We start from the raw sequence: 57,671 nt of genomic DNA, 5'->3' as shown, positions 1-57,671 counted from the left end.
GCATGCGCGGGCGTGAGCCCGACACGCCGGGGAACTCAGCAAGGTTGTGGCCAGTCGCGAGCGGGCAGGCCACACTCAGTACGGGAGCAGCGACGCAGGTGACGTCGGCAGGCACCACCCGGGAGGTAACCGTGCCCGAACTGCGGGTTGTGGCCGTCAGCAACGACGGCACACGGCTGGTGCTCAAGGCTGCCGACAGCACGGAGTACACCCTCCCCATCGACGAGCGGCTTCGCGCCGCCATCCGCGGCGACCGGCCGCGCCTCGGCCAGATCGAGATCGAGGTCGAGAGCCACCTCCGCCCCCGGGACATCCAGGCGCGGATACGAGCCGGTGCCTCCGCCGAGGAGGTCGCCCAGGCCGCCGGCATCTCCGTCGACCGGGTCCGCCGCTTCGAGGGCCCCGTTCTCGCCGAGCGCGCCTTCATGGCCGAACGCGCCCGCAAGACCGCCATCCGCCGCAACGGGGAGACCACCGGGCCCCAGCTCGGCGAGGCCGTCGCCGAGCGGCTCGCGCTGCGCGGCGCCGAGAAGGACACCGAGCGCTGGGACTCCTGGCGGCGCGACGACGGCACCTGGGAGGTCATCCTCTCCTACCGGGCCGACGGCGAGGGCCGCAGCGCCTGCTGGACGTACGACCCGCCCCGGCGGCTCGTCCAGCCCAACGACGACGAGGCCCGCGCGCTCATCGGCGAGAACGTCGAGCGCGAGGAGGAGTCGGTCTTCCCGTTCATCCCGCGGATCGCCCGGCTCCCCCAGGACCGGCCGCCCCGCCCGATGATCGACCGGCCCTCCGCCGACCGCATCATGTCGGCCCGTGAGGTCCGCGAGTCGCGCGAGGCCACCGCCGAGTCCCGGGACTCGCTGACCAGCCTGCTCGACGTCGTCCCCGCCTTCCGCGGAGACCTCGCCGTCGGCGGCCCCGCCCCGATCGAACCGGTGCCCGCCGAGGTCGCCGAGGAGACCGAGGAACCCGCGGCCGCTGCCGCCGCACCGGCCGTCGGCGCGGGCTCGGCCTACGCCGACATCCTGATGCCCCGCGCCGTCGCCCCCCACCGGGAGCGCCTGGTCGGCACCACCGACCGGCAGGCCGAGGCGGACGGCGTCCGGCCCGGGCGCCGGGCCACCGTGCCCAGCTGGGACGAGATCGTCTTCGGCAGCCGGCGCAAGAAGCAGGAGTAGCAGCAGAAGCGAAGTGATACGGGGCGCCGACCTGGTCGGCGCCCCGTATCACTTTGTGCACGTCAGGAGATCTGGCCGCAGAGCGGGTCCCCGCTCAGCCCGGCTGGTCCGTCACCGCCACCGGGCGGGACCCGTCGCTCGACCACTCGCTCCACGAGCCCGGGTACAGCGTGGCCTCCACGCCCGCCAGCTCCAGCGCCAGCACCTGGTGCGCGGCCGTCACGCCCGAACCGCAGTACACCGCCGTCGGCCGTTCCCCCACGCCCAGCGCCCGGAAGCGCTCCGCGAGTTCGGCGGCCGGCCGGAAGCGTCCGTCCGGGCCGACGTTCTCCGCCGTCGGGGCCGACACCGCGCCCGGGACGTGCCCGGCCCTCGGGTCCACCGGCTCGACCTCGCCCCGGTAGCGCTCGCCCGAGCGGGCGTCCAGCAGCAGGCCCTCGCGCGCCCAGACCGCCGCGCCGTCCCCGTCCACCGTCGGCATCAGCCCCGGGGCGGGCTTGAAGTCGCCCTCCTGCGGCTGCGGCACCTCGGCCGACACCGGAAGACCCGCCTCCCGCCAGGCCGCGAAGCCGCCGTCCAGCACCCGCACGTCCCGGTGCCCCGCCCAGCGCAGCAGCCACCACGCCCGGGCCGCCGCCATCGAGGCCGCGCCGTCGTACACCACCACCGGACGACCCGCGCTCACCCCGAAGCGGCGCATCGCCGCGCCGAACTCCTCCACGTCCGGCAGCGGATGCCGCCCGCCCCGGCCGGGCGCGCCGGGCGGGGCCGCCAAGTCCCGGTCCAGATCGACGAAGTGGGCGCCGGGCAGATGCCCCGCCGCGTACTCCTCGGCCGCGGTCGGGCCGCCCGGGGCCGCGCCGACCAGCTGGTAGCGCACGTCCAGCAGCACCGGCGGGCGCTCGGAGGCCAGGTCCCGCGCCACATCGGCCGCCGAGACCAGTGGGGAACCGTCGTTGAAGGTGGTCATGGCCGCCATTGTCGCCCAGCCGCCCGCGGCCCGGGAGGCGCCGCCGCACTTTGTGCGCTCTTTGCCGGACTTTCCGCGCGGCCCGAGGGTTGGGCGCGCGCCAGGGTGGAAGCATCACCCTCGCGCGCGAGGATTTCCGCGCGCCAACCACCCGTGAGGAGGCCCGCATTGCCCGCGGTGGAACTCCGACTGGCCCAGGGCACGCCCTGCTGGGTCAGCCTGCTGACCGACGACCTGCCCGGCGCCCGGGCCTTCTACGGCGAGTTGCTCGGCTGGACCTACGTCCCCGGCCCCGGGCAACTCGGCGCCTACGTACGGGCCGAACTCGACGGCGCCCCGGTCGCCGGGCTCGGCGTCGCCAGCGCCACCGGATTCCCGGTGCAGTGGACCACCTACTTCGCCGTCGACGACGCCGACCGCGCCGCCGGACTCGTCCGGGAGTGCGGCGGAACCGTCGCCGTGGGCCCGCTCCAGGCCGAACGCGCCGGACGGATGGCCATCGCCTCCGACGTCTCCGGCGCCGTCTTCGGCCTCTGGCAGGGCGAGGAGCACCCCGGCCGGGAGGCTTCCTCCGCGCCGGGCGGGCCCGCCTGGTCCGAACTGCTCACCCCCGACGCGGACGGCTCCGCCGCCTTCTACGCCGCCGTCCTCGACCGGCCCGTACGGCCCGACGCGGGCGAGAGCGCGCTGATCGTCCACGGCCGGCCCGTCGCCGGGATCCGCCACCACGCCGACCTGCGCGGCCACCCGCCGCGCTGGCGCACCCACTTCGCCGTCCGCGACGCCGCCCTGACGGTCCGCCAGACCATCGACCTGGGCGGACGCGTTCTGGTCGAACCCCACCACACCGCGCGCGGACTCGCCGCCCGGCTGGCCGACCCGCAGGGAGGGCACTTCTCCGTGCTGGAGGTCGGCGTCGGCTAGACCTGTCGGCTCCAACCCGCCGGCTCGAACCTGCCGCCGGCTCAGACCTGCCGGCTCAGACCTGCTGCTCCTCGAAGGGGAGCACGTCCGGGGAGAGCACCGAGGCACGGGCCGTCGCGGCCGTCAGCCGGCGGCGGTGGTGGCGGCGGCACAGCACCTCGTAGCCGACCTCGTCCTCGCTCACCGAGATGTCGCCGATCACCACCTGGGCGCCCTCGACCACCATCACCCCGCCGACCGTACGGGCGTTGTGCGTCGCCCGCGCGCCGCACCAGCACAGCGCCTCGACCTGCAGCACCTCCACCCGGTCGGCCAGCTCGATCAGCCGTTGCGAACCGGGGAACAGCCGGGTGCGGAAGTCCGTGGTGATGCCGAAGGTGTAGACGTCGATGTCGAGTTCGTCCACCACCCGGGCCAGCTGGTCCACCTGCTCGGCGGCGAAGAACTGCGCCTCGTCGCAGATCAGGTAGTCCACCCGGCCGCCCGCCGAGAGCCGGTGCACCACGTGCGCGTGGAAGTCGAAGTCGTCCGTCACCTCCACCGCGTCCGCCCGCAGGCCCAGCCGGCTGGAGATCGTCGCCGCGCCCGCCCGGTCGTTGCGGGTCAGGATCAGGCCCTGCCGGCCGCGCGCGGTGTGGTTGTGGTCCATCTGCAGCGCGAGCGTCGACTTGCCGCAGTCCATCGTGCCCGAGAAGAACACCAGTTCAGCCATGGGTGGAGCAAGGGCCTTTCACATCAAGGGGGTTCGGGCACAGAGGAGTCAAGGGGGCCACTCAGCCGCGGACTTCGAGCAACGGCACGAACTGCTCGACCGGGGTCATCGAGCCGTGCAGACCGATCATCGCGGACTCACCGGGCTCGTTGCGTGAGGCGATGATCGCGATGTCGTCGCGCGCCGCGGCGACCACGTCGCCGATCCGTCCGTACACCCGCGCGTCCACCACCGGGCCGAACCAGCCCGCCGCGATCGCCTCGTCCCGGGTGGCGACCCACATCCGGTCGCCAAGCACCTCGCTCCACACCGTGTGCACGTCGGCCGCCGCGCCCGGCACCGCGTACACGTGGCGGGCCCGGCCCTCGCCGCCCAGCAGGGCGACGCCCGCGCCGAGCTCCCAGTCCTCGTCGAAGTCGATCCGGTCCTCCGGCGCGATGTCGATCATGCCGTGGTCGGCCGTCACGTACATCGCCGAGCGGGGCGGCAGCTGCTCGGCCAGGCGGCGGGCCAGCCGGTCCACCGCGTCCAGCATCATCCGCCACTCGTCGGAGTCCACGCCGAAGCGGTGGCCCGCCCCGTCCAGCTCGCTGACGTAGGTGTACACCAGCGCCCGGTCGTGCTCGGCCAGCCAGGAGGCCGCCAGGTCCATCCGCTCCTCGCCCGTGGTCCGGCCCAGGAACGTGCCGCCGGACAGCGCCACCCTGGTCAGCGGGGTCTGGGCGAACAGCGGCGAGGACACCTGGGCCGTCGCCACGCCCGCCGCGTGCACCTGCTCGAAGACCGTCGGGTACGGCTGCCAGGCGTGCGGATCCGTGTGCGGCTGCCAGCGCAGCTGGTTCATCAGATAGCCCGCGCCCGGAACCGCCACCGTGTAACCGGCCAGCCCGTGCAGGCCCGGCGGGGTGCCCGTGCCGACCGAGGCCAGCGAGGTCGCCGTGGTCGACGGGAACCCGGCCGTCAGCGGACGGCCCGAGCCGCCCAGCGAACTGCCGATCAGCGAGGACAGGAACGGCGCGTACTCGGGGTGGCGCAGCAGCAGATCCCAGCCCAGGCCGTCCACCAGGAACACCACCGCCCGGTCGGCCGGGGCGATCGGAAGCGTCGCGGTGAAGCCGGGCACGCCGAGGCCCGCCGCCACCGAGGGCAGCAGGTCGCACAGCGAACCGCTGCCGTACGGGGGCGCGGGGGCCGTGGCCGGGTCGAGGATCTCGAAGGCGTCGTAGCCGTCGGGGGAAGCGAAGGACATGGAACCGGATTCGTCGCGGCGGGTTCGGAGCGGTGGTCGGGAAGCTCGGGAAGCTCGGGAGGCTTCGATCAGGCCCGCGGGCCGTTGGCGATCGTCGCGTCGGACAGCGCCCGGGCGAACACGAGGGCCTGGGCCACCGTCTCCGGACCGTCCCCGGCCTCGCTCACCCGCAGTGAGAGGTCGTCAGCCGTCGCCGAACCCGTGTACCCGTGGTCCGCGTCGCAGTTCGGGTCCGAGCAGCCCGCCGGCTCCAGGTCCAGCCGCTGCACCGCGCCCCAGCCGATCGTCAGCACCACCTCGCGCGGCAGCGTGCCCGGGGTGTACGTCTCCGGGTTCGCCACCATCCGGCTCACCACCACCGAGCCGATCCGGTCGAGGCGCACGCTCTCCGTCGAGGTCGTCGCGAACGGCACCGCCGGGCTGCCCTCGGCCCCCGACTGCTCGTCGGTGTGGCTCACCACGAACCGCGTCGGGGTCAGCACCAGCACCGTCACGTGCCGGCGCACCTCGTTGGCGTCGAAGGTCGTCTCCTGGTGCACCAGGTAGGAGCTGATCGGCTCGGGGCCCACCGCGGACTCCACCGCTTCGGACACCAGGGCCGGGTAGTAGCCACTGCGCTCGATCGCCGAGCGCAGGTCCTGAGTGGTGGTACCGGTCTTCGCCATAACTCCATCCTGGCATGGTCCGCCGACGAAGCGGGCGGCACGGCGCCGAGCTTCGGACAACAGGCGCCCACGGGCGAGGCGCAACCAAGGAAGGCTACAGCGTGCTCATGGCGCGCGGACCCAGATCGCTGCGGACCGGAAGCGGGGCGATCCGCACCCGCGCCCCCAGGATCGCCAGTCCGTGCGGCGCCACGACCACGGGTTCGAGGTCCACCGAGGCGATCTCCGGCACGTCGTCCACCAGCTGGGAGACCCGCAGCAGCAGTTCCTCCAGGGCGGCGGTCTCCACCGCCTCCGCCCCGCGCCAGCCGAACAGCAGCGGGGCCGCCCGCACCTCCCTGATCAGGGAGGCCACGTCCTGGTCGGTGGCCGGGACCAGCCGGTGCGCGACGTCGCCCAGCAGTTCGGCGGGGGCTCCCGCCAGGCCGAAGGAGAGGATCGCGCCGACGGCCGGGTCCACGGTGGCGCCGATCACGGTGTCCACCCCGCGCGGGGCCAGCCGCTGCACCACCAGCTCGGCCTGCGGGGCGCCGCCGAGCAGGGCGTCCAGCTCGCGGTGGGCGCGGCGCAGGCCCGTCTCCCCGGTGAGGTCCAGGCGGACGCTGCCCAGGTCGGGGCGGTGGCGCAGGTGCGGGGCGGTGGCCTTGAGGGCCACCGGGTAGCCGAGCTTCTCGGCGGCCCGGACGGCCGTCTCCTCGTCGGGGGCCGGCAGGGTCGGGGAGACGTCGATGCCGTAGCAGTCCAGCAGGGCGCGAGCCTCGGCGTCGGGCAGGGTGATCCGGGCGCCGCCGGGCTGGGTGCGGGCGGCAACAGCGGCGCGGGTGTTCAGTGACGCCTCGACCAGGGCGCGGGCGGCCGGCTCGTCGATCCGGTCCAGCTCGGGGACGCGGGCCGTCTCCTCCGCCTCGGCCGTGCGGCGGCGCCACTGGGCGTAGTGGACGGCGTGGGCGAGGGCTCCCACCGCGCGCTCGGGCGCCGCGAAGGCGGGGATGCCGCCCTCGCGAAGGCGCACCGGCAGGTCGGTGAGCGCCAGGTGGGCCAGCAGCAGCGGCTTACCCGACTCGCGGGCGCGGACGCCCGCCTCCAGCAGGGCGGCGGCGATCTCCGGATCGTCCGAGCCCATCTCCGGATCGTCGGGGCCGGTGAGGCGTCCGCCCATGAAGGCGTGGGCGGAGGTGCCGATCGGCGGGATGGCGACGGCGATCACCGCGTCCACGGCCGGGTCGGCGAGGGCGGTGTCCAGGGCGATGCGGAAGTTCTCGCCGGTGGCGGCGGTGGTGAGGTCGACGGGGGTGCGGGGGCGCAGGCCCGCGCTCAGGCAGGCGTCGTAGGTGAGCAGGCCCAGCGAGTCGGAGTTGCCGACCACGGCGACGCGGTCCCCCGGGGGCAGCGGCTGCTGGGCGAGCATCTCGCCCGTGTCGTACAGCTCGGTGATCGTCGCGACCCGGATGACGCCGGCCTGCTCGAACAGCGCGTCCACGGTCGCGTCGTGCAGGCCCGTCGCGGTGGCGGGGACGGCGTGGCCGGGCGGCAGGCTGCCCGTGTGCCGGGCGCCCTTGACCACCACGACCGGCTTGACGGCGGCCAGGCGGCGGGCGATCCGGGTGAACTTGCGGGGGTTGCCGAAGGACTCCAGGTAGAGGAGGACCACCTCGGTGGCCTCGTCCTCCGCCCAGTACTGGAGGAAGTCGTTGCCGGAGACGTCGGAGCGGTTGCCGACCGAGGCGAAGGAGGAGACGCCGAGACCCTTCCTGTGGGCGGCCTCCAGCAGGGCCACGCCGATCGCGCCGGACTGGCAGAAGATGCCGAAGCCGCCGCGCTCGGGCAGGTGCGGGGCGAGCGAGGCGTTCAGCGGGTGGTCCGGGTCGGTGTTGATCAGGCCGAAGGCGTTCGGACCGATCACCCGCATGCCCGCGGCCCGGGCCTGGCGGACCAGGGCGCGCTGGCGGTCGCGGCCCTCGAGGCCGGTCTCGGCGTAGCCGGCCGTCACCACCACCAGACCCTGCACGCCGTGCGCGCCGCACTCGGCGACGGCCGCCGGGACGGCGCCCTCGGGGACGGTGATCACCGCGAGGTCGACCGGGCCGGGGATCTCCAGGATCGAGCGGTGGACCGGGACGCCGTCCAGCTCGGTGCCCTCGGGGGCGTTGCGGTTCACCGCGTGGACGGCGCGGGCGAGCTCTGTTGCCTCTGTTGGTTCTTTCGGCTCTGCGGGCTCCCCCGCGAACCCTCCCAGCAGGTCGCGCAGGATCGCCCGGCCGACGGTCTGCGGGTTGCGGGAGACGCCGATCACCGCCACCGAGCGCGGGGTCAGCAGCCGCTGCACCGAGCGGGCCTCGGCGCGGTGCTCGCGGGCGCGCATCACGGCCAGGGAGCGCTCGGTCTGTTCGAGGTCGAACTCCAGGTGCACCACGCCGTCGGCGAAGCTGCGGTGCTGGGTGTACCCGGCGTCGGTGAAGACCTTCACCATCTTCCGGTTCTCCGGCAGCACCTCGGCCTGGAAGCGGCGGATGCCGCGCTCCTGCGCGACGGCGGCGATGTGCTCCAGCAGGGCGGAGGCCACGCCCCGGCCCTGGTGGGCGTCCTGCACCAGGAACGCCACCTCGGCGTCGGTGCCGGTGTCGGAGGGGCGGCCCTCGGCGTCGATCCGGTCGTAGCGGACGGTGGCGATGAAGCGGTCCCGGACAACGACGGCGAGGCCGACGCGGTTCACGAAGTCGTGGTGGGTGAAGCGGCGGACGTCCTTGTCGGACAGCCGGGGGTAGGGGGCGAAGAAGCGGAAGTACTTGGACTGTTCCGAGACCTGCTCGTAGAACTCCACCAGGCGCCCGGCGTCACCGGGGGTGATCGGCCTGATGCGGGCCGTACCCCCGTCGCGCAGCAGGATGTCGGCTTCCCAGTGCTGCGGATAGTCCGGCTGGTCGGGGTGCGCTGCCGCGGAGTCGTCCACGATCGTCAGGTTATCCGGCGGCGAGCCGGATGGCGCAGGGCGTGCTCCCACGGCAGGGTGAACAGGGCCCGCGACCGGGCCTTATGCCCCGAAAAGAAACAATCACAACTACCGAACGCGGCGGCTCGAAGGGGCTGCCTGCGTGCAACACTGGTCTAGACAACATGGCCGTTTCCCCCGCTCCCGAGCACGGCCGTGACCAGCTTCACCGGAAAGGCACGTCTCATGGCCGAGCGCCGCGTCACCATCGGTTGGGCCGAGGGCCTGCACGCCCGTCCCGCCTCCGTCTTCGTCCGGGCCGTCACGGCCACCGGCGTGCCGATCACCATCGCCAAGCCGGGCGGCAACCCGGTCAACGCCGCCTCCATGCTCGGCCTCCTCGCCCTGGGCGCCCAGGGCGGCGACGAGGTCATCCTCGCCTCCGACGCCGACAACGCCGACGAGGCTCTCGACCGCCTCGCCAAGCTCGTGTCGGAGGGCCTCGACGAACTCCCCGCCGCCGCCTGAGCCCCGCAGCACCGCACATCCGACAGGGGTGTCGCCCACAGCACGTGGGTGACACCCCTGTCGGCGTTCGTCAGCCCTTCACGCAGACGACCTGCTTGAGGTGCGCGACCACCTCGACCAGGTCCTTCTGCTGCGCGATGACCTTCTCGATGGACTTGTAGGCGCCCGGGATCTCGTCCACGACACCGCTGTCCTTGCGGCACTCCACGCCCTTGGTCTGCTCGGCCAGGTCCTGGGCGGTGAACCGCTTCTTCGCGGCGGTCCGGCTCATCTTGCGGCCGGCGCCGTGGGAGGCGGAGTTGAACGCCGTCTCGTTTCCGAGACCGCGGACGATGTAGGAGCCCGTCCCCATCGAGCCGGGGATGATCCCGAAGTCGCCCCGGCCGGCCCGGATCGCGCCCTTGCGGGTCACGAGCAGGTCCACTCCGTCGTACGTCTCCTCCGCCACGTAGTTGTGGTGGCAGCTGATGACCTCGTCGAAGGTGACCTTCGCCCTGGCGAACTCACGACGGACGACGCCCTGGAAGAGCGCCATCATCAGGGCCCGGTTGTGCTTGGCGTACTCCTGGGCCCAGAAGAGGTCCTCGCGGTAGGCGGCCATCTGCGGGGTGTCCGCGATGAAGACCGCGAGGTCCCGGTCGACCAGGCCCTGGTTGTGCGGCAGCGACCGGGCGACGCCCATGTGGTGCTCCGCCAGTTCCTTGCCGATGTTGCGCGATCCGGAGTGCAGCATCAGCCACACAACACCGGTGGAATCCACACACAGTTCGATGAAGTGATTTCCTCCACCGAGCGTGGCCATCTGCTGCATCGCCCGCTCGCGGCGCCACTTGACCTCCTCCGCCACCCCGTCGAAGCGCTGCCAGAAGTCGTCCCAGCCCGACGCGCGGAAACCGTGCAGCTTCGTCGGGTCGACCGGGTCGGTGTGCAGGCCGCGGCCGACCGGGATGGCCTGCTCGATCTTGGAGCGCAGGCGGGAGAGGTCGTCGGGGAGGTCCTTGGCGGTGAGGGAGGTCTTCACCGCGCTCATGCCGCAGCCGATGTCGACGCCGACCGCCGCCGGGCAGACCGCGCCGTTCATGGCGATGACGGAGCCGACCGTGGCGCCCTTGCCCAGGTGGACGTCGGGCATCACGGCGAGGCCGTGCAGCCAGGGCAGGGCGCTGATGTTGCGCAGCTGCTGCATGGCCGCGCCCTCGACCGTCGCGGGGTCCGTCCACATCCGGATGGGGACGCGGATGCCGGGTACTTCGGTGTACGTCATGGTGGAACGACCTCCATGGGTCGGGGTGGAGCTGAGGAGAGAGTGCCGCGCGCAGAATCCCGGTGCGGCTCGGGGAAGTTCGGGGGTGGGCGCGCTCAGGCGGCCGGGGCGGAACAGGGGAGGAACGGCCTTGGGGAGCGTTGTTCGGTTCGCTCGACCCGCATGGTGACCGCCTCCCTTCATTGTATCCGCGGCGCTCGCACGTTCTGTGCGTCGGGGAACATCTATCCATGGAACGCCGGGCACCCGCAACGGATTTACAGACGCGTCCGGCCCGGCGGAGCGGGTGCTCCACCGGGCCGGGGACGAACGGCGGCGTCAGCTGACGACGGTGACCTCGCCGATGCCGAGCGCCCGCACGTCCTCGGCGATCACGGCGGCGTCGCCGACGAGGACGGTGACGAGGCGGTCCGGCGGGAAGGCGGCGACGACGGCCTCGGTGGCCGCGGCGGTGGGCAGTTCGGCGAGCTGCCGGTAGACCTCGGCCTGGTAGTCGTCGGGCAGGTGCTGCTCGACCTGGTCGGCGAGGGTGCCGGCGACGGAGCCCGCGGTCTCGTACTTGAGCGGCGCGACGCCGACCAGGAACTGCACGGCCTCGTCGCGCTCGGCGTCGGTCAGGCCCTCGGCGGCGAGGGTGCGCAGGATCTTCCAGGTGTCCTCCAGCGCCGGGGCGGTGGAGGCGGTGTCGACGGAGCCGCTGATGGCGAGCAGCGAGCGGCCGTTGCCGTCGGCGGCGGAGCGCAGCGGCTGGGCGAAGGCGCGGACGCCGTAGGTGTAGCCCTTCTCCTCGCGCAGGACGCGGTCGAGGCGGGAGGTGAGGGTGCCGCCGAGGCAGTAGGTGCCGAGGATCTGGGCGGCCCAGACGGGGTCGTGGCGGTCGGGGCCGATGCGGCCGATGAGCAGCTGGGTCTGGACGGAGCCGGGGCGGTCGACGATGACGACGCGGCCGTGGTCGTCGCCGGTGACGGGGGCGAGGGCGGCGGGCCGCGCGTCGGCGGCGGTCCAGGTGCCGAGGGTGTTCTCGAGCAGGGCGGGCAGGTCGGTGCCGGTGAGGTCGCCGACCACGACGACGGTGGTGGTGGCCGGGCGCACGTGGGCCTCGTAGAAGGCGCGGACGGCGGCGCGGTCGATGCTCTTGACGGTGTCGGCGGTGCCGGCCCGGGGGCGGGAGAGGCGGTCGGCGGCGTCGAAGAGCTCGGCGTAGAGGGCCTTGGCGGCGCGCCGGGCGGGGTTGGCCTGCTCGTGGACGATCTCGTCGAGGCGGTTGGCGACGAGGCGCTCGATCTCCTCCTCGGGGAGGGCGGGGGCGCGCAGGGCGTCGGCGAGGAGGGTGAGGCCGCGCTGGAGGCGGGAGGCGGGGACCTCGAGGGAGACGCGCACGCAGGGGTGGTCGGCGTGGGCGTCGAGGGTGGCGCCGGCGCGCTCGAGTTCGGCGGCGAACTGTTCGGCGCTGAGGGTGTCGGTGCCTTCGCTGAGGGCGCGGGCGAGGATGGCGGCGATGCCGTCGAGGCCCTCGGGTTCGGCGGCGAGCGGGGCGTCGAGGAGGACCTCGACGGCGACGAGCTGCTGGCCGGGGCGGTGGCAGTGCAGGACGGTGATGCCGTTGCCGAGGGCGGCGCGCTCGGGGGCGGGGAAGTTCCAGGGGCTGGGGGTTCCCGGCTGCGGCTGGGGGTGGAACGTCATGGCGGGGGCCTGGTCGGTGCTCATACGGCGGCACCCTCCTCGTCGGAAGCGTCGGCGGCGTCGGAAGCGTCGGAAGGGTCGTCGGTCTCGACCGCGGTCGGCTCGTAGACGAGGACGGCCCGGTTGGCCGGGTGGAGGCGGGCCTCGGCGACGGCGCGGACCTCTTCGGCGGTGATGTCGAGGACCTTGGGGAGGGCCTCGTTGACGAGCTTGGGGTCGCCGAACAGGACGGCGTAGCGGCAGAGTTCGTCGGCGCGGCCGGCGACGGTGGTGAGGCTGTCGAGGGATTCGCGCTCGATCTGGGCCTGGGCGCGCTCGAGTTCCTCGGCGGTGGGGCCCTCGGCGGCGAAGCGGGCGAGTTCCTCGTCGACGGCGGCGTCGATCTGGGCGATGGTGGCGTCGCCAGAGGTCTTGACGTCGAGCCAGCCGAGGCTGGGGGCGCCGGCGAGGCGCAACAGGCCGAAGCCGGCGGAGACGGCGGTGCGGTCGCGGCGGACGAGCCGGTTGTAGAGCCGGCTGGATTCGCCGCTGCCGAGGATGGTGAGGGCGAGGTCGGCGGCGTCGGCTTCGCGGGTGCCGTCGTGCGGGAGGCGGTAGGCGGCCATGAGGGCGCGGGAGGGGACGTCCTCGTGGACGAGTTCGCGGATCTCGCGGCCGATGACGGCGGGGAGTTCGCCGGAGCGCGGGGGCTGCTTGCCGTCGTGGGCAGGGATGGTGCCGAAGTACTTCTCGACCCAGGCGATGGTCTGCTCGGGGTCGATGTCGCCGACGACGGACAGGACGGCGTTGTTGGGCGCGTAGTAGGTGCGGAAGAACGCGCGGGCGTCGTCGAGGGTGGCGGCGTCGAGGTCGGCCATGGAGCCGATGGGGGTGTGGTGGTACGGGTGGCCGTCGGGGAAGGAGAGCGCGGTGAGCTTCTCGAAGGCGGTGCCGTAGGGGACGTTGTCGTAGCGCTGGCGGCGCTCGTTCTTGACGACGTCGCGCTGGTTCTCCATCGAGGTCTCGTCGAGGGCGACGAGGAGGGATCCCATGCGGTCGGCCTCGAGCCAGAGGGCGAGCTCGAGCTGGTGGGCGGGCATGGTCTCGAAGTAGTTGGTGCGCTCGAAGCTGGTGGTGCCGTTGAGGGAGCCGCCGGCGCCCTGGACGAGCTCGAAGTGCCCGTTGTTGGAGACGTTGGCGGAGCCCTGGAACATAAGGTGTTCGAAGAGGTGGGCGAGGCCCGTACGGCCCTTGACCTCGTGGCGGGAGCCCACGTCGTACCAGAGGCAGACCGCGGCGACCGGGGTGAGGTGGTCCTCGGAGAGGACGACGCGCAGGCCGTTGGCCAGGCGGTGCTCGGTGATGGCGATGCCTCGCTGGGAGGCGGGGGCCGGGTTGGCCATGCGCTCGGGTCCTTCCCGTCGTCGATGTCGGGGGTTCGTGTGGCGTCCCCCATTGTGGTGCAACGCGCGAGTGGTGCGTTCGTGTCCGCGCGGACGGTGCGTTCGCCAGGGGCGGAAGAGGGCCGCTGGCCGGGTGTGTCCGCGCGAGGGTCCACAATGGGGGCGCCGCGCCCTGTTGACGGGCCGCGGTGGGCCCGGGTGCCGGGCCCGTTTTGGTGACACCGCCAGCGACACGTAAGGGAGCCCCGCCGCGATGGCCCGCCGCAGTTCGCAGACCCCGCCGCCCGGAGACTTCGAGGAGCGCATCCTCGACGTCGACGTCGTGGACGAGATGCAGGGCTCCTTCCTGGAGTACGCCTACTCGGTGATCTACTCGCGTGCGCTGCCGGACGCGCGGGACGGTCTGAAGCCGGTGCACCGGCGCATCCTGTACCAGGCCAACGAGATGGGCCTGCGTCCGGACCGGGCGCACGTGAAGTGCGCGCGCGTGGTGGGCGAGGTGATGGGTCGGCTGCACCCGCACGGTGACGCGTCGATCTACGACTCGGTGGTGCGCATGGCGCAGCCGTTCTCGATGCGGCTGCCACTGATCGACGGGCACGGGAACTTCGGTTCGCTGGGCAACGACGACCCGCCGGCCGCGATGCGGTACACGGAGTCGCGGTTGACGGCGGCGTCGATGGCGATGGTGGAGTCGATCCACGAGGACACCGTCGACTTCGGGCCGAACTACGACGGCAGCGAGCAGGAGCCGTTGGCGCTGCCGGCGGCGTTCCCGAACCTGCTGGTGAACGGTGCGACGGGCATCGCGGTGGGCATGGCGACGAACATGCCGCCGCACAACCTGTCCGAGGTGGTGGCGGCGGCCCGGCACCTGATCAAGCACCCGAGCGCGGACCTGGACACGCTGATGCGGTTCGTGCCGGGGCCGGACCTGCCGACGGGCGGGCGGATCGTGGGCCTGTCGGGCATCCGGGACGCGTACGAGTCGGGGCGCGGCACGTTCAAGATCCGGGCGACGACGTCGGTCGAGAGCGTGTCGGCGCGCCGCAAGGGCATCGTGGTGACGGAGCTGCCGTTCAACGTCGGCCCGGAGAAGGTCATCTCGAAGATCAAGGACCTGGTCAACGCGAAGAAGCTGCAGGGCATCGCGGACGTCAAGGACCTGACGGACCGCGAGCACGGGCTGCGGCTGGTGATCGAGGTGAAGAACGGCTTCGTGCCGGAGGCGCTGCTGGAGCAGCTGTACAAGTTGACGCCGATGGAGGAGACCTTCGGCATCAACAACGTGGCGCTGGTGGACGGTCAGCCGTTGACGCTGGGCCTGAAGGAGCTGCTGGAGGTGTACGTCGACCACCGGTTCACGGTGGTGCGGCGGCGCAGCGACTTCCGTCGGCGCAAGCGCCAGGAGCGGCTGCACCTGGTCGAGGGCCTGTTGGTGGCGCTGGTCGACATCGACGAGGTCATCGCGATCATCCGCTCGAGTGACAACGCCCAGCAGGCCAAGGAGCGCCTGATGGAGCGGTTCTCGCTGTCGGAGACGCAGACGGCGTACATCCTGGACACTCCGCTGCGCCGGTTGACGCGCTTCGACCGGGTGGAGCTGGAGGAGGAGAAGGCGAAGCTGACCTCGGAGATCGCCGAGTTGACGGAGATCCTGGAGTCGGACACGCGGCTGCGCAGTGTGGTGTCCTCCGAACTGGGCGCGGTGTCGAAGCAGTTCGGGACGGAGCGGCGCACGGTGCTGCTGGAGGCGGGGGCTGTGCCGTCGGCGGCGCTGTCGGTGCCGCTGGAGGTGGCGGACGATCCGTGCCGGGTGCTGCTGTCGTCGACGGGTCTGCTGGCGCGTACGGCGGACGGTGAGCCGTTCGAGGTGTCGGAGAAGCGGGCGAAGCACGATGTGATCGTGTCGGCGGTGCCGGCGACGGCGCGGACGGACGTGGGTGTGGTGACGTCGGCGGGCCGGGTGCTGCGGCTGCCGGTGATCGATCTTCCGGCGCTGCCGCCGACTCCGTCGCCGACGTTGGCGGGCGGTGCGGCGGTGGGCGAGTTCCTGCGGCTGGAGGCCGGGGAGCGGGTGCTGGCGCTGACGACGCTGGACGAGTCCTCGCCGGGGCTGGCTCTGGGCACGCTGCAGGGTGTGGTGAAGCGGGTGGTGCCGGAGTGGCCGGCGAACAAGGACGAGTTCGAGGTGATCGCCCTCAAGGAGGGTGACGAGCTGGTGGGTGCGGTGGAGTTGCGCACGGGCGAGGAGGATCTGGTCTTCATCGCCTCGGACGCGCAGCTGCTGCGCTACCCGGCGAGCCAGGTGCGTCCGCAGGGCCGTCCGGCGGGCGGCATGGCGGGGATCAAGCTGTCGGACGGGGCGCGGGTGCTGTCGTTCACGGCGGTGGATCCGGCGGTGGACGCGGTGGTGGTCTCGGTGGCGACGTCCTCGGGGACGCTGTCGGGTGACGAGCAGACCTCGTGGAAGGTGACGCCGTTCGAGCAGTACCCGCGCAAGGGCCGGGCGACGGGCGGGGTGCGCTGCCAGCGGTTCCTGCGCGGTGAGGACGCTCTGGTGTTCGCGTGGGCGGGTGCGGCTCCGGCGCGGGCGGCCTCGGACAAGGGCGCGCCGGTGGACCTGCCGGAGCGTGACCCGCGCCGTGACGGTTCGGGTACGCCGGTGGCGGCGCCGGTCGCGGTGGTGGCCGGCCCGGCGTGAGCGTGACGGGGCCCGCTCCCACGGGGGCGGGCCCCCGCCGGTCGGTGAGGGTAGCCTTACTCCGGTGAGTACCTGTGCGAGCGCTTCGCTCGAACTTTCGGAGCCGTTGGCCGCCACGGCGGCGACGGCGACCACCTGGCTGCTGCTGGAGCAGAACGGCCCCTGGGGCGCGCACGCCCTGGGTGAGAGCCATCTGGACGCGGCGGTGGGCGAGGCCCTGGACGCGGCCTCGGAGGGCACCGGCGTGCGGGTGGCGCTGATCCGCCGGCCCGGCCGGCACGCGGACTGCCTGCCCTCGGCGCGGCACGAGGTGATCGTGGCGCACACGGTGCCGGGCCGGGGCTGGGTGCGCCGGGCGCAGGTGGCGGACCCGGCGGAGCTGCTGGGGCTGGACTTCGCGGCGCTGGGCGCGGGCGACCACGCGGGTTTCGGGGCGGAGCACGTCGGCGGACCGGTGGCCCTGGTGTGCACCAACGGCCGGCGGGACCGCTGCTGCGCGCTGCTGGGCCGTCCGCTGGCGGCGGACCTGGCGGCGGCCGGGCACAGCGAGGTGTGGGAGGTGACGCACCTGGGCGGGCACCGCTTCTCCCCCACGATGCTGGTGCTGCCGTACGGCTACGCGTACGGGCGGCTGACGGCGGAGAGCGCCAAGGAGGTGCTGGCGGCCACGGCGGCCGGGCACGTGGTGCCGCAGTGGTCGCGGGGCTGTTCGGGCTGGGCGCGCCCCGGTCAGGCGGCGGAGCACGCGGTGCGGCTGGCGACGGGCGAGACGGCGGTGGACGTGCTGACGGTGGCTCAGCGCCCGGACGGTGAGGGCCGCTGGCTGGTGTCGGTGGTGCACCGGGACGGCCGGGCGTGGGAGGTGGACGTGATCGAGGCGTTCAGCGAGCCCGCGCGGCCGGAGAGTTGCGGACGGGCGGCGGGGACACCCTCGCGGATGGACGTGCTCTCCGTACGAGGGATCTGAACGTAGGACGGCTCTGAACGCAGGAGAGCCCTGAACGTACGAGGGCTCTGAACGAACGCGGGCTCCGGCCGACTGCGGCCCCGCGCCCGTGGGGGTGGGCGCGGGACCGCGGTGCGGTGGGCTCAGCCGGTGGCCTTGCCCACGAACTCGGTGGTGTAGGTCTTGGCGAGGTCGATCGTCGCCTCCTTGCCCTTGACGTCCGGGTGGAAGGCGGCGAGCACGGCGAGCACGGTCCTGGGGCCGTCGGCGGGCATGACGCCGTCGGTGGTGAACATCGGCAGGGTGGCCTTGATCGCGGCGGCGTACTGGGCGGCGCCGCCCTGCGCGTAGTCGGCGGGCATCTTCGCGGCGATCTCCTCGGGGCTGTGGGTGGACATCCACTTGAGGGTCTTGACGAAGGCGTTGGCGAGTTTCTGGGTGGTGTCCTTGTTCTTCTCCACCCAGTCGATGTTCATGTACAGCGAGGACGAGGGGTAGAGACCGCCGAGCGCCTGGCGGGAGCCCTCGGGGGTGCGCATGTCGTAGAGGACCTTGCCGAGGCCCTTGTCGAGGATGTTCGCGACGGTGGGGTCGGTGGTCATGCCGGCGTCGATGCTGCCCTGTTGGAGGGCGGCGATGAAGGTCTGGCCGGCGCCGACGGCGATGGGGCTGAACTCGCTGACGCTGGTGCCGTTCTTGACGGCGAGGTACTTGGTGAGGAAGTCGGTGGAGGAACCGATGCTGGTGACGCCGAGCTTCCTGCCCTTGAAGTCCGCACCGGACCTGATCGCGTCGGCCTGCTTGGTCGAGACGATCTCGACCTCACCGGGGGCCTGGGAGAACTGGACGACGGACTCGACGTTCTTGCCCTTGGCCTGGAGGTCGATGGTGTGGTCGTAGAAGCCGACGGCGCCCTGGACGTCGCCGGCGAGCAGGGCGGTGGTGGCGTTGACGCCGGCGGGCTCGCTCATCAGCTCGACGTTGACGCCCGCCTCGGCGAAGAAGCCGAGGCGCTGGGTGAGCATGGCGGGCAGGTAGATGACCTTGTCCAGGCCGCCGACCATGATCTTGACGGTGGGGCCGTCGACCTTCTGCCCGGCGGGGGCGGCGGCGCCGTGGGTGGAGGTGGCGGCGTCGTTGGCGCAGGCGGTGAGCGGGACGAGCAGGGCGGCGGCGAGGGCGAGGGCGGCGGCTCTGTTGATCGAGTGGGGGCGCATGGGTGGGGGCCTCTTTTCGGACGTACGGAGGGTCAGCGGCCTGGGGTCAGCGGCCGTCGCCCGCGTCGGCGGGCTTCCAGCGGAAGAGCTTCTTCTCGGCGAAGGTCAGCAGCCCCTCGGTGAACAGCGCGACGACGGCGAGGATGGTCATGGCGGCGTACACGCCGGCCGCGTTGAAGGTGCCCTGGGCGGCGGCGACGAGCAGGCCCAGGCCCTTGGTGGCGCCGATGTACTCGCCGACGATGGCGCCGATCAGCGCGAAGCCGAAGCTGACGTGCAGGCTGGTGAAGATCCAGGTGGTGGCGGCGGGGATGACCACCTGGAGGGTGACCTTGCGGTTGGAGGCGCCCAGGATGCGGGCGTTGGCGACGAGGTTGCGGTCGACCTCGCGGGCGCCCTGGAAGGCGTTGAAGAACACCGGGAAGAAGACCAGCACCACGGCGGAGGCGATCTTGGAGGCCGGGCCGAGGCCGAACCAGATCAGGAAGATCGGGGCGAGCACGATGCGCGGGATGGCGTTGAGCACCTTGATGTAGGGCCCGAGCACGTCGGCGAGGAAGCGGATGCGGCCCAGGGTGATGCCGAGCAGCACGCCGCCGATGACGCCGACCACCCAGCCGGCCAGGGCTTCGTACAGGGTGTAGCCGATCTGTTCGCCGAGGGAGCCCTGGGCGGTGCCGTGGGTGATCCACTGCCAGATCTGGTCCCAGATCCTCGACGGCTGGGAGAAGTTGAACGGGTCGATCACCTCGGTGCGGGCACACAGCTCCCACAGCCCGAGGAAGGCGACCAGGACGCCGGCCCTGGCCCCGTACACGCCCAACTTCCTGTTGCGGGCGGCGCGTTGGCGGGCCTCGGTCCTGCTGGTGACGACGGCGGGGGCCGGGGCGGCCTCGGCGGTCTCGACCGTCTCGGTGCTCTCAAGCGGCACGACCCGCTCCTCTCTCACGGGTGATGCGCACCTCTTCGCCGAGGGAGGCCCAGATCTCGCGGTACAGCTCGACGAACCTGGGCTCCAGCCGGACGGCCTCCACGGTGCGCGGGCGCGGCAGGTCGACGGTGAAGACCTCCTTGACGGTGGCGGGCCCGGCGGTCATCACCACGACGCGGTCGGCGAGCGCGATGGCCTCGTCCAGGTCGTGGGTGACGAAGACGACGGAGGAGCCCGTGCCGGCCCAGAGCTCCAGCAGCTGGTCGGACATCAGGGCCCGGGTCTGCACGTCCAGCGCCGAGAACGGCTCGTCCATGAGCAGGATCGCCGGGTCGTTGACGAAGGTCTGGGCGAGGGCGACGCGCTTGCGCATGCCGCCGGAGAGCTGGTGGGGGTAGCGGTCCTCGAAGGCGCCCAGGCCGACGCGGCCGAGCCAGTCGCGGGCGCGCTCCCTGGCCTCGGCGGCGGGCACGCCGCGGAAGCGCGGGCCGGCCATCACGTTGGACAGCACGGTGCGCCAGGGGAAGACGGCGTCCTGCTGGAACACGAAGCCGACCTTCGGGTCGATCCCGGTGACGGGCGCGCCGTGCACCCGTACGTCGCCCTCGGTGGGTTCCTCCAGGCCGCTGACCAGGGTCAGGGTGGTGGACTTGCCGCAGCCGGTCGGGCCGACGACGGCGACGAACTCGCCCTCGGCAACGGTCAGGTCGAGGTCGCGGACGGCGGTGTGCAGGGCGCCGGACGGTGTGCGGAACCGTTTCGTCGCGCCGATCAGCTCGATCGCCGGGATCGCCGGGGTCGCCGTCATGCCCCCGCCTCGCTTCGCTCGCTCATGCATTTCCTCCGGGGTGTGGTGCTTGACCCGGAACGGTAGGAGCGGGCGGCCGACGGCGGGAGCCTTCTCCGCGTAGTGCGACTTCTCCCCATTGAGGGGTGTTCTGCTCGTTTTGCTTGCGCTACAACTGCGGGGACGCCGCTGACAGAAACACGCCGGAAACATAGGGTGTCCCAACCCCGACCCCCACCCATCGGGCCCCACCACCCCCCACGAGCCGCCGAGAGGAGGCCCGGATGAAGCTCCCCCGCTGGCCCCGCCGGGTCTTCGCCCAGCTCCTGCTCAGCCAGACCGTCGTCACCGTCGGCGTCACCGCCGTCACCGCCGGCCTCTTCCTGGCCCCCGTGAGCAGCGAACTGGACCACGACGCCATGCAGCGCGCACTGTCCATCGCCCAGGCCACCGCCACCGACGAGGTGATCGCCAGGGCCGCCGACGCCCGCGACTCCGCCACCGTGCAGCGCAACGCCGAGCAGATCCGCCTGGCCACCGGCGCCAGCTTCGTCGTGATCACCGACCTGGACGGCATCCGGCTCTCCCACACCGACCCCGGCCGGATAGGCCACCGGGTCAGCACCGACCCCGAGCCCGCCCTCAGCGGCCGCAGCGTGACCGCGATCCAGGAGGGCACCCTCGGACGTACGGCGCGCGGCAAGGTGCCGCTGCGCACCGCGGACGGCCGGATCGTCGGCGAGGTGTCGGTCGGCATCAGCGACGACTCGATCCGCCGCCGGCTGCTCAAGATGCTCACCGGCATCCTGCTCTGCGCGGGCGCGGGCCTGGCCGCCGGTACGGTCGCCACCCTCGCCCTGGCCCGCCGCCTCAAGCGCCGCACCCACAACATCGCGCTGGCCGACATCTCGGCGATGCTGATCGAGCGCGAGGCGATGCTGCACGGCATCCGCGAGGGCATGGTGGGCCTGGACGAGCACGGCCGCATCCGCCTCGCCAACGACGAGGCCCTTCGGCTGCTCGGCCTGCCGGAGGACTGCACCGGCGCCCCGATCGGCGCCGTCCTGCCGCCCGGCCGCCTGGCCGACGTGCTGACCGGCCGCATCACCGGCACCGACCTGCCGGCCGTCCGCGACGACCGGGTGCTGGTGGTCAACCGGACGGCCACCGCCGAGGGCGGAGCCGTGGTGACCCTGCGCGACCGCACCGAACTGGAGTCGCTGGTGCGCGAACTGGACACCACCCGCAGCCTCACCGAGGCGCTGCGCGCCCAGGACCACGAGCACGCCAACCGGATGCACACCCTGCTGGGCCTGCTGGAGCTCGGCCGCCACGACCAGGCGGTGGCGTTCATCTCCGAGCAGTCCGGCTCGCACGCCGTGGTCGCCGCCCGGATCGCCGAGCAGGTGCAGGACCCGCACGTGGCGGCGCTGCTGGCGGGCAAGACCGCCGTCGCGGCCGAGCGCGGGGTGCGTCTGGTGCTCACCCCGGCCGCGCACCTGCCCGACGCCGTGGTGGACGCCCGGACGCTGGTGACGGTGCTGGGCAACCTGGTCGACAACGCGGTGGACGCCATGCCGGCCGGCGGCGGCCGGGTGGAGGTCAGCCTCGCGGCGGCCGGCTCCACCCTGCTGCTCCAGGTCGCCGACAGCGGCCCCGGAGTACCGGAGGACCTGCGCGAGCTGGTCTTCGAGGAGGGCTGGACCAGCAAGGACGCGCCCGCGCACCGCCCGCGCGGGCTGGGCCTGGCGATGGTGCGCCGCCTGGTCGAGCGCACCGGCGGCCGGATCGTGCTGGACGCGGGCCCGCTCGGCGGCGCCCGGTTCACCGTCGAACTGCCCGAGGCCCTGCTCACCCCCCTGCCCGTGGAGGCGTGATGATCGACGTACTCGTGGTGGACGACGACTTCCGGGTGGCGGACGTGCACGCCGCCTATGTGGCGAAGGTGCCGGGCTTCCGCGTCACCGGCACCGCCCACTCGGCCGGTGAGGCCCTGGCCGCCCTGGAGCGCCGCCCGGTGGACCTGCTGCTGCTCGACCACCACCTCCCCGACGAGACGGGCCTCGCCCTGGTGCGCCGGCTGCGCGAACGCCAGGTGGCCTGCGACGTGATGATGGTGACCGCCGCCCGGGACGTCTCCACCGTGCACGCCGCGATGCAGCACGGCGCCCTGCAGTACCTGGTCAAACCGTTCACCTTCGCCGGGCTGCGCGACAAGCTCGTCGCGTACGCGCAGTTGCGCCACGCGCTGGCCACCCCGGCCCGCGAGGCCGGCCAGGACGAGGTGGACCGGCTCTTCGCCACGCTGCGCAGCGCCGCCGCCCCGGCCGGCCCCCTGCCCAAGGGCCACTCGGCGCCCACCACCGACCTGGTGCTCGGGGTGCTGCGCCGCGAGGGCCGGCCGCTGTCAGCCCAGGAGGTCGCGGACGCCACGGGCCTGAGCCGCTCCACCGCTCAGCGCTACCTCAAGCAGCTGGAGCGGGACAGCCGGCTGCGGCTGACCCTCCGCTACGGCGACACCGGCCGCCCCGAGCACCGCTACGGCCTGGCGGCGAGACGGCCGTAGACATGTGGAGACCGTAGACATGTGGACATGGGCGGGCACGACGGCTCAGGCCGCGCCCGCACCGGTGAGAGCCCGCACCTCCAGTTCGGCGAAGCGGTCCGCGTCGGCGGGCTCCGCCGAGGTGATCGTCCCGATCCAGCCGGCCAGGAAGCCCAGCGGGATGGAGACGATGCCCGGGTTCTCCAGCGGGAACCAGTGGAAGTCGACACCGGGGACCAGCGCCACCTTCGTCCCGGAGACGACCGGCGAGAAGACCACCAGCACGATCGCCGGCACCAGCCCGCCGTACACCGACCAGACCGCGCCCCGGACGGTGAACCGCGACCAGAACAGGCTGTACAGCAGCACTGGCAGGTTGGAGGAGGCGGCCACCGCGAAGGCCAGGCCGACCAGGAACGCCACGTTCAGCTGCTGGGCGAAGAGGCTGATGGCGATCGCGGCCGCGCCGATCCCGACGGCGGCGATCCTCGCCACCCCGACCTCCTGGCGCTCGCTGACCTCGACGGCGTTCCCGTCCGAAGCCTCCCGGGAGGCGGGCACCGCGCCCCGGCGCAGCAGGGAACGGCGGGGCCGCCCGCGCCAGGCGCCGGCCCAGATGTCGTGGGCGAAGGCGGCCGAGGAGGCCAGGGTGAGCCCGGCGACCACCGCGAGGATGGTGGCGAAGGCGATCGCCGAGATGAGCGCGAACAGCACCACCCCGCCGGTGCTGCCGTTGCCGCCGCCGAGGACGAGGGCGAGCAGCGGGACGGCGGTGTTCCCGGCCGAGTTGGCGTGCCGCACCTCGGCCGAGCCGACGAGCGCGGTGGCGCCAAGGCCCAGGGCGATGGCCATCAGGTAGAAGGCGCCGACCAGGCCGATCGCCCACATCGTGGAGCGCCGGGCGGCCCGGGCGGTGGGCACGGTGTAGAAGCGGGAGAGGATGTGCGGCAGGCCCGCGGTGCCGAGCACCAGGGCGAGGCCGAGGCTGACGAAGTCGAGGCGGCTGGTGAAGGTCGCGCCGTACTTGAGGCCGGGTTCGAGGTAGCGGTGGCCGGCGCCGCTGTGCTGGGCGGCCTGGCGCATCAGTTCGCCGAGGTCGCCGTGGAAGCGGATCACCAGCAGGACGGTGAGCAGCACCGAGCCGGCGATGAGCAGGAACGCCTTGACGATCTGGATCCAGGTGGTGGCGCGCATGCCGCCGACCGTGACGTAGACGATCATCAGGCCGCCGACGGCGATGATGGCCCAGGTGCGGGCCTGCGCGCTGTTGGTGCCGAGCAGCAGGGCGACGAGCGAGCCGGCGCCGACCATCTGGGCGACGAGGTAGAGCAGGGTGACGACGACGCTGGCGCCGCCGGCCGCGGCGCGGACCTTGCGGCGGCGGAGGCGCAGCGCGAGGACGTCGGCGAGGGTGTAGCGCCCGGCGTTGCGGACGAGTTCGGCGACGAGCATCAGCACGACCAGCCAGGCGACGAGGAAGCCGATGCTGTAGAGCACGCCGTCGTAGCCGTACAGGGCGATGAGCCCGGCGACGCCGAGGAAGGAGGCGGCGGAGAGGTAGTCGCCGGAGAGCGCGAACCCGTTCTGCAGCGGGGTGAAGTCGCGGCCGCCGGCGTAGAAGTCCTCGGCGGCGTTGCCCCGGCGGCCGACCCAGAGGGTGATGCCGAGGGTGACGAGGACGATGACGGCGAACAGGACGATCGCGAGGGCGTGGTGGTCGCCTGCGGGGGCGACGGGCGGCGGGGTGGCGGTCGTCGTCATCGCAGCTGGTCCTGGGTGTCCCAGCGCAGGCCCAGGGCGGCGCGGTCGCGCTTGGTGCGGGCGTTGCGGGCGTAGAGCCAGGTGAGCACGAAGGTGCTGGCGAACTGGAGCAGTCCGAGCAGCCAGGCGACGTTGAGCGGGCCGGCGACCTGGGTGCGCATCAGGGCGGGGGCGGTGGCCTGGGCGGCGACGTACATCAGGTACCAGCCGAGGAAGACGCCGGTGACCGGGAAGACGAACGAGCGGTAGCTGTGCCGGATGGCCTGGAAGGCGTCGCTGGCCTGGACGGCCCGGTAGACCTCGGTGCTGTCGACGGCGGGCTCGGGCGTCGGCTCGGGCCGTACGGGCGGAGCGGGCGGAGCCGGCGGCACGACGGGCTGCGCCGGTACGGCCCGGGCGACCGGCGCGGCGGGTACGACCGGCGCGACCGTGGGAGCCGGAGCGGTGTACCCCGGACGGTCGGCGCCCGGCCGGTGCACCGGGGGCTGCGCCGGTACGGCCGTTCGGTGGCGTACGGCCGGGGGCTCGGCGGCGGTGGCGGCGGCCGGAGCGGCCCACCAGTCGAATCGCTGTCCCTGCCCGGGACTGCTCGTCTGCTGCTGTGGCACAACTGCTCCTGGACCGGCGGGCTTTCTGACCCGACCCATGATGGGGGCCGCCGGAAGGCCCTCCTGACCATCGCAGATACGTTCACTCGATGAGGTGATCGATGATCCGACAGACACTCATCGCACTACTGCTGCGTACCGGTGATTCCGTGCCGAAAGGCGTACGCGACGGCCTGCGCGCGGTCCCGGACGCCGGTCTTGGCGAACAGGTTGTTGATGTGGGTCTTCACCGTCGCCGGGCTGACGAACAGGCGTTGGGCGATCTCGGTGTTGGAGAGCCCCTGGGCGATCAGCGCCAGCACCTCGGCCTCCCGGGCGGTGAGCCCGTCCGGCAGTTCCCCGGGCGCGGCGGCGGGCCGTACGACGGGCGGCGACGGCGCGACCTTGGGAGCGGAAAGCCGTTCCAGCAAACGGAGTTGGACCTGCGGGGAGAGCCCGGCCGCGCCCGAGCGGACGTCCGCGATGGCCTTGGCGATCTCCTCGCCGCCGGCGTCCTTGGTGAGGTACCCGCGGGCTCCGGCCTGGAGCGCGGGGAACAGCGAGTCGTCGTCGGCGTAGGTGGTGAGCACCACCACCTCGATGTCAGGATGGGCCGCCCGGATGCGCCGGGTGGCCTCGACCCCGTCGACCCGCGGCATCCGCAGATCCATCAGCACCACGTCCGGGTGATGCCGCTCCACCAGGGCGACGGCCTCCTCCCCGTCGGCGGCCGCGCCGACCACCTCGATACCGGGCAGCAGCCCCAGCAGCATCACGATGCCCTCGCGCACCACCGTCTGGTCGTCCGCGACCAGCACCCTGGTGACCGCCGTCCCGCTCATGCCGGCACCCGCAGCAGCACGCGCCACCCTCCGTCCTCCGGGCCCGCCAGCAGGGTGCCGCCGAGCAGTTCCGCGCGTTCGCGCATCCCCAGCAGACCGTACCCGCTGCCGCTGTCGGCCAGGCCCGTGGCCGCGGACTCCTCCGCCGACTGGCCGCGCGGCGCCCGGGGGTTGCGCACCTCCAGCTCCACCGAGCCGTCCAGGTAGCGCAGTTCGACGGTGCACCGGGCGCCGCCCGCGTGCTTGCGGACGTTGGTGACGGCCTCCTGGGCGGTGCGCCGCACGGCCAGGCCCGCCTCGGCGGCCAGCGGGCGGGGCGTGCCGGTGACGGTGAGCACGGCCCGCTCCCGCCCGGTCAGTTCGACGAGGAACTCCCCGACCGGCGTGAACTCCCCGCGCAGCGCGGACAGCGCCTGCCGCGTCTCGGCCAGCCCGTCCTGCGCCATCCGCCGGGCGGCGACGACCCGTTCGCGGATCTGCTCGCGGTCCGTCCCGGCGTCCAGCATCAGCCGGGCGGCCTCGAGGTGGACGAGCTGGGCGGAGAGGCTGTGGGCGAGCACGTCGTGGATCTCCCGGGCGATCCTGGCCCGTTCGGCGAGGGCCGCGCTCTCCGCCTCGGCGGCCCGGGCGGCGCGCTCCTGGGCGAGCAGCCTCCGGGCGGTGCCGCGCGCCTCGATGTCCAGCCGCATCAGGTAGCCGAGCAGGGTGATCCCGAGGAGGGTGCCGCCGACGGCGAGCCAGTTCGCCCAGCTGGCCGCCGCGTACGAGACCATCGCGGACGCCCCGACGAGCGCCGCCGCCCCGAGCGGAAGCCGGACGATCGCCGTCACGGCCAGTCCCATCCACAGCAGGTCGGCGAGCGTGTACGCCTTCCCCCAGTTGGCCAGCCAGGCCGCCCCGACCACGGCAGCCGACAACAGGTAGGTGGCGGTGGGGCGTTGCTCCCGGCTGGCCTTCAGGTACGCCCCGCAGAGCCCGGCCGCGGCGATCAGCCCCGCCCCCGCGGCGACCGCGGCCCAGCCGGTGTACCGGCCGTTCGAGAAGGTGCCCCAGCCGACGAAGGTCAGCATGGTGATCCGGCCGAGCAGGGTGAGGATGCGCCGCGGCCGGCTCTCCGCCTCGCGCTCCAGGCCCTCGCGGGAGGGCCAGCGGGTCGCGTTCCACCCGGCCACGGGCTCCTCCTCGGTGTTCGGGTCCGGCTTCCGTTCTCGGCGTTCGTTCTCGCTGCTCAGCCGCTTCTCAGTGGAGCACGGCCTCGGCCTCCGCCACCGGAAGCGTCCGGACCCTCCAGTTCACCACGAGCGAGCGGACCAGCAGCAGGACGGCGATGCCGAGCATCAGCGAGCTGCCGGACTGGTGGACGCCCAGGGCGCTGCCCGCCGCGTAGATGCCGATCCGGATGCCGATCATCCCCGCCCAGGCGGCCACGGTGGCCTTGGTGCCGCGCACCCAGGTCTCCCCCTCGGGCGTGCGCCAGATCCGCACCGTCCAGCCCCAGACCGTGCCCATGGCGAGCACCGCGACCAGGGAGGCGACGAGCAGGGTGACCGACAGGGCCGCGTGCGCGTGGTCGACGAGCTGCGGGTCGCGCAGTCCGAGCCCGCCGAGGATCAGCGGCAGGACCCAGAACCGGCGCTCCGAGTCCACCTTCTGGGGGCGCATCTGGCGGCCGACCACCAGGGCCACCACCCCCAGCGCCACCGCGACGTCGAACAGCGTGTTCATGGGGACCCTCCGTCCCGAGGTGCCTTCTACCGACCTCTCCGACGCTACGGAAGCGGCGGCCCCGGCTGATCGGCGTCGGGGTGGACGGCGGGTGGAACCGGACGCGCGAGGGCCCTCCACCCACGGGTGGAGGGCCCTCCTCGAGCGCGCGGACCGGGCGCGGCTCAGGCGTCGATGCGGGAGCGGTCCAGCGTGGCCGCCGAGTCGACGATGAACTCCTTGCGCGGGGCCACGTCGTTGCCCATCAGCAGGTCGAAGATCCGCTCCGCCTGCTCCAGGTCGCCGAGGTTGATCCGGCGCAGGGTGCGGTAGCGCGGGTCCATGGTGGTCTCGGCCAACTGGTCGGCGTCCATCTCGCCCAGACCCTTGTACCGCTGCACCGGCTCCTTCCAGCGCTGGCCCTTGCGCTGGAACTCCAGCAGGGTGGAGCGCAGTTCGGCGTCCGAGTAGGTGTAGTGGTACTTCTCCTGGCCGCGCTTGGGGCTGGTCAGCTCGATGCGGTGCAGCGGCGGCACGGCGGCGAAGACCCGGCCCTGCTCGACCATCGGCCGCATGTAGCGGTGGAAGAGGGTGAGCAGCAGGGTGCGGATGTGCGAGCCGTCGACGTCGGCGTCGGCCATGAAGATGACGCGGCCGTAGCGGGCCTGGTCGATGTCGAAGGTACGGCCCGAGCCCGCCCCTATCACCTGGATGATCGCGGCGCACTCGGCGTTCTTGAGCATGTCGCTCACGGACGCCTTCTGCACGTTGAGGATCTTGCCGCGGATCGGCAGCAGCGCCTGGAACTCGGAGTTGCGGGCGAGCTTGGCGGTGCCGAGCGCCGAGTCCCCCTCGACGATGAACAGTTCGCTGCGGTCCACGTCGTCGCTGCGGCAGTCGGCCAGCTTGGCGGGCAGGGAGCTGGTCTCCAGCGCGGTCTTGCGGCGCTGGGCCTCCTTGTGCTGGCGGGCCGCGACCCGGGTGCGGGCGGCGGCGACGATCTTCTCCATGACGGACCGCGCCTGGAGCTTCTCGTCCTTCTTCGCCGAGGTGAGGAACGCCTTGAGCTCCTTGGCGACGACGGCCGCGACGATCCGGTTGGCCGCCGAGGTCCCGAGCACCTCCTTGGTCTGGCCCTCGAACTGCGGCTCGGCGAGCCGGACGGTCACGACGGCGGTGAGGCCCTCGGTGGCGTCGTCCTTGGTGATGTCGTCCTCGGCGACGCGCAGCAGCTTGGCCGCACGCAGCGCCTCGTTGACCGTCTTGGCCAGCGAGCGCTCGAAGCCGGTGACGTGGGTGCCGCCCTTGGGGGTGGCGATGATGTTGACGAAGGAGCGCAGGGTGGTGTCGTAGCCGGTGCCCCAGCGCAGCGCGATGTCCACCCCGAGGTTGCGGGTGACCTCGGTGGGGGTCATGTGCCCCAGCTCGTCCAGGACGGGCACGGTCTCCTTGAAGGTGCCCTCGCCGTGCAGCCGCAGCACGTCGCAGACCGGCTTGTCGGGGGCGAGGAACTCGCAGAACTCGGCGATGCCGCCGTCGTAGTGGAAGACGGTCTCCTCGATCTGCTCGCTCTCGGTGAGCCGTTCGTCGCGCACGACGATGGTCAGGCCGGGGACGAGGAAGGCCGTCTGGCGGGCGCGGTTGTGGAGGGTCTCGACGGAGAGCCTGGCGTCCTTGAGGAAGATCTGCCGGTCGGCCCAGTAGCGGGTGCGGGTGCCGGTGCGGGTCTTGGGCACCTTGCGGACCTTGGCGAGGCCGTTGGCGGGCTCGAAGGCCGCGTCCGGGCCGGTTTCGGCGTACCGACCGGGGGTGCCCCGGCGGAAGCTGATCGCGTGGGTGTGCCCGCCGCGGTCGACCTCGATGTCCAGGCGGGCGGAGAGGGCGTTGACCACGGAGGCGCCCACACCGTGCAGACCGCCGGAGGCCGCGTAGGAGCCGCCGCCGAACTTTCCGCCCGCGTGCAGCTTGGTCATGACGACCTCGACGCCGGACAGCCCGGTCTTGGGCTCGACGTCCACGGGGATGCCGCGCCCGTTGTCGCGGACCTCCACCGAGGAGTCGGCGTGCAGCAGGACCTCGATGCGGTCGCAGTAGCCGCCCAGCGCCTCGTCGACGGAGTTGTCGATGATCTCCCAGAGGCAGTGCATCAGGCCGCGACTGTCGGTCGAGCCGATGTACATGCCGGGTCGCTTGCGGACGGCTTCCAGGCCCTCAAGGACGAGCAGGTGCCGAGCGCTGTAGTTGGAACCGTCGTCGCCGGCCAGCAGCGCGGACGGCACGGTCGTTTCGGCACTCACGGCGGCACTCTCCTCGGTCAAGTTCTGTCTCGTCGGTCACATCCGGACGTGTCCGGACCGTCCGCCAGTGCAGCACGCCGCACCGACAGTCGTCGCCCAGCGTGCCCGAGCCCCTGCGCGGGGTGCTCGGCACGGCGGGCCGGGCCCGTGCGGCTTGTACGCGCTGCGCGAACAAGGACCGCGTCCGGGTGTGGGTCCCGCGGGCCCCATCTCCGCGCGGTGGCACCGGTCCTGGCGGACCGTGGGGCCCGGCGCAGGCTCCGGAACTGCCGTTATGCAGGCTACCGGCGCCCGGGGCGGGGCTTATGCTCCAACCCGGCAGAGGATTATGCTACGCGGACCTCGCACCCCATCCCGATCGGGCGTTCGAGGAGAGGGCCGCTCCCGGGATTTCGGTACGCATGAACCACCGGCCCCCGGGGCACGTCCTCATCAACACAAGCAGAATCCTCAGAGAAGAAAAGCCACGAGCGGGAACGTTTTCGACCTGGTTGGATGTTGACCCTGGTACGACAGCTCGTCGAGCTAGAGAAGAGGCGACGTGACTACTGTTCTGACCCCTGCGAGCCCGCTCACCGCGGCTGACCGCTGCGACCGATGCGGCGCCCAGGCTTACCTGCGCGTCGTACTCGCCAGCGGTGGAGAGCTGCTCTTCTGCGCCCACCACGGCCGGAAGTTCGAGCCCGAGCTCAAGAAGATCGCCGTGGAGATACAGGACGAGAGCGGCCGTCTGAGCACCACCACGACGGCGACGGCCTCCGACAGCGAGCGCTGATCCGGCGCCGCATCCAACAGCAACGTCGAGCTGTTACCGGTCGCGTGCGGTGCGCGACCGGTGGGCCGGGCGATCGACCCCCTCGGGGGCCGGTCGCCCGGCTCCGTCGTTTCCCGAACGGTTCTCCCCCGTTCGTTCCGGCCGCACCGGCGGGCGCCCGACGCCGCGTCAGAACGTGACCGGCCGGTCACCCGGCGCAGACCCTCACAGCCTGGAGCGCACCGCGTCGGCGACGGAGGAGACCCGGGTGTAGACGCCCGGGTGGGCCGCCTCGGCGCAGCCCGTCCCCCAGGACACCAGGCCGACCAGCCGGCCGGAGACGACCAGCGGGCCGCCACTGTCGCCCTGGCAGGCGTCCTTGCCGCCCTTCTCCTCGCCCGCGCACACCATGCCGCGGGCGTCGAACTTCCCGTCCTGCCCGCCCGGGTAGGCGTGCGCGCAGGTCTGGTCGGAGATGACCGGCACGTCCACCCCGCGCAGCCCGGGCGAGTAGTCGCCCCGCCCGGTGGTGTCGCCCCAGCCGAACACCGTCGCCCGCGTCCCGGCCGCGTAGGGCGCGCTCTCGCCCTGGCCGACGAACTCGATCAGGGGGCGGTTGCCCTGCGACTCGGCGAGGGTGAGCACCGCGACGTCGTTCATGTTGGCGGCGAAGGAGTAGTCGGGGTGGACCCACACCGACGTGACCACCACCTCCCGCCCGGCCGAGCCGCGCAGGTCGTCCCGGTCGAGGACCACCCTGAGCCCGGGCCGCTCGACGCGGGTGCCCTTGGGCTCGTCGTAGAAGCAGTGGGCGGCGGTGATCACCTTGGTCGGGGAGATCAGCGCTCCCCCGCAGAACTGGCCGGAGCGGCCGCTGCCGAACTGCTGGCGGCTGGAGAGGGCGACCATCCACGGGTGGTCGGCGGTGCTCACCGCGTCGCCGCCGACCACCCGGCGCTGGGCCTCGGCGGGGCCGGCCGCGCCGAGCGCGACCAGCGGGACGGGCACGGCGGCCAGCAGCGCCAGGACGGCGGCCCGGCGGCGTCGGCGCGGGCCGGCGGGGGTCGAGCCGGGGGGCGAGGCGGGGTTCGGCACAGGGGTCGGAGCGGGGGTGTGGGCGGGGGTCGGCAGATCGGCTCGGTCCAGGTCAGCGCGGTCCACGTCGGGCAGCACCGTGACTCCAGTCGGCTCGGTAGCGGGGCAACCGGCACAGCGTAGGGGACCGGCTACACTGTGCGACCCCTTCTCAACACTCCTCCACCCGGACGGGCGACAAGTGCCACCCGGACGCTGACGGACGCGGCCACTCACACGCCCCGGAAACGCCCGAGGGCCCGGCAGCCGTGACGCTGCCGGGCCCTCGTCGCGCGACGCTCGTTGCTCGCCGCGAAGGTTCGTCCATCAGTCCAGGTAGTCGCGCAGCACCTGGGAACGCGACGGGTGGCGCAGCTTCGACATGGTCTTCGACTCGATCTGGCGGATGCGCTCACGGGTGACCCCGTACACCTTGCCGATCTCGTCGAGCGTCTTCGGCTGACCGTCGGTCAGGCCGAAGCGCATCGAGACCACGCCGGCCTCGCGCTCGGACAGGGTGTCCAGTACCGAGTGCAGCTGCTCCTGGAGCAGGGTGAAGGAGACCGCGTCGGCCGGGACGACCGCCTCGGAGTCCTCGATCAGGTCACCGAACTCGCTGTCGCCGTCCTCGCCGAGCGGGGTGTGCAGCGAGATCGGCTCACGGCCGTACTTCTGGACCTCGATGACCTTCTCGGGGGTCATGTCGAGTTCCTTGGCCAGCTCCTCCGGGGTGGGCTCGCGGCCCAGGTCCTGGAGCATCTGGCGCTGGACGCGGGCCAGCTTGTTGATGACCTCGACCATGTGCACCGGGATGCGGATGGTGCGGGCCTGGTCGGCCATGGCGCGGGTGATCGCCTGGCGGATCCACCAGGTGGCGTAGGTCGAGAACTTGTAGCCCTTGGTGTAGTCGAACTTCTCGACCGCACGGATCAGACCGAGGTTGCCCTCCTGGATCAGGTCCAGGAAGAGCATGCCGCGGCCGGTGTAACGCTTGGCCAGCGAGACCACGAGGCGGAGGTTGGCCTCCAGCAGGTGGTTCTTGGCCCGGCGGCCGTCCTCGGCGATGATCTCCAGCTCGCGCTTGAGCTTGGGGGCGAGCTTGTCGGCGGCCGAGAGCTTGTCCTCGGCGAACAGGCCGGCCTCGATGCGCTTGGCGAGCTCGACCTCCTGCTCGGCGTTGAGCAGCGGGACCTTGCCGATCTGCTTCAGGTAGTCCTTGACCGGGTCGGCGGTGGCACCGGCGACGGCGACCTGCTGGGCCGGCGCGTCGTCCTCGTCGTCGTCGGAGAGGACGAAGCCCTCCGACTCCTCCTCCGGACCGCTCTCGCCCTCGGCCTTGTCGCCCGGCAGGGCGGCGTCCTCGAGGACCTCCTCCTCGCCGACGGCCTCCGCCTCGTCGCCCTTGCCGGCCTTGGAGGCGGTGGTCTTCTTGGCGGCGGTCTTCTTGGCCGGCGCGGCGGCCTTCTTCGCCACGGCCTTCTTGGCCGCGACGGCCTTCTTCGCGGCGGGCGCCTTCGCCTCGGCGGCGACCGAGGTCGACTCCGAGGCGATCTCGGCGGACACCGTGGGAGCCGGCGCCGTTGCGGCGGCGACGGCCGGAGCCGCGACGGGCGCACCGGGAGCGATGCGCACGGGCGGCTTGGTCGGGGCCGACGGGGCGGCCGGGGTCCGGGTGGTGACAGCCTTGGTGGCGGTGCGCTTGGCGGGGCTCTTGGCGGCAACGCTCTTGCGCTTGGCGCCGGCCGGCTCGGCCGCGCTCACCATGAGCTCCACGCCCTCCTCGATCAGTACCTGATTGAGGCTGCGCATGACGTTCTTCCACTTGGTGACCGGGATCTGGTCCGCCTCGAACGCCTGGCGCACGTCGTCACCGGCGATCTGCCCCTGGGCCTTGCCCCGCTCGATGAGCGCCAGCAGAGCTGCGGACTCGGCGATCTCGGGGGGAAGCGAACGGGATGTGCTGGCCGACACGAACAACCTCTCGGACGATGAGTGGACTCGAACCCGGACCGGCCGCCCGAGCGGGCGGGGAAGGAGATCGCGTGCCTGGGCATGCGCTGTCGATTCCGACCGACTCGGGCTTGAGGACTGGGGTCAACGGGACGGCAGCAGCGCCGCGGACCAACACAGCGTTCTGACATGTTGGAGTATTCCGGAGCTGCTTCCGCTCAGGACACATCGCTGCCACTCGTCAAGTGTTACGCATGGCCTTCGTGTCGCGGGTCACACCGCTCGGCGCCCGCGGCCACGGGGGCCGGAGTCCATCATCGCGCACTCGCCGCGGAACGTACGAGGGCCCTCCGGCGGCGCCGCTCGGTGCGGCCGGAGGGCCCTGGGGGTGGAGTGACGGGCGGGCGGGTGTCGGCCGCGCACCGGAACGGCCCGCTCAGTGCTCCCGGGGGGCGGGGACGGACGGCTCGATCTCGGGGTGGACGGTGAGCAGCGCCCGCATCGCGGCCTCGCCCGCGGTGCCGTCGCCCGCGCCCAGCGCGTCGACCAGCCGGGCGTGCAGGCCGACCGAGGACTCGGAGGGCCGCTCGCAGGAGATCGTCGGACCGCCGGAGACCTGGAGCGCGCACGAGACGATCCCGGAGAGGTGCTCCAGCATCCGGTTGCCGGCCAGCTGGAGGATGAGCCCGTGCAGCTCGGCGTCCGCCCGGGTGTAGGTGGCCAGGTCGGCCTGGGCGGCGGCGTGGCCCATGATCTCGACGAGCTCGGCCAGCCGCTGCTGGGCGTCCTCGCGGCCGTGGCCGGCGGCGAGCCGGGTGGCCAGCGGCTCGATCGCCCAGCGCAGCTCGAACAGCTCGCGGCGCTGCTCGTCCCGCTGCGGGCCGAAGGCGCGCCACTCGATGATGTCCGGGTCCAGCAGGTTCCAGTCGGCCACCGGACGGACCCGGGTGCCGACGTTCGGCCGGGCACTGACCAGGCCCTTGGCCTCCAGCACGCGCAGCGACTCCCGCACGACGGTGCGGGAGACCTCGAAGCGCTGGCCGATCTCCTCGGGGACCAGCGGGCGGTCGGCGCCGAGGTCGCCGGAGACGATCATCTGGCCGAGCTGCTGGACCAGCTGGCCGTGCAGGCCCCGGCCGCGGCTGCTGGTGGTCTTGCGGCCGACCCGGGAGAGATCGGACTCGGCGCCCTCCCAGCGGGGCGCCGGCGGGGTCGGCCGGTCGGCGTAGGTGAAGCGGTCCAGATCGCCGGGGACGATGGGCCCTTCGGCGGAACGGGCGGGGGTCATGGTGGGGTGCGCAAGGGTGTTCACGCCTCATTTGTCGGCGATCGGCAGGCGCAGCTTGAGAATTCTCGTGAAAAGCACACGAAAGGGTGATCGACCGTGACTGGATAATTGACTTCTTATCAGGAAGAACCGCGCATTACGGTCGGGGCTGGTCGATCTTGGTGGTTCGGGGCGCTGCCGGTGCCCTCGGGGGTCAGAGCGCCCGGCGGCGGGCCTGGAGCACCAGGACAACGAGCAGCAGCAGGCCCGCCGGGGCCGCGACGGCCGTGAGCAGCGCCGGATCCGTCAGCGCCGCTCCCCCGGCCGCCGCCTGCCGGCTGCCGCCGTACACCCAGCCGTACGCCCACTCGATGCCGGACTGGAAGGGCAGCAGCTCGGCCGCCCGCTCCGGCCACGGACGGCCCGTCTGACGCAGCAGCACGGCCACGCCCGTCTCCAGCAGCGGCGGCAGCGCGCACAGCAGCAGGACGCCGACGACGGCGCTGCGGGTGAGCGAGGCGGTCAGCACGCCCGTCCAGGCGGCCACCACGGTCAGCAGGACGAAGGCCAGCAGCGCGGCCGGGACGCCGTGGCCCGCCACCAGGCCCAGCGGGGCGAAGGCACCCGGCAGGTCGTCCAGCCCGGACAGCCCGGCGCCCGTCAGCACCTCGGAGACCCGGGCCGACAGCGCGGCGGGCTCCGACCGGGCCGCCACCGTCACCGCGTCCGGCAGGGCCAGGTGCACGGCCACCGTGTCCAGCAGCAGGCCGGCCAGCGCCAGCAGCGCGGCCACCGGGCCGATCACCAGCAGCTTGGCCAACAGCAGCCGCACCCGGCGCGGATAGGACACCAGCGAGGCGGGCAGCCCCGGGTGGCGCACCTCGTGCCCGTACGAGAGGGCGCCCAGCGCGCCCGCCCCGAGCGCCGCGAAGGGCAGCGGGATCAGCGGGACGGCGGCCGTCAGCAGCCGCACCCCGGCCGGGGCCCCGAGCGGGCCCGCCGGGGCCTGGCTCGCCAGAACGGCGGCCACCACGGCGTCGACCAGCAGGACGGCGGCCAGCAGCAGCCAGGTGGAACGCAGGCCGCGCAGTCGGCGCAGCTCGTAGGCCAGGACTCGCACGGTTCACTCGCTCCGGTGGTCGTCGGGGGCGGGGATGTCGGTCAGGTGCCCGCCGTCGGAGGCGAGGCGGGTGGCCCGGGCCAGCCGGACAGTGTCGTCGGCGAGCAGGTCGGCGGCCCCGCCGCGTCGGGCGGGCGCGGCGGCCCGCACGGGGTGCGGCGGTCCGGCGGGGCCCTCGCGGTGGAGGCGGTCCACGGCGACGGCGGGCGTCCGGGTGTGCGGCTCCTCCCGGCGCGGGGCCGCGCCGAGGGCGGTCAGGGCGGTGCGGGAGGCGCGGGCGGTGCGGGAGGCGCGGGAGCCGTTGGTGGCGGGGGCCGGGGTGACGGGCAGGGCGGGGGTGAGCGGGGACGGTTCGGGGTGGCCCGTTCTGTCCGTTCCTCCCGTTCCTCCCGCTTCCTGCGCTGCCTCCGCCTGGTCCGCCGACTCGTCCGGTCGTCGGGCGGGTTCGGGTGCGGGCTCCTCGGCGGTGAGCCGGACCTGGAGGTGTCCGGAGCGGCCCGAGGGGACGGGCAGGGTGGCCCGGGGCGCCGGCCGCTCCACCACCCGGTCGGCCAGCTCGTGCAGCAGGATGCCGTTGCGGTAGGCGAGTTCGCCGATCTCGGTGCGGTCCAGGCCCGCCACCGCGAGGCCCACGTTGCCGTCCCGGCGGACCTCCGCGCCCTGGCCCACCAGCAGGTCGGCCAGCCGGGCCATCTGCGGCCCCCGGACGGCGACCTCGGGGCTGAGCCTGGTCCGGCGGAACTCCGTCACCGGCTGGTCGGCCACCAGTCGGCCCTGGTCCAGGGTGATCACCCGGTCGGCCAGCTGGGCGGCCTCCTGGGGGGAGCGGGTGGTCACCAGGACGGTGCCTCCGGCGACCGCGAAGGAGCGCAGGAAGGAGTGGAACCACTCGACGTTGCGCGGGGACAGGCCCTCGGCCGGTCCGTCCAGCAGCAGGGCGGCGGGGTCGCCGAGCAGGGCGGCGGCCAGGGCCAGCCGGCGGTGCATGCCGGGCGAGAAGGTGCGCAGCCGCTGCCCGGCGACGGCCGCCAGCCGGGTCTGCTCCAGCAGTTCGTCGGCCCGCCGGGCCGGGACGCCGACCGCCGCCGCCAGCATCCGCAGGTGGCCGCGGGCGGTGCGGCCCGGGTGTCCGGCGACGGCCGCGAGGCCCTCCCCGGGGCCCGGCAGCAGGACGCCGACCTCGCGCTCGGGGTGGCGCAGCCTGCGGTAGGTGCGGTCGCCGAAGAGCGTGACGCCCTGTCCGCGTTCGAGTTCGAGCATCAGCCGCAGTGCGGTGGTCTTGCCCGACTCCTCGGCGCCGAGCAGCGCGGTGACCAGGCCCGGACGGACGTCGAAGGTCAGATCGAGCACGGCGGGTGGAGCGCCCTTGCGGTAGACCTTGGTCAGTCCGGTGCTCTGGATCATCGCTGGTCGCTCCCATGCCCTCGGCCGGTCCCGCTGGACGCGGGGCCCCCTGGTGGGCCGGCGGCTACCCGCACGGCCTCGCGCCAGCACATTAGGGGTCGGCGGGGGCGATTTCGGGCATTACGACGGCGGCGCGGGGCCCTGGGCCGCCCACCTCACCCGATCAGGGGACAATCCGATCCTGCGATTCCCGGGCGGGGTAACGGGGTTGGGCCCCGCCGTTCAGGCGCGGAGCAGAGCTCAGGACTCAGGGCGCAGCATGGGCGGGTTGAGCACCGTGGCGCCGCCCGCGGTGAACAGCTGGGCCGGGCGGCCTCCCTGACGGGTCGTCGTGCCGCCGGAGGGCAGCAGGAAGCCGGGGGTGCCGGTGACCTTGCGGTGGAAGTTGCGCGGGTCCAGCACCACGCCCCAGACGGCCTCGTAGACCCGGCGCAGCTCGCCGACGGTGAACTCGGTCGGGCAGAAGGCGGTGGCGAGGGAGGAGTACTCGATCTTGGAGCGAGCGCGCTCCACGCCGTCCGCGAGGATGAGCCCGTGGTCGAAGGCGAGCGGGACGCCGTCCGCGGGCGTCTGGCCGAGGAGTTCGCCGACCGGGGCCCAGCGGGCACCGCTGGCGTCGCCGCCGGCGCGGGGGGTCGGCAGGTCGGGGGCGAGCACCAGGTAGGCGACGCTGACCACGCGCATCCGGGGGTCGCGCTGCGGGTGCCCGTAGGTGGCGAGCTGTTCGAGGTGGGCGCCGGCGGCGGCGGGGTTCACCGCCTCGTGGCCGGGGGCGGAGTGGGCACGCAGGCCCGTCTCCTCGGCCAGCTCCCGGGAGGCGGCCTCGGCCAGGCCCTCGTCCGGGCGGACGAAGCCGCCGGGCAGGGCCCAGTACCCCTGGTACGGCGGCTCGCCGCGTCTGACCAGCAGGGCGCAGAGCGAGTGGTCGCGCACCGTCAGCACCACCAGGTCAACGGTGACTGCGAACGGGGGGAAGGCCGACGGATCGTAGCGCGACATGGCCACGATCTTAGTCGTCTCTCTGACGATAAGCACAGGCCCCCAGCAGGGACGGGGCGGGGACAGGGGCGGGGACGGGGCAGGCACCGACCGCCCGCCCGACTGCCGGTCGGTCGGGTGTCAGCGGGCGACCAGTTGCAATTCCTCAGGGGCCTCCTCGACCATCGCCACCCCGATCCGGCTCACCCGGACCGAGAACGGCTCCCCGGCCACCCGCAGCCCGGTCAGCTCCAGCTCGCCGAGGGGCGCGGTGCTGGCGGGGCGGACCAGCACGCGGCCGCCGGGCACGTCGGGCCTCACCCCGGCGAGGGCGAACACCGCGTGCGCGGCGCCGGCCGCCGAGACGGCCGCCGGGCGGCAGGCGGCGGGGTGGGGCACCGGCGGGCTGCCCGGGGTGCGCTGCTCGCCCGCGTACATCTCGGGCAGCCGCCCCTCGAAGTGGGCGGCCGCGGCGAGCAGGCCCTCCAGCAGGGTGCCCGCCTCGTTCTCGTGGCCGGCCTCGGCGAGCCCGGCCACGGCCAGCGCCGTCTCGTGGACGCGCACCGCGCCGCCGCGGTGGCCGAGCGGGTTGAACCGGGGGGACTTGGCGCTGAGGGTGCGCAGGCCCCAGCCGCTGTCCAGCTCGGGCGCGAGCAGGCGCTGGGCGAACAGCCGGGTCTGTTCGCGGTCCAGCAGGCTCTCGTGCCGGCCGCCGTCCGCGGCGAGCCCGGTGTCGAGCAGGTGCACCAGGGAGGAGGCGAGGGCGGGCAGCGGCCGGTCTCCGGGGGCGAGCGCGGCGGCGGGACGGCCGCCGGAGAGGTCGTCGACCCAGAACCGTTCGCGGAAGCGCCCGCGCAGCCCGGCGGCCCAGTCGCGCCACTGGGCGGCTCCCGGGCGGCCGAACGCCTCCAGCAGTTCGGCGCCGTGCAGGGCGGCGCGGTGGGCCTGCGCCTGGACCTCGGCGCGGGCGGGCACGGGGTGCGCCGAGCGGTCCTCCACCGGGCGGCTCAGGTCGGTGACGAAGCCGTCGACCAGGCCCTCGCGCAGGGCGGTCAGGGCCCGCTCGGCGGCGGGCAGCAGCTCGGCCGTCTCCGCCGGGGGCAGGCCCCAGCGCCATGCCTCGGCCAGCACGGTGACGAACAGCAGGGTGGCCTCGGTGGCGGTGCAGGTGGGCGGCAGCTCGGGGCCGCCGTGGCGCAGGGCGCCGGGCAGCAGGCCCTCAGGTCGGCCGGGGGCGGGGGCGAGCTGCTGACGGCGGGCCAGCGCCCGCAGGGTGCCGGCGGCGAGCCGGGTGCCGAGCGGCAGGGTCAGCCGGGCCGCCCACAGCGCGTCGGCCGGGGCGAGGCCGAAGCGCCAGGGCGCGCCGGAGGCGGGGTAGAGGTCGGTCGGGCGGTCGGGGTCGGCGAACAGCAGCCCGCCGAGGGCGTCCAGGGAGCGGGTGACCAGCGGCGCGGCGCGGGGATCGTCGCTGCGGACCTCCGGCTCGGCCCAGGGCAGCGGGACTCCGGTACCGCGCCCACCGGGCGGCCGGGGGCCGGGGGCGGTGGCCTCCAGCTGGGCGTGCAGTTCGACCGACCAGCGGGCGCCGGGCTGCACCTCCAAGTCCCAGCGGAGCACCCCGGCTCCGGCCAGCACGGCGTGCGGGGAGGGCCTGGCGCTGACGACGGCGCTGTGCGCGGGGCCCGTCCAGCGCAGGCCGGAGGACTGCACCTGGCCCGGCAGGTCGGGCTGACGGTGACCGGCGGCGATCTCGGCGACCGGGCCGAGATCGGTGCCCAGGGTGATCTCCAGCGGCAGCCGGGCGGGCCGGGCGCCGGTGTTGCGCACCGTGACGGTCTCCACCCCGTCCGCGTGCCGCAGGCGCTCGACGGTGAGCGCCGGGTCCGGGTCGAGGTCGCCGGGGAGGCGGACGGCGCCGAGGAAGCGGGCCCGGGCGGCACTGGTCAGGGTGCCCTGGAGCGGCAGCGGCTCCATCCCGCCGAGCCGCAGCTCCATCCGGGCCAGCACCCGGACGCCGTGCTGGTAGAAGCCGTGCAGGCCGTGGCCGCGCAGCTGGCCGTCCGGGCCGGAGGCGGCCATGCCGGGGGCGTTGACGCAGAGCACCGCGTGGTGGACGGCGGGAGGCTGGGGGCGCGGCGGGGCCGGGGGACGGCCCAGGCCCGCGGGCGCGCCGCCGGGTACGGCCGACGGGGCCAGGTCCGGCCGGCCGGCCGGTCGCGGCGCGCCGACCACGGTCTCGGCCGGCAGGGCCTGTGGTGGCCTCAAGGCGGTCACCGGACTCTCCTCCCTCGGCGGTCCGGTGGCCGGGTCTGGCCGGTGGGCCGCGAACGTACTCGATCGCGTGCTGATGGTGCCGGGCCGACGGGCTGCCCCGCCGACGGATTGCCGTGCCTGGCCGTACCCGGTGCCGGGCCGTGTCATGCGGTGCGCCGCACCGCTCCGGTGGTGACGTGCCGCGCCGACCCTAAGGCCCGGCGCGATCTTCCGGCGCACGGGGCCGTCACCTCGCCGTCAACACCTCCGACGTACGGGCGCCGCCCCCGCCGTCCATAGGTGCGGGCCCCAGGGGTGAACGCCGCGAGCCGCCTCCAGGTCACGCCCGCCCCCGGGCGCCGCGGCCGGTCGCCGCACCCGCGCCCGGTGCCTGTACGGGTGGGTGGAGGCCGAACCACCGCCCGGCCGCGGTCAGGATACGGTGCGGGGGTCGCGGCGCCCCTGCTCGGTGACCCCGTGATCGGCGACGCGACCGCTGTGACCAGCAGAGACCGAGGAGTTTCATGTCCACCGTCAGCCGGCTGCCCGGGATTGTCACGACCGATCACGTCTTCCAGGTGCCCCTCGACCACGCCGCCCCGGAGGGCGAGCGGATCGAGGTGTACGCCCGCGAGGTGGTCGCCGCCGGCCGCGAGAAGGACGACCTGCCCTGGCTGCTCTTCCTCCAGGGCGGGCCCGGTGGGAAGTCCCCCCGCCCGCTCGGCCGGGACGCCTGGCTCGACCGCGCCCTGGACGACTACCGCGTCCTCCTGCTCGACCAGCGCGGCACCGGACGCTCCACTCCCGCGACCCGGCAGACCCTCGCCCGGCGCGGCGGGGCCAAGGAGCAGGCCGACTACCTGGCCCACTTCCGCGCGGACTCGATCGTGCGCGACGCCGAGTTCATCCGGCACCGGATGCTCGGCGCGGACCGCCGCTGGAGCCTGCTCGGCCAGAGCTTCGGCGGCTTCTGCACCCTCACCTACCTCTCCTACTTCCCCGAGGGCCTGACCGAGGCTTTCGTGACCGGCGGCCTCGCGGGCCTGCGCACCGGGGCGGACGACGTCTACCGGGCCACCTACCGCCAGGTGCTCCGCAAGAACGAGGAGCACTACGCCCGCTTCCCCGGGGACGTCGAGGCGGTGCGCCGGATCGCCGCGCACCTCGCCGAGGCCCCCGCCGCCCTCCCGGGCGGCGGGCTGCTCACCGTGGAGGCGTTCCAGGCACTCGGACTGATGCTGGGCGGCGGCAGCGGCTCCGGCTCCCTGCACCACCTGCTGGAGGAGGCGTGGGTGGAGGGCGCCGCCGGGCCCGAGCTCTCCGACACCTTCCTCGCCGGCGCCCAGGCCCAGCTCTCCTTCGCGGGCGGCCCGCTGTACGCCGTGCTGCACGAGTCGATCTACGGCCAGCGGTCGGTGGACGGCGGCGGCGCCACCGCCTGGGCCGCCGAGCGCGTCCGCCGGGAGTTTCCGCAGTTCGACGCCCGGGCCGCGCTGGAGACCGACGCCCCGGTGCTGTTCACCGGGGAGATGATCTACCCCTGGATGTTCGACACCGACCCGGCGCTGCGCCCGCTGAAGGAGGCGGCCGACCTGCTCGCCGCCCGCACCGACTGGCCGGACCTGTACGACCCGGCGCGCCTGGCCGAGAACACCGTGCCCGTCACGGCGGCCGTCTACCACGACGACATGTACGTGGCGGCCGCCGACTCGCTGGCCACCGCCCGCACGGTGCGCGGTCTGCGGGCGTGGGTCACCAACGAGTGGGAGCACGACGGCCTGCGGGCCAGCGGCGGCAAGGTGCTCGACCGCCTGATCAAGATGGCCCACGGAGAGGCGTAGCCCCGGCAGTCCCCGTAGCCCCCACCGGCCCGGCGGGGCGGCGAAGAGGTCAGCGCGCATGGCGGCCTCCTCTCCCCGCCCGCCGGGTGCCCCGGCACTGGTCGGCCTCGGCGCGGCGTGCCTCGGCCGAGGCGCAGGCCGACTGCCGGCCCAGGCGCACGCCCCGGGCGGGCCGCTCCCCGGAGCGGTCCGCCTCGGGAGCGCAGCGGGGCGGGGGGAGCACGGCGACCGGCCCCGACTCCGGCTCCGGCTCACCGGCCGACGCACCGCCCGGGGCGGGCCGGGTTCCGCCCTCGGGGGCGTTCCCGCCCGCCGCCGCGAGCCGCGCCCCTCCCTTGCGGCGTCCGCCCCGGCGACGGCGGCGCCCCGCCGGAGCACCCGTTGCCGGGCCCTGGCCGGGTGCCTCCTCCGGAGGATCGACGGGCGCCACCGCCTCACGCCCCTCGCGTGCCTCGCGGCGGCGCCGCTGGGCCTCGACGGCCGTCATCAGGGCCTGGGGCGCCAGACCGTCGTTGAGCGACTCGTACAGCAGCTCCGCGAGCAGGTAGCCCGGGGCGAGCCGCAGGACGTGGCCGAGCACGACCCGGGCCGTCGCCGTGTCCCCCGCGACCCAGGAGGCCCAGGCGAGCAGGGTGAGCGGAGGCACCGCGCAGTCCTCGTACGGCGGCACGGCGCGCCGGGCGAGGAAGCGCCAGAGCCGCTCGGCCGGGGCCAGCTCGGCGGGCCGGGCGTACTCGACGCCGCGGTCCCGGGTGAGGCGGTCCCGCAGGGCGACCAGCAGCCGGGCCGCCCGCTCCTCGTCGAGCTCCCGGCCGCCGGCCGCGAACTCGGCGAACGCCTGGTCGAGCAGGGCGGCGCCCTGCTCCCGGGAGACGGTGCCTGCCAGGGCCCGCTCCAGTGCCGCCCGCTGGGCCTCGGCCTCCGGCGGGCCGATCGGGGCCAGGGCGCCGACGATCGCCTTGCGGCTGCCGCGCGGCACCAGGCCGGCGACCGTGGCGGCGGCCGCCGCCGGGCCCGGGGCCGGACCGCTGCGCACCGGCGTGCCCGCGGGATCGCAGCACCCCTCGCCCCGGCAGAGGAAGGACCACCAGCGGCCGTCGGAGACGCACAGCGACTCCTTGACCGCCACGCCCCTGCGTGCGAAGGCGGCACGCAGGTCGTCCGCCAGGGGCCGCAGCCCCTCCGCGGCCGGCGGGGCGTGCGGCGAGGTGGAGTCCTGGCAGAGATAGAGGAGCACCTGGACCGGCGGACCGCCGTGCCGCTCGGAGAGCGCCACCAGCAGGGCCGCCGTCTCGTCCGCCGCGGCGGACCACTGGGCGGGCGAGTCCGGGAGGTCCGCCCGGATCACTCCGCCCTGGTGCAGGTCGGGGCCCTGGAGGCCGACCGCGACGATGCTGTCGTCGGGGTGGAACCCCAGGAGGTAGGGCAGGAGCTCGGCCATGTCGGCCGGCCCCCGCATGACGACCGGCCGGTGGCCGGAGGCCGGGCCGAGGGACAGGATGACGGGTTCGTTGTTCATCGCGTTCATGGCCGCAAGAGTGGAGTGCGTTCCGGCGAGGCCGGCGAATCTTTCCGATTCCTGTGGATAACTCCGGGAGGAAATGCCTCTTCCCTCGTTCGGCGGATATCCGCGCCACTCCCCCGGGTGAATAAAACCGCGCGTTCAACTGAAGAGCGGATGAAAGACACCTCCTCTTCGCCATCCCTCCCCCCACCGGCATTCGCCCCTTGTCGGCGGCATGGGGTTACATCGAGGCCATGCAGCAGCCCGAGATGCACATCACCGCCACCGCCACCGACCGCGCCGAGGTCAGGGCGCGGGCCGAGGCCGTCCTGCGCGAGCTCGCCGGGGCCGGCGCCGCCCTGCGCGAGGACCAGTGGACGGCCATCGAGGCCCTCGTGGTCGACCACCGCCGTGCCCTGGTCGTCCAGCGCACCGGCTGGGGCAAGTCCGCGGTCTACTTCGTCGCCACGGCCCTGCTCCGCGCCCGGGGCTCCGGGCCGACGGTGATCGTCTCCCCGCTGCTCGCCCTGATGCGCAACCAGGTCGAGTCGGCCGCCAGGGCCGGCATCCACGCCCGCACCATCAACTCCGCCAACAGCGACGAGTGGGACGAGATCCAGGCCGAGGTCGCCTCCGGCAAGGTCGACATCCTGCTCGTCAGCCCTGAGCGGCTGAACAACCCCGACTTCCGGGACCAGGTGCTGCCCGAGCTCGCCGCCTCCACGGGCCTGCTGGTGGTCGACGAGGCCCACTGCATCTCCGACTGGGGCCACGACTTCCGCCCCGACTACCGGCGGCTGCGCACCATGCTCGCCGACCTGCCGCCCGGCGTGCCCGTGCTGGCCACCACCGCCACCGCCAACGCCCGGGTCACCGCCGATGTCGCCGAGCAGCTGGGCACCGGCGCCACGGACACCGACGCCCTGGTGCTGCGCGGCCCGCTCGACCGGGAGAGCCTCACCCTGGGCGTGCTGTCGCTGTCCGACCCGGCGCACCGGCTCGCCTGGCTGGCCGACCACCTCGACCGGCTGCCGGGCTCGGGCATCGTCTACACCCTGACGGTGGCCGCCGCCGAGGAGGTCACGGCCTTCCTGCGCGAGCGCGGCTTCCCGGTCGCCTCCTACTCGGGCCGCACCGAGGACGCCGAGCGCCGCACCGCCGAGGCCGACCTGCTGGCCAACCGGGTCAAGGCCCTGGTCGCCACCTCCGCCCTGGGCATGGGCTTCGACAAGCCCGACCTCGGGTTCGTCGTCCACCTGGGCTCCCCCAGCTCGCCGATCGCCTACTACCAGCAGGTCGGCCGGGCCGGGCGCGGCGTCGACCGGGCCGAGGTGCTGCTGCTGCCCGGCCGCGAGGACGAGGCGATCTGGCGCTACTTCGCCTCGCTCGCCTTCCCGCCCGAGGAGCAGGTGCGCCGCACCATCGACGCCCTGGCCGAGGCCGGCCGCCCGCTCTCCACCGCCGCGCTGGAGCCCCGGGTGGACCTGCGCCGCGCCCGGCTGGAGACCATGCTCAAGGTGCTCGACGTGGACGGCGCCGTCCGCCGGGTCAAGGGCGGCTGGACGGCCACCGGCCAGAGCTGGGCGTACGACGGCGCCCGGTACGCCAAGGTCGCCGCCTCCCGGGAGGCCGAGCAGCGGGCGATGCGCGAGTACGCGGCGACCACCGGCTGCCGGATGGAGTTCCTACGCCGACAGCTGGACGACGAGCAGGCCGCGCCCTGCGGGCGGTGCGACACCTGCGCTGGGCCGCGCCACACCCCCGACGTCTCCGAGGAGACGCTCGCCGCCGCCCGGGCCGCGCTCGGCCGCCCCGGTGTGCCCTTCGAGCCGCGCCGGCTGTGGCCGACCGGGATGGACGCGCTCGGCGTGCCGCTCAAGGGCCGCATCCCGGCGGGCGAGCAGGCCGAGAGCGGCCGGGCGTTGGGCCGGCTCTCCGACATCGGCTGGGGCAACCGGCTGCGCAGCCTGCTGGCCGAGCAGGCGCCGGACGTGCCCGTGCCCGGCGAGGCGGTGGACGCGCTGGTGACGGTGCTGGCCGACTGGGCCCGCGGGCCGGGCGGCTGGGCCGGGCCGGCCACCTCGGAGGGCGCCAGGCTGGAGCGGCCGGTCGGTGTGGTGACCATGGCCTCCTCCTCGCGCCCCCAGCTGGTCGGCAGCCTCGGCGCGCGGATCGCCGAGATCGGGCGGCTGCCGCTGCTCGGCCGGATCGAGTACGCGGGCGGGCAGCCGCCGCACGGGGCGCGCAGCAACAGCGCCCAGCGGCTGAACGCCCTGGCCGGGGCTCTGATGCTGCCTCCGGAGGTGGAGCAGGCGGTGGCGGCGGCCGGCGGGCCGGTGCTGCTGGTGGACGACCTGGTCGACTCGGGCTGGACGGTCACCGTGGCCGCCCGGCTGCTGCGCCGGGCGGGGGCGAGCGCGGTGCTGCCGCTGGTGCTGGCGGTGCAGGGGTGAGCGGGAGAAGTTGATCCAGCCGGGACGCAGCCACCCGCGCCACTCTCACCCGTCACCCGAATGGCCTAACAGAAAGGATCACGACCGAGCGACTTCGATCACACAGGGCATCCGAACGGAAAGGACCGGTCACCATGCACCGAACGGTTCACTGCGCGCCGCATACCGCTCGGATCAAGGTCAATGACTGGTCGGCCATCACTCGACCGACACCGGAGCACACCCTCCCGACACAGAGCCATCCGGCGGCGTTCATCATTTCGTCATTGCCGCTTCACCCCTGGTTCCGCGAGAATCGGAGGGTACCCGAAATCAGGTCCGTGGGACCCGTCCTTCGGCGTACCCAGGCATCGGCCTTCCCTCGGGCCAGGAAGGAGGATCGTGATCAGCGGCAGCGACCCCGGTCAGAATCCCCTCACCAGGGGGTCCGAGGCCAGAAGACTGCTCGACATGGAGGGCTGGAGAGCCGGGGGGATTCCGCTGCTGCGCGATCCGCGCGACTTCGTGCTGGAGCTGCACCAACGGCACCTGCCCCAACCGGGCACGGTCGTGGTCGCCGTACTGGACGCGCTCCACCACCTCACCGCCTCGGCCTCCTTCACCCCCTGGCCGCACGACTCCGACGGCTGGCAGCACCGCAACGCACTGCTCACCCAGCTGCGCCGGATCACCCCGCACGACCTGCGGCTCGCCCACCCGACCCGGACCGCCGTGCTGCTTCGCTGCCGCGAGGGGGCGCCCGGCTGGACGGAGCAGGACGGCGCCTGGATGTGGGCGGTGCGCGACGCCTCCGCGCTGCACGGGCTGCGCTGCGGCTCGTACATCGGGCTCACCCCTGCGGGCTGGCAGATCCTCGGGGACGGGCGCGGCGGGCGCAATCCGCACGCGGGTTCATGGGCGGACGGGCCGGTGCACACCGTGACGGAGCTGCCGCCCCGGTCGGTGCTGGACGACGCGGCGCGCGGCCGCAGGACCAGGCAGACGGTCGACCCGGTCCGCCGCGGCGAGGGCGGGCCGCTCGCCCTCCCGACCGAGGGCCCGTGGACCCCGGCGCGGGTCTCGGCCGTGGAACCGACCCGACGCACCGGCACCCGCTGATCCCGTAACGGACGGACGGCGCCCGGCGCCTCACGACTCCGGGCCCGCGGTCACAGCGAACAGCCGAGCGGTCACGCCGACCGTCGACCGCCTGACCGGCCGACCACCGGCCAGGCAGTCGGCCGTCAGACGGTCGGTCAGCCAGTCGCGCGGTCGGCCAGCCAGTCGGGCAAGCGGTCAGCCGATCACGCCACGAGGCGCTCCGCCGGTCAGACCTTCAGCCGGTCAGACCTTCAGCCGGTCGGACCGCGCCCCGGCACCCCGCCGCCCGGGCGCGGCGCCGGCCGCCGGGCCGGCGTCGCCGCAGACCACGAGCAGCGCGGTCGCGCGGCCCAGCGCCTCGGCGTACGCCTCGGCGGCCCGGGCGGCCGGTCCGCCGTTGACCACCAGGACGACCACCTCGCGGCGGGTCTGGCGGCCGAACTTGGCGTCCGCGTAGAACACGTCGCCGCCCTCGGCGAGCTGCGCCCAGTAGCGCTCCTCACCGAAGGAGACCTCGTGCTGCTGCCAGGGGTGCGCCTCGCCGACCGTCAGCACCAGGATCTGACCCGGGTCACGGCCCGCGTCCAGCAACTGGTCGACCGCCTCGTCGGCGCGTTCCAGCGCCTGGGCCGGGCCGGCGGCGATGCGCCGGACCTCGACCTGCGGTGCGGCGGGTGCCGGGCGGCGCGGCCCGGGCTTGGGGATCGGGCGCGGCGGGCCGGGCTTGGCGGCTCCCGGCGGAGCCGGGCGCGGCGCCTGGCGGGGGCCGGGCACCGGGGCGGCGACGGTGGAAGGTGCGGTGGAGGATGCGGTGGCAGGTGTGCCGCCGGTGGCAGGCGCGTTGAGGGCTTGTGCGTCCGACTCGCGGTGGAAGGGAACGCCGGGGCCCGGGAGGCTCTCGTGAATCTCCGGCTCCTCGGGGAAGACAGGCATACCCGGATATCTATCAAATGCCGGTCGAACGCGCACGGGCACCCCACCCATTGGGCACCGAACGGTTCAACTCCACACCCAGGCAATTCCCGACGGAACGTCAGAAACCGAGCGTCAACTGTTCGTCGGCGCACCCCTGCGCGGCGCCGTCGACGTCCCGAACGCGCTTGAGGTGGCGCCACTTCGGGAGCGCGTCCAGGTACGCCCAGGAGAGCCGGTGGTGTTCGGTGGGGCCGTACTCCTCCAGCGCGGCGCGGTGCACCGGGGACGGGTAGCCGGCGTTGTCGGCGAAGCCGAATTCGGGGTGCGCCTCGCCGAGTTCGGCCATCAGTCCGTCGCGGTGGACCTTGGCGAGGACGGAGGCGGCGGCCACGCAGACGCAGGACTGGTCGCCCTTGATCACCGTGCGCACCCGCCAGGGGCCGCCCAGGTAGTCGTGCTTGCCGTCCAGGATGACCGCGTCCGGCTCGACGGGCAGGGCCTCCAGCGCGCGGACGGCGGCCAGCCGCAGCGCCGCCGTCATGCCGAGTTCGTCGCACTCCTGCGGGGAGGCGGAGCCGAGCGCGTAGGCGGTGACCCAGTCCGCGAGGACGGGGGCGAGCGCCTGGCGGCGCAGTTCGGTGAGCAGCTTGGAGTCGGTCAGCCCCTCCGGCGCCCGGCGCAGGCCCGTGACGGCCGCGCCCACGGTGACCGGCCCGGCCCAGGCGCCGCGCCCGACTTCGTCCAGCCCGACCACGACCTTGGCGCCGGCCCGGCGGAGCGAGCGCTCGACGGAGTGTGTCGGGGGGACGATGGGCATGGCGGCTTCCGTTCGACTGGGGCGGTCTCCAGCCTAAGCCCGTTCATACCCGCCCCGACCCGCCGCCGAAGCCCGCCCCGACCCTCCCCCGAAGCCCGCCCCCGATGCCCCTACCGCCCGACCATCGGCATCAGCACCTCGTCCACCAGCCGGCTCGCGTAGTCGCCCGGCATCGGCTCCGCGCCGGTCGCCTTGACGTGGTAGAAGAGCATCGCCGGTACGACGTCGGCGACCATCGGGGTGGCCACCCCGGGCCGGACGTCGCCGCGATCGATGCCGCGGCGCAGGATGTCGAGGACGGTCTCCGTGGTCGGATCGATCACCCGGCCCGTGAGGAAGTCCTTGAACATCTCGGCCTGCTGCTGGGACACCTCCCCCATGAGCGTGTGAATGGCGGCGCCCACCCGCGAGGCCGAGGCCGCCGCGAACAACTCGATGAGCTGCAGCAATTCGGCCCGGGCGGACCCGAGGTCGGGCACCGCGCGGGGGCGTGGCAGAGTGGCGTCCAGGGAGTCGATGACGAGTTCGACCTTGGACCCCCACCGCCGGTACAGCGCGGCCTTCCCGGTCCGCGCCGCGGCGGCGACTCCTTCCATCGTCAGGCGTGCGAATCCGCCGGAGGTGAGCTGGTCGAGCGTCGCTTCGAAGATCGCGTTCTCCAGTTCCTTCCCCCGCCGCCGCACCAAGCGATCCACCGCCGCCATCCACCCACCCCTTTTTAAGGAACGCTTGCGTTCACAATCAGGGCCAGGATATCGTCCCGATTAGTGAACGATCCCGTTCCTTGGCTACCGGGGCACCGAGTACCGCAGCAGCACACACATAGCCAGCAGGGGGCACATTTCGTGGCTATCTCCGACACTCTCCACAAGCAATCACAGCCGCAGCAGGGCCGCGGCAAGGGCATCACCCTGACGGTCATCGCGGCCACGCAGCTGATGGTGGTACTCGACGCCACCATCGTGAACATCGCGCTGCCGCACATCCAGGACGCGCTCAAGTTCTCGACCACCGACCTGTCCTGGGTCATCAACGCCTACACGCTGACCTTCGGCGGGCTGCTGCTACTCGGCGGCCGCGCGGGCGACATCCTCGGCCGCCGCCGGGTGTTCATCTTCGGCACCCTGCTCTTCGGCCTGGCCTCCCTGCTCGGCGGCTTCGCGCAGGACAGCGGCCTGCTGCTGGCGGCCCGCGCCCTGCAGGGCATCGGCGGCGCGATCTGCTCACCGACGGCCTTCGCCCTGATCGCCACCAACTTCGAGGAGGGGCCGGAGCGCAACAAGGCGTTCGGCGTCTTCTCCGCGGTGGCCGGCTCGGGCGCGGCGATCGGCCTGCTCGCCGGCGGTCTGCTCACCGAGTACCTGAACTGGCGCTGGGTGTTCTTCGTCAACGTGCCGATCGCGATCCTGATCGCCGTCGCCGCGCCGCGCTACATCACCGAATCGCCGCGCGTCGCCGGCAAGTTCGACCTGCCCGGTGCGATGACCTCGACGCTCGGCCTGGTCGGCCTCGTCTACGGGTTCATCCGCGCCGCCTCGGACGGCTGGTCGGACCCGGTCACGATCGGCTCCTTCGTGGGCGGCGTGATCCTGATCGCCGCGTTCATCGTGATCGAGACGCGCACCGCCCAGCCGATCACCCCGCTGCACCTGTTCGCCGACCGCAACCGCACCGGCAGCCTGGTGATGATGCTCTGCATCGCCGCGGCCATGTTCGGCATCTTCTTCTACGTCGTGCTGTTCGTGCAGGGGCCGCTCGGCTACAGCCCGTTGAAGGCCGGCGTCTCCTTCCTGCCGATCAGCGTCGCGATCATCATCACCGCCCAGCTCGCCTCCCAGCTCCAGGCCAAGTACGGCCCGAAGCCGTTCATGGCGGGCGGCGCGTTCCTCGTCACCGTCGGTCTCGCCTGGCTGACGCAGATGAACAAGGACAGCGGCTACCTGGACGGCGTCTTCGGCCCCACGGTCGTCTTCGGCCTCGGCATGGGAATGATCTTCGTCCCGGTCATGCTGATCACCGTCTCGGGTGTGGCCGGCGAGGAGACCGGCGCCGCGTCCGGCCTGCTCAACTCCATGCAGCAGATCGGTGGTTCGCTCGGCCTGTCGATCCTGACCACGGTCTTCGCCACCTACGCCAAGGACGAGGCCGCTGTTCAGGTGCCGAACTTCCTGAAGACGGCGACGCCGGAGCAGCTGGCGTACTTCAAGGAGAACCAGAACTTCCCGCAGGGCACCGACGCCGCCAACATGGTGCTGACCCAGGGCATCTCGCACGGCTTCATCGTGGGCGCCGCCCTCGCCGGGGTCGCCTTCCTGGTCGCGGTCTTCGCGATCAAGGCCAAGGCCAGCGACCTGCAGGGCTCCGCCTCCGGCGTCGCGATGCACTGACGACCGGCGACACACGCGCGTACGGCCGGCCGGGGACCTCCCGGCCGGCCGTACGCGCGTGTTCAGCCCTTCACCGACCCCGCCAGCAGCCCCCGCACGAAGTACCGCTGCAGGCCGAAGAACACGGCCAGCGGCACGATGATCGACAGGAACGCCCCCGCCGTCAGCAGTTCCCAGCGCCCGCCGAAGGACCCTGACAGCTGCGCCAGCCGCACCGTCATCGGCGCCACCTCCGGGGTGCCCCCGGCGAAGGTCAGCGCGACCAGCAGGTCGTTCCAGACCCACAGGAACTGGAAGATCGCGAACGAGGCCAGCGCCGGGGTGCACAGCGGCAGCACGATCGAGCGGAAGATCCGGAAGTGCGAGGCGCCGTCCACCACCGCCGCCTCCATCAGGTCCCGCGGCAGCTGGGCGATGAAGTTGTGCAGCAGGAACACCGCCAGCGGCAGCGCGAACATCGTGTGCGCCAGCCAGACCGGCGCATAGCTGCCCTTGAGGTCCACCGCCGGGATCAGCGTCAGCGGGCCCAGGTGCGCACCGCCGGAGAACAGCCGCAGCAGTGGGATCAGCGCCATCTGCAGCGGCACCACCTGGAGCCCGAAGACCGTCAGGAACACCGCGTCGCTGCCCCGGAACCGCACCCAGGCCAGCACGTACGCGGCCATCGCCGCCAGCACCAGCGGGAACACCGTCGCCGGGATGCTGATCGCCAGCGAGTTCACCAGGTACGGCATCAGCCCGGTGGAGACGCCGGAGCCGCCCTCGAAGAGCACCGAGTGGTAGTTGCCGAAGCCGAAGTCCGGGTGGAGGAGGGCGTTCCACCAGCCGTCGGCCGTCACGTCCTGCTTGGGGCGCAGGGAGGTGACCAGCAGGCCGAGCGTCGGGATCGTCCACAGCACCGTCATCGCGATCACGAACACCGAGGCCAGCGGGGAGCCGAAGGCCCTGCGCACCGAGCGCAGCGACCGCGCCGACCCCTCCCGTCCGCCTTCCCTGATCAGCGCGCTCACCGCACCTCACGCTCCTTCCGCAGCTGGACGATGTTGTAGGCCACCAGCGGCAGCACGGCCAGGAAGAGCAGCACCGCCAGCGCGCTGCCCCGCCCGTCGTTGAACTGCGAGAAGGACTGCGAGTACATCTCGTTGGCCAGCACCTGGGTGCCGAAGTTGCCGCCGGTCATGGTGCGGACGATGTCGAAGCACTTCAGGGTGATGATCATGACGGTGGTCAGGACGACCATCACCGTGGTGCGGATCATCGGCACGGTGACGTACCAGAACAGCCGCGCCCCGCTCGCGCCGTCCAGCCGGGCCGCCTCCACCACCTCGGACGGGATCGCCTTGATCGCCGCGGACAGGACCACCAACGCGAAGCCCGTCTGCACCCAGACCATCACCGCCATCAGCAGGAAGGTGTTCAGCGGCTGGGAGAGCATCCAGTTCGGCGGATCGTCCCAGCCCAGGGCCACGGCGACCTGGCTGAGCAGGCCGATCTGGTGCTGCCCGGGGCCGCGCGACTCGTAGACGAACTTGAAGATGATCGACGCGCCGACCAGCGAGATCGCCATCGGCATGAAGATCAGCGACTTGTAGACCGACTGGCCGCGCATCCGGTCCACCATCAGCGCCAGCAGCAGGCCCAGGCCCGTCGCCACCAGCGGGACGACCGCCAGCCACAGCAGGGTGTTGAGCAGCACGTGCCGCACGTCGTCCGAGGTGAACGCCCAGTGGAAGTTGTCCTCGCCGACGAACCGGCTGCCGTCGTCGTTGTGCAGGCTCAGGTAGACGGTGCGCACCAGCGGCACCACCAGGCCGACGAGCAGGAGCAGCACGGCCGGGCCGAGGAACACCAGGACGGCCAGCGGGCGGGCGAGCCGGCCCCGGGCGCGGCCGGCGACGAAGAAGACCACCAGCAGGATGCCGAGGAAGCCGGCGACGGCGCCGAGGGTGTTGCCGAACTTGAGCGCCGCGTCGCCCCAGGCGCCGGTGGCGAGCGCGACGGGCGGCGGTGAACCGGGTACGGGCATGGGGGTGCTTCCCTTCGGGTCCGATCACCTTCCGGTGCAAGCGAGCGAGCGAGCACGCGCGAGCGTGCGAGGGAGAGGGAGGGGCGGGCGGTGCGGGTGGGTGGCCCCGCACCGCCCTCGGCAGGTGGTCCCGGTGAGGCCGGCCGATGCGGCCCCGGCCGCCGCGGGCCGGCTACTGCGGCCAGGCGGCGTCGATGTCGGCGGCGGTCTTCTGGATCGACTGGCCCTCCGCGAACCAGGCCGTCAGCGACTTCCACTCCTGCCCGGCGCCCACCGCGGCCGGCATCAGGTCGGAGGCGTCGAAGCGGAAGGTGGCGGCCGGGTCGGTCAGCGCCGCGGCCGAGAGCTGGTCGATCGGATCGGTGTACAGGCTCTTGTCCACGCCCTGGTTGGCCGAGACCCAGCCGGTCGCCGTCCTCACCCGGCTGCTCGCCCACTCCGTGCTGGACAGGTAGTTCTGCACCGCCTGCACCTCGGGCTTGCCGGAGAAGGCGGCCAGGAACTCGCCGCCGCCCTCGACCGGGCTGGGGATCGACGGGTTCACCGCCGGCAGGTGGAAGGCGAAGACGTCCCCGTCCGGGCCGACCTTGGTGCCCTTGGGCCACTGCGCCTCGTAGAAGGACGCCTGCTGGAGCATCGCGCACTTGCCGGTGAGGACCGGCGCGCCCGCGTCCTGGAACGTGGTGGTGGCGATCGACTTGACGTCGCCGTAACCGCCGTTGACCCAGGCCGGGTTCTGCAGCCAGTCGGCGACGGTCCTCATCGCCGTCTGGATCCTCTCGTCGGAGAACTTGACCTGGTGGCCCACCCACTGGTCGTACACATCACCGCCGTACGTGCCCAGCACCACCTCCTCCAGCCAGTCGGTGGCCGGCCAGCCCGTAGCCGTGCCGGAGGCGATGCCGCCGCACCAGGGCCTGGGGCCGCCGGCCTTGGCGATCCGGTCGCTGAGCGCCATCAGGTCGGCCCAGGTCTTCGGCACCTCGTAGCCGGCCGCCTTGAACGCCTTCGGCGAGTACCAGACCAGCGACTTCATGTTGGCGCTCATCGGCGCCGCGTAGAAGGTGCCGTTGACCGAGCCGTACGTCTTCCAGACCGGGCTCCACTTGTTCTGGTTCTCGACGGTCTTCGCGGGCGGCTTGACGACCTTGCCGCTCTTCACCATCTGCGCCAGCAGGCCCGGTTGGGGGATGATCGCGAGGTCCGGGGTGTTGCCGCCGGCCACCCGCACGGGCAGCTGCGACTCGAAGTCGTTGGACCCCTCGTAGCTGATGCTGATCCCGGTGCACCGGCTGAACTCGGCCCAGGACTTCTCCAGGTTGTCCGACTCCGGGCTGAGGATCGAGGCGAACATCGTCACCTTGGTCCCCGAGTGTCCCGCGTACTCCTGGTACTTGGCGCAGTCACCGGTCATCGACGACGCTGAGCCGCCGCCACCGGAACCACTCGAACTGTTGGAGCAGGCCGCCGTCAGGGCCAGCACCGCCAACAGGGCGGGTACGGCGGCGATTCTGCGGCGTGAACCCGGGGACGGCGCGTTCGGGTTGAGGGTCAATGCGGTTCTCCTCGCCAGGGCGTGCTGCCGGCTGTGAGCTGAACGACATTGCGCTGTACGGGAGTTGGCGTACGGGGATCGCAGGGTGAACGAACGACCGGGCGGCCGAACCGATCCGTCGACGTTAACGCAGCCACCCGCCGCCGTCGAGATCCGCGTCCGGCCTTCCCGCCGCTCCTCCCCTCAGCGGAGCCGGACCGGCAGCTCCAGCAGGCTGTTGACCACCAGCGACGGGCTCATCCGCAGTTCGCCGTCCGGCACCGCGAGGGCGAGGTCCGGGAAGCGCTCGAACAGCGCCGGCAGCGCGACCCCCGCCTCCAGGCGCGCGAGCGGCGACCCCGGGCAGACGTGCGGGCCGTGGCCGAAGGACAGGTGGCGGCTCTGGTCGCGGGTGACGTCGAACAGCTCGGCCGTCACCCCGTGCTGCAGCGGGTCCCGGCCGATCGCGTTGTACGAGACCAGCACCGGCTCCCCCGCCGGGATCACCAGGTCGCCGACCTCGATGTCCTCCGCGGCGAAGCGGAACAGGAAGTTGCTGGTCGGCGGCGTCCAGCGCAGCGACTCCTCCACCACCGCGTCCCAGGACACCTCCCCCGAACGCACCAGCGCCAGCTGCTCCGGGTGCGCCAGCAGCGCCCGGACGGCGTTGCCGATCAGGTTCACCGTCGTCTCGTGCCCGGCCGCGATGATCACCCGCAGGGTGGCCGCAGCCTCCGCGTCGGTCAGCGCCCCGCCCTCGGCGTCGGCCGCCAGCAGGGCGCTGGCCAGGTCCTCGCCGGGGGCCGAACGGCGCTGCGCCACCAGGTCGTTGACGAAGGCGTTCAGGGCGGCGACCGTCGCCCGGATGCCCTCCGGGTCCGGCTTGATGCCGAAGAACCGCTCGTACAGGTCACGCAGGACGGCGTGGTCGCGCTCCGGCACGCCCAGCAGGGAGCAGATCACCGTCATCGGCAGGGGGAAGGCGAAGGCCGCCTTCAGGTCCACCACCGGCTCGCCCGCCGCGAGGCCGTCCAGCAGGGCGCGGGTGATCTCCTCCACGCGCGGGCGCATCAGCTCGACCCGGCGCGGGGTGAACGCCTGGGCGACGATCGCTCGCAGCCGGCGGTGCTCGGCGCCGTCCGTGGTGACCATGCTCGGGCCGGGCACCGCGAGGCCGATCAGCGGCCAGTTCGCGGGCACCTCGCCGCGCTGGTAGGCGGCCCAGTGCCGGGCGTCCTTCACCAGCCGGGCGTCGGTGAGAAGGTCGCGCGCGGCCGCGTGCCGCGCCACCGCCCAGGCGGCGACCCCGCCGGGCAGGACCACCGGCACCACCGGTCCGGCCGCCCGCAGCAGGGCGCCTTCGGCGGCGCTGTCGCGGGCCAGCGGGTCGAGGGCGATCGGGGCCGGGGCGGCGGTCATCGGCGGTCTCCTTCGGGCGACGGGGTGGCAGGCGGGCGCACACCAGACCGCCCGGCGACGTCGGGAAACGTCTCCGGGCGGCTGTTCGGTTCACGCGATTCGGCCGATCATAGTCATTCGGTCCACCGACTCAAGCGGACGACTGACGGGCCGTCCGGCCCCCGCACGCACCGCACACGCACCACCCCCGGGTTCACCCGGCCTCCGTGGTCAGCGCCTTCTCGACCGCACTCCGGACCGCGGCGAGGTCGAGCCCGTGGTCGGCGATCACCCGCACGCCCAGCCCCTCTCCCTCGCGGATCACCCCGAGCAGCAGGTGGCCCACGCCGATGTGGCCCGACCTGAGCTGCAGCGACTCGCGCAGCGACAGCTCCAGGGCCTTCTTCGCCCGGGCCGTGAAGGGTGCCCGCCCGAAGGAGACCGACCCGGAGCGGAACCACCCCCGGCGCTTGGGCTCCTGCGCCACCGGAACGTCCAGCGCACCCTCCCCGAACACGGACTCGACGGCCTCCCGCACCGCGTCCAGGTCCACCCCGATCGAGGCCAGCGCCTCCGCCCGGCCCTCCTCCCCGAGCAGGCGGCGCACGGCCGCCCGCGCCGTCTCCAGGTCCAGCCCGGCGTCGATCAGCACCGCGGCGGACGGGTCGCCGACCTGCCGCAGGGCCGCCAGCAGCAGGTGCTCCGTCCCCACGGAGGAGTGGTGCAACTCCCGCGCCTCCTCCTGCGCCGCGACCACCGTCTGCCGTGCCGCCTCGGTGAAACGCTCGAACATCGCTCAGCCTCCGTCCTCGTCCTTGCCGGGCCCACGTCGGGCGTACTTCTTGTGCACCGCCTGCCTGGTCACCCCGAGGCAGACCGCGATGTCCTGCCAGGACCAGCCCTGCGCACGGGCATTGCCCACCTGCAGGCCCTCCAGGCGGTCCGCGAGATCACGAAGGGCGCGGACCGCCCGGAGCCCCACGGCGGGGTCGCGGCTGCTCGCCGCGGCCGCGAGTTCTCCGCTGTCGCTCATGCTGTCAACTATGGTTGACACCTCCCCGTGGCGTCAACCCTGGTTGACAACAAGAAGAGGCGGGGGGGGGGGGGG

General features: G+C 73.4%; 46 protein-coding genes. 12 read left to right on the top strand and 34 right to left on the bottom strand.

The window, feature by feature from the left end:
* Nucleotides 1–98: 98 nt before the first annotated feature.
* A complete protein-coding gene (gene sepH / locus IH61_RS0125560) occupies nucleotides 99–1,181 on the top strand; it encodes a septation protein SepH (protein ID WP_078911389.1) in 1,083 nt (360 codons plus the stop codon).
* 94 nt (nucleotides 1,182–1,275) lie between these two features.
* Here the strand turns inward: sepH and IH61_RS0125555 are convergent, their stop codons facing one another.
* Nucleotides 1,276–2,151 (bottom strand): sulfurtransferase, encoded by an 876-nt coding sequence (locus IH61_RS0125555; RefSeq protein ID WP_107057224.1) that lies wholly within the window; start codon nucleotides 2,149–2,151, stop codon nucleotides 1,276–1,278.
* A 177-nt stretch (nucleotides 2,152–2,328) separates the two neighbouring features.
* On the opposite strand from IH61_RS0125555, the gene IH61_RS0125550 reads away from it, so the two are divergent.
* On the top strand, nucleotides 2,329–3,075 hold the full coding sequence (locus IH61_RS0125550) for a VOC family protein (protein WP_234327330.1): 747 nt from the start codon (nucleotides 2,329–2,331) through the stop codon (nucleotides 3,073–3,075).
* A 55-nt stretch (nucleotides 3,076–3,130) separates the two neighbouring features.
* On the opposite strand, the gene IH61_RS0125545 is transcribed toward IH61_RS0125550, so the two are convergent.
* From IH61_RS0125545 to IH61_RS0125530, 4 genes are all read right to left on the bottom strand, one after another.
* Nucleotides 3,131–3,787, bottom strand: coding sequence for a thymidine kinase (locus IH61_RS0125545; RefSeq protein WP_031073804.1), 657 nt, complete (start codon nucleotides 3,785–3,787; stop codon nucleotides 3,131–3,133).
* Between the two features lie 61 nt (nucleotides 3,788–3,848).
* The gene (locus IH61_RS0125540) at nucleotides 3,849–5,036 is read right to left on the bottom strand and encodes an alkaline phosphatase family protein (RefSeq protein WP_031073803.1); all 1,188 of its coding nucleotides are present in this window, start codon (nucleotides 5,034–5,036) and stop codon (nucleotides 3,849–3,851) included.
* Nucleotides 5,037–5,104: 68 nt separating this feature from the next.
* Entirely contained in the window at nucleotides 5,105–5,701 is a 597-nt protein-coding gene (locus IH61_RS0125535) for a DUF5998 family protein (RefSeq protein ID WP_031073802.1), read from the bottom strand.
* Nucleotides 5,702–5,795: 94 nt separating this feature from the next.
* Entirely contained in the window at nucleotides 5,796–8,651 is a 2,856-nt protein-coding gene (locus IH61_RS0125530) for a GNAT family N-acetyltransferase (protein ID WP_031073800.1), read from the bottom strand.
* A 225-nt stretch (nucleotides 8,652–8,876) separates the two neighbouring features.
* Here IH61_RS0125530 and IH61_RS0125525 point away from each other — a divergent pair, with 225 nt between their 5' ends.
* Complete coding sequence (locus tag IH61_RS0125525; RefSeq protein WP_031073798.1) at nucleotides 8,877–9,158, top strand: HPr family phosphocarrier protein; 282 nt, start codon at nucleotides 8,877–8,879, stop codon at nucleotides 9,156–9,158.
* A gap of 70 nt (nucleotides 9,159–9,228) precedes the next feature.
* Here the strand turns inward: IH61_RS0125525 and IH61_RS0125520 are convergent, their stop codons facing one another.
* From IH61_RS0125520 to IH61_RS0125510, 3 genes are all read right to left on the bottom strand, one after another.
* Complete coding sequence (locus IH61_RS0125520) at nucleotides 9,229–10,422, bottom strand: RtcB family protein (protein WP_031073797.1); 1,194 nt, start codon at nucleotides 10,420–10,422, stop codon at nucleotides 9,229–9,231.
* 318 nt (nucleotides 10,423–10,740) lie between these two features.
* Nucleotides 10,741–12,105, bottom strand: a complete 1,365-nt coding sequence (locus IH61_RS0125515; RefSeq protein WP_031073794.1) for a M16 family metallopeptidase — start codon at nucleotides 12,103–12,105, stop codon at nucleotides 10,741–10,743.
* 20 nt (nucleotides 12,106–12,125) lie between these two features.
* Nucleotides 12,126–13,487, bottom strand: a complete 1,362-nt coding sequence (locus IH61_RS0125510; protein ID WP_031073792.1) for a M16 family metallopeptidase — start codon at nucleotides 13,485–13,487, stop codon at nucleotides 12,126–12,128.
* 253 nt (nucleotides 13,488–13,740) lie between these two features.
* Between IH61_RS0125510 and IH61_RS0125505 the strand changes: the two genes are divergently transcribed.
* On the top strand, nucleotides 13,741–16,191 hold the full coding sequence (locus tag IH61_RS0125505; RefSeq protein WP_031073790.1) for a DNA gyrase/topoisomerase IV subunit A: 2,451 nt from the start codon (nucleotides 13,741–13,743) through the stop codon (nucleotides 16,189–16,191).
* Between the two features lie 64 nt (nucleotides 16,192–16,255).
* A complete protein-coding gene (locus IH61_RS0125500) occupies nucleotides 16,256–17,158 on the top strand; it encodes a sucrase ferredoxin (protein WP_031073788.1) in 903 nt (300 codons plus the stop codon).
* A 122-nt stretch (nucleotides 17,159–17,280) separates the two neighbouring features.
* Here IH61_RS0125500 and IH61_RS0125495 read toward each other — a convergent pair whose 3' ends face one another.
* From IH61_RS0125495 to IH61_RS0125485, 3 genes are read right to left on the bottom strand one after another with little or no spacing between them, the layout of a single operon-like run.
* Nucleotides 17,281–18,354 (bottom strand): ABC transporter substrate-binding protein, encoded by a 1,074-nt coding sequence (locus IH61_RS0125495; RefSeq protein ID WP_031073787.1) that lies wholly within the window; start codon nucleotides 18,352–18,354, stop codon nucleotides 17,281–17,283.
* 46 nt (nucleotides 18,355–18,400) lie between these two features.
* The gene (locus tag IH61_RS0125490; RefSeq protein WP_031073785.1) at nucleotides 18,401–19,285 is read right to left on the bottom strand and encodes an ABC transporter permease; all 885 of its coding nucleotides are present in this window, start codon (nucleotides 19,283–19,285) and stop codon (nucleotides 18,401–18,403) included.
* Nucleotides 19,275–20,093, bottom strand: coding sequence for an ABC transporter ATP-binding protein (locus IH61_RS0125485; RefSeq protein WP_031073783.1), 819 nt, complete (start codon nucleotides 20,091–20,093; stop codon nucleotides 19,275–19,277). The genes IH61_RS0125490 and IH61_RS0125485 overlap by 11 nt, the downstream gene beginning before the upstream one ends.
* 263 nt (nucleotides 20,094–20,356) lie before the next feature.
* Here IH61_RS0125485 and IH61_RS0125480 point away from each other — a divergent pair, with 263 nt between their 5' ends.
* The gene (locus IH61_RS0125480) at nucleotides 20,357–21,949 is read left to right on the top strand and encodes a sensor histidine kinase (RefSeq protein WP_031073780.1); all 1,593 of its coding nucleotides are present in this window, start codon (nucleotides 20,357–20,359) and stop codon (nucleotides 21,947–21,949) included.
* Complete coding sequence (locus IH61_RS0125475; protein ID WP_031073779.1) at nucleotides 21,949–22,638, top strand: response regulator; 690 nt, start codon at nucleotides 21,949–21,951, stop codon at nucleotides 22,636–22,638. Before IH61_RS0125480 ends, IH61_RS0125475 begins: the two co-directional genes overlap by 1 nt.
* Before the next feature lie 45 nt (nucleotides 22,639–22,683).
* On the opposite strand, the gene IH61_RS0125470 is transcribed toward IH61_RS0125475, so the two are convergent.
* The 6 genes from IH61_RS0125470 to IH61_RS0125445 all read right to left on the bottom strand — a co-directional run bounded on the left by IH61_RS0125470 (nucleotide 22,684) and on the right by IH61_RS0125445 (nucleotide 29,808).
* Complete coding sequence (locus IH61_RS0125470) at nucleotides 22,684–24,378, bottom strand: cation acetate symporter (RefSeq protein ID WP_051837952.1); 1,695 nt, start codon at nucleotides 24,376–24,378, stop codon at nucleotides 22,684–22,686.
* On the bottom strand, nucleotides 24,375–24,986 hold the full coding sequence (locus IH61_RS48815; protein ID WP_234327328.1) for a DUF485 domain-containing protein: 612 nt from the start codon (nucleotides 24,984–24,986) through the stop codon (nucleotides 24,375–24,377). The genes IH61_RS0125470 and IH61_RS48815 overlap by 4 nt, the downstream gene beginning before the upstream one ends.
* Nucleotides 24,987–25,111: 125 nt before the next feature.
* Nucleotides 25,112–25,807 (bottom strand): response regulator, encoded by a 696-nt coding sequence (locus IH61_RS0125460; protein ID WP_031073772.1) that lies wholly within the window; start codon nucleotides 25,805–25,807, stop codon nucleotides 25,112–25,114.
* Nucleotides 25,804–26,979, bottom strand: coding sequence for a sensor histidine kinase (locus IH61_RS0125455; protein WP_031073770.1), 1,176 nt, complete (start codon nucleotides 26,977–26,979; stop codon nucleotides 25,804–25,806). Before IH61_RS0125455 ends, IH61_RS0125460 begins: the two co-directional genes overlap by 4 nt.
* A gap of 67 nt (nucleotides 26,980–27,046) precedes the next feature.
* Nucleotides 27,047–27,532, bottom strand: a complete 486-nt coding sequence (locus tag IH61_RS0125450; protein WP_031073768.1) for a DUF1453 family protein — start codon at nucleotides 27,530–27,532, stop codon at nucleotides 27,047–27,049.
* A 164-nt stretch (nucleotides 27,533–27,696) separates the two neighbouring features.
* Nucleotides 27,697–29,808, bottom strand: coding sequence for a DNA gyrase/topoisomerase IV subunit B (locus IH61_RS0125445; protein WP_031073766.1), 2,112 nt, complete (start codon nucleotides 29,806–29,808; stop codon nucleotides 27,697–27,699).
* Nucleotides 29,809–30,349: 541 nt separating this feature from the next.
* Here IH61_RS0125445 and IH61_RS0125440 point away from each other — a divergent pair.
* Nucleotides 30,350–30,583, top strand: coding sequence for a DUF7455 domain-containing protein (locus tag IH61_RS0125440; RefSeq protein WP_031073765.1), 234 nt, complete (start codon nucleotides 30,350–30,352; stop codon nucleotides 30,581–30,583).
* 204 nt (nucleotides 30,584–30,787) lie between these two features.
* Here IH61_RS0125440 and IH61_RS0125435 read toward each other — a convergent pair whose 3' ends face one another.
* The 7 genes from IH61_RS0125435 to IH61_RS0125405 form a co-directional block, all read right to left on the bottom strand.
* Nucleotides 30,788–31,723 carry a S1 family peptidase gene (locus IH61_RS0125435; protein ID WP_234327327.1) on the bottom strand — a complete coding sequence of 312 codons (936 nt, stop codon included), beginning with the start codon at nucleotides 31,721–31,723 and terminating at the stop codon, nucleotides 30,788–30,790.
* Between the two features lie 240 nt (nucleotides 31,724–31,963).
* Nucleotides 31,964–33,613, bottom strand: a complete 1,650-nt coding sequence (locus tag IH61_RS0125430) for an RNA polymerase sigma factor (RefSeq protein ID WP_267884068.1) — start codon at nucleotides 33,611–33,613, stop codon at nucleotides 31,964–31,966.
* A gap of 409 nt (nucleotides 33,614–34,022) precedes the next feature.
* Nucleotides 34,023–34,898, bottom strand: coding sequence for a FadR/GntR family transcriptional regulator (locus IH61_RS0125425; protein ID WP_078911388.1), 876 nt, complete (start codon nucleotides 34,896–34,898; stop codon nucleotides 34,023–34,025).
* Between the two features lie 169 nt (nucleotides 34,899–35,067).
* A complete protein-coding gene (locus IH61_RS43180) occupies nucleotides 35,068–35,973 on the bottom strand; it encodes a hypothetical protein (protein WP_031073757.1) in 906 nt (301 codons plus the stop codon).
* A 3-nt stretch (nucleotides 35,974–35,976) separates the two neighbouring features.
* Complete coding sequence (locus tag IH61_RS49685) at nucleotides 35,977–37,377, bottom strand: ATP-binding cassette domain-containing protein (RefSeq protein ID WP_051837950.1); 1,401 nt, start codon at nucleotides 37,375–37,377, stop codon at nucleotides 35,977–35,979.
* Nucleotides 37,378–37,617: 240 nt separating this feature from the next.
* Nucleotides 37,618–38,376: an NUDIX hydrolase gene (locus tag IH61_RS0125410; RefSeq protein WP_031073752.1), complete on the bottom strand. Its 759-nt coding sequence runs from the start codon at nucleotides 38,374–38,376 to the stop codon at nucleotides 37,618–37,620.
* A 120-nt stretch (nucleotides 38,377–38,496) separates the two neighbouring features.
* A complete protein-coding gene (locus IH61_RS0125405) occupies nucleotides 38,497–40,629 on the bottom strand; it encodes a glycogen debranching N-terminal domain-containing protein (RefSeq protein ID WP_324607618.1) in 2,133 nt (710 codons plus the stop codon).
* A 503-nt stretch (nucleotides 40,630–41,132) separates the two neighbouring features.
* Here IH61_RS0125405 and IH61_RS0125400 point away from each other — a divergent pair.
* The gene (locus IH61_RS0125400; protein WP_031073748.1) at nucleotides 41,133–42,449 is read left to right on the top strand and encodes an alpha/beta fold hydrolase; all 1,317 of its coding nucleotides are present in this window, start codon (nucleotides 41,133–41,135) and stop codon (nucleotides 42,447–42,449) included.
* A gap of 49 nt (nucleotides 42,450–42,498) precedes the next feature.
* Here the strand turns inward: IH61_RS0125400 and IH61_RS0125395 are convergent, their stop codons facing one another.
* On the bottom strand, nucleotides 42,499–43,977 hold the full coding sequence (locus IH61_RS0125395) for a DUF4192 domain-containing protein (RefSeq protein ID WP_051837948.1): 1,479 nt from the start codon (nucleotides 43,975–43,977) through the stop codon (nucleotides 42,499–42,501).
* A gap of 230 nt (nucleotides 43,978–44,207) precedes the next feature.
* Here IH61_RS0125395 and IH61_RS0125390 point away from each other — a divergent pair, with 230 nt between their 5' ends.
* Nucleotides 44,208–46,406 carry a RecQ family ATP-dependent DNA helicase gene (locus tag IH61_RS0125390; protein ID WP_199823380.1) on the top strand — a complete coding sequence of 733 codons (2,199 nt, stop codon included), beginning with the start codon at nucleotides 44,208–44,210 and terminating at the stop codon, nucleotides 46,404–46,406.
* A gap of 381 nt (nucleotides 46,407–46,787) precedes the next feature.
* Nucleotides 46,788–47,504, top strand: coding sequence for a hypothetical protein (locus IH61_RS0125385; RefSeq protein ID WP_063763263.1), 717 nt, complete (start codon nucleotides 46,788–46,790; stop codon nucleotides 47,502–47,504).
* 225 nt (nucleotides 47,505–47,729) lie between these two features.
* Here the strand turns inward: IH61_RS0125385 and IH61_RS0125380 are convergent, their stop codons facing one another.
* From IH61_RS0125380 to IH61_RS0125370, 3 genes are all read right to left on the bottom strand, one after another.
* Nucleotides 47,730–48,419: a hypothetical protein gene (locus IH61_RS0125380; RefSeq protein WP_063763262.1), complete on the bottom strand. Its 690-nt coding sequence runs from the start codon at nucleotides 48,417–48,419 to the stop codon at nucleotides 47,730–47,732.
* Nucleotides 48,420–48,519: 100 nt separating this feature from the next.
* Complete coding sequence (locus tag IH61_RS0125375; protein WP_031073736.1) at nucleotides 48,520–49,218, bottom strand: ribonuclease HII; 699 nt, start codon at nucleotides 49,216–49,218, stop codon at nucleotides 48,520–48,522.
* Between the two features lie 110 nt (nucleotides 49,219–49,328).
* Nucleotides 49,329–49,922: a TetR-like C-terminal domain-containing protein gene (locus IH61_RS0125370; RefSeq protein ID WP_031073734.1), complete on the bottom strand. Its 594-nt coding sequence runs from the start codon at nucleotides 49,920–49,922 to the stop codon at nucleotides 49,329–49,331.
* A gap of 141 nt (nucleotides 49,923–50,063) precedes the next feature.
* Between IH61_RS0125370 and IH61_RS0125365 the strand changes: the two genes are divergently transcribed.
* Nucleotides 50,064–51,605: an MFS transporter gene (locus IH61_RS0125365; protein WP_051837946.1), complete on the top strand. Its 1,542-nt coding sequence runs from the start codon at nucleotides 50,064–50,066 to the stop codon at nucleotides 51,603–51,605.
* A gap of 62 nt (nucleotides 51,606–51,667) precedes the next feature.
* Here the strand turns inward: IH61_RS0125365 and IH61_RS0125360 are convergent, their stop codons facing one another.
* From IH61_RS0125360 to IH61_RS0125335, 6 genes are all read right to left on the bottom strand, one after another.
* Nucleotides 51,668–52,615 (bottom strand): carbohydrate ABC transporter permease, encoded by a 948-nt coding sequence (locus IH61_RS0125360; protein ID WP_037973344.1) that lies wholly within the window; start codon nucleotides 52,613–52,615, stop codon nucleotides 51,668–51,670.
* The gene (locus IH61_RS0125355; RefSeq protein WP_031073727.1) at nucleotides 52,612–53,631 is read right to left on the bottom strand and encodes a carbohydrate ABC transporter permease; all 1,020 of its coding nucleotides are present in this window, start codon (nucleotides 53,629–53,631) and stop codon (nucleotides 52,612–52,614) included. Before IH61_RS0125355 ends, IH61_RS0125360 begins: the two co-directional genes overlap by 4 nt.
* A gap of 172 nt (nucleotides 53,632–53,803) precedes the next feature.
* Entirely contained in the window at nucleotides 53,804–55,186 is a 1,383-nt protein-coding gene (locus IH61_RS0125350) for an ABC transporter substrate-binding protein (RefSeq protein ID WP_078911386.1), read from the bottom strand.
* Nucleotides 55,187–55,369: 183 nt separating this feature from the next.
* Nucleotides 55,370–56,584 carry a cytochrome P450 family protein gene (locus IH61_RS0125345; protein ID WP_031073723.1) on the bottom strand — a complete coding sequence of 405 codons (1,215 nt, stop codon included), beginning with the start codon at nucleotides 56,582–56,584 and terminating at the stop codon, nucleotides 55,370–55,372.
* Nucleotides 56,585–56,777: 193 nt separating this feature from the next.
* Nucleotides 56,778–57,356: a Clp protease N-terminal domain-containing protein gene (locus IH61_RS0125340; protein WP_031073721.1), complete on the bottom strand. Its 579-nt coding sequence runs from the start codon at nucleotides 57,354–57,356 to the stop codon at nucleotides 56,778–56,780.
* A gap of 3 nt (nucleotides 57,357–57,359) precedes the next feature.
* Nucleotides 57,360–57,596, bottom strand: coding sequence for a DNA-directed RNA polymerase sigma-70 factor (locus IH61_RS0125335; RefSeq protein ID WP_031073719.1), 237 nt, complete (start codon nucleotides 57,594–57,596; stop codon nucleotides 57,360–57,362).
* Nucleotides 57,597–57,671 lie beyond the last annotated feature (75 nt).

Source organism: Streptomyces sp. NRRL WC-3742, assembly GCF_000720635.1.
Taxonomy (GTDB): Bacteria; Actinomycetota; Actinomycetes; order Streptomycetales; family Streptomycetaceae; genus Kitasatospora.
The sequence above is the reverse complement of the archived record's forward strand: the minus strand, read 5'-3'. Positions and strand labels throughout refer to the sequence as shown.

Bases quoted from the DNA above. Each gene is read 5' to 3' on its own strand.
- IH61_RS0125485 (WP_031073783.1), bottom strand. From the start codon at position 20,093: ATGACGGCGACCCCGGCGATCCCGGCGATCGAGCTGATCGGCGCGACG.
- IH61_RS0125345 (WP_031073723.1), bottom strand. From the start codon at position 56,584: ATGACCGCCGCCCCGGCCCCGATCGCCCTCGACCCGCTGGCCCGCGAC.
- IH61_RS0125520 (WP_031073797.1), bottom strand. From the start codon at position 10,422: ATGACGTACACCGAAGTACCCGGCATCCGCGTCCCCATCCGGATGTGG.
- IH61_RS0125555 (WP_107057224.1), bottom strand. From the start codon at position 2,151: ATGACCACCTTCAACGACGGTTCCCCACTGGTCTCGGCGGCCGATGTG.
- IH61_RS0125495 (WP_031073787.1), bottom strand. From the start codon at position 18,354: ATGCGCCCCCACTCGATCAACAGAGCCGCCGCCCTCGCCCTCGCCGCC.
- IH61_RS0125535 (WP_031073802.1), bottom strand. From the start codon at position 5,701: ATGGCGAAGACCGGTACCACCACTCAGGACCTGCGCTCGGCGATCGAG.
- IH61_RS0125370 (WP_031073734.1), bottom strand. From the start codon at position 49,922: ATGGCGGCGGTGGATCGCTTGGTGCGGCGGCGGGGGAAGGAACTGGAG.
- IH61_RS0125545 (WP_031073804.1), bottom strand. From the start codon at position 3,787: ATGGCTGAACTGGTGTTCTTCTCGGGCACGATGGACTGCGGCAAGTCG.
- IH61_RS49685 (WP_051837950.1), bottom strand. From the start codon at position 37,377: ATGATCCAGAGCACCGGACTGACCAAGGTCTACCGCAAGGGCGCTCCA.
- IH61_RS0125480 (WP_031073780.1), top strand. From the start codon at position 20,357: ATGAAGCTCCCCCGCTGGCCCCGCCGGGTCTTCGCCCAGCTCCTGCTC.
- IH61_RS0125410 (WP_031073752.1), bottom strand. From the start codon at position 38,376: ATGTCGCGCTACGATCCGTCGGCCTTCCCCCCGTTCGCAGTCACCGTT.
- IH61_RS0125355 (WP_031073727.1), bottom strand. From the start codon at position 53,631: ATGCCCGTACCCGGTTCACCGCCGCCCGTCGCGCTCGCCACCGGCGCC.
- IH61_RS0125515 (WP_031073794.1), bottom strand. From the start codon at position 12,105: ATGACGTTCCACCCCCAGCCGCAGCCGGGAACCCCCAGCCCCTGGAAC.
- IH61_RS0125335 (WP_031073719.1), bottom strand. From the start codon at position 57,596: ATGAGCGACAGCGGAGAACTCGCGGCCGCGGCGAGCAGCCGCGACCCC.
- IH61_RS0125375 (WP_031073736.1), bottom strand. From the start codon at position 49,218: ATGCCCATCGTCCCCCCGACACACTCCGTCGAGCGCTCGCTCCGCCGG.
- IH61_RS0125510 (WP_031073792.1), bottom strand. From the start codon at position 13,487: ATGGCCAACCCGGCCCCCGCCTCCCAGCGAGGCATCGCCATCACCGAG.
- IH61_RS0125540 (WP_031073803.1), bottom strand. From the start codon at position 5,036: ATGTCCTTCGCTTCCCCCGACGGCTACGACGCCTTCGAGATCCTCGAC.
- IH61_RS0125525 (WP_031073798.1), top strand. From the start codon at position 8,877: ATGGCCGAGCGCCGCGTCACCATCGGTTGGGCCGAGGGCCTGCACGCC.
- IH61_RS0125475 (WP_031073779.1), top strand. From the start codon at position 21,949: ATGATCGACGTACTCGTGGTGGACGACGACTTCCGGGTGGCGGACGTG.
- IH61_RS0125470 (WP_051837952.1), bottom strand. From the start codon at position 24,378: ATGACGACGACCGCCACCCCGCCGCCCGTCGCCCCCGCAGGCGACCAC.
- IH61_RS0125450 (WP_031073768.1), bottom strand. From the start codon at position 27,532: ATGAACACGCTGTTCGACGTCGCGGTGGCGCTGGGGGTGGTGGCCCTG.
- IH61_RS0125460 (WP_031073772.1), bottom strand. From the start codon at position 25,807: ATGAGCGGGACGGCGGTCACCAGGGTGCTGGTCGCGGACGACCAGACG.
- IH61_RS0125395 (WP_051837948.1), bottom strand. From the start codon at position 43,977: ATGAACGCGATGAACAACGAACCCGTCATCCTGTCCCTCGGCCCGGCC.
- IH61_RS0125505 (WP_031073790.1), top strand. From the start codon at position 13,741: ATGGCCCGCCGCAGTTCGCAGACCCCGCCGCCCGGAGACTTCGAGGAG.
- IH61_RS0125400 (WP_031073748.1), top strand. From the start codon at position 41,133: ATGTCCACCGTCAGCCGGCTGCCCGGGATTGTCACGACCGATCACGTC.
- IH61_RS0125390 (WP_199823380.1), top strand. From the start codon at position 44,208: ATGCAGCAGCCCGAGATGCACATCACCGCCACCGCCACCGACCGCGCC.
- IH61_RS0125380 (WP_063763262.1), bottom strand. From the start codon at position 48,419: ATGCCTGTCTTCCCCGAGGAGCCGGAGATTCACGAGAGCCTCCCGGGC.
- IH61_RS0125340 (WP_031073721.1), bottom strand. From the start codon at position 57,356: ATGTTCGAGCGTTTCACCGAGGCGGCACGGCAGACGGTGGTCGCGGCG.